The sequence below is a fragment of the Mesosutterella porci genome, assembly GCF_022134585.1.
GTDB lineage: Bacteria > Pseudomonadota > Gammaproteobacteria > Burkholderiales > Burkholderiaceae_F > Mesosutterella > Mesosutterella porci.
On sequence record NZ_JAKNCT010000006.1, the window covers coordinates 113,208 to 167,749 of the forward strand.

55 protein-coding genes and 2 pseudogenes (2 of these 57 cut by a window edge) are annotated in these 54,542 nt (G+C 62.3%); 39 read left to right on the forward strand and 18 right to left on the reverse strand.

The genetic code is table 11. From position 1 onward, the window contains the following. Positions 1-240: the final stretch of an ABC transporter permease gene (locus MAF45_RS06005; protein WP_237978653.1), read on the forward strand. Its footprint begins 885 nt before the window's first position; only the last 240 of its 1,125 coding nucleotides appear in the window; the start codon falls outside the window, past its left edge; the stop codon is at positions 238-240. Positions 241-266: 26 nt separating this feature from the next. Here MAF45_RS06005 and ypfJ read toward each other — a convergent pair whose 3' ends face one another. Beyond that, a complete protein-coding gene (gene ypfJ / locus MAF45_RS06010; protein WP_237978654.1) occupies positions 267-1,187 on the reverse strand; it encodes a KPN_02809 family neutral zinc metallopeptidase in 921 nt (306 codons plus the stop codon). 171 nt (positions 1,188-1,358) lie between these two features. On the opposite strand from ypfJ, the gene MAF45_RS06015 reads away from it, so the two are divergent. The 8 genes from MAF45_RS06015 to MAF45_RS06050 all read left to right on the forward strand — a co-directional run bounded on the left by MAF45_RS06015 (position 1,359) and on the right by MAF45_RS06050 (position 9,689). Next, positions 1,359-2,330 carry a LysR family transcriptional regulator gene (locus MAF45_RS06015; RefSeq protein ID WP_237978655.1) on the forward strand — a complete coding sequence of 324 codons (972 nt, stop codon included), beginning with the start codon at positions 1,359-1,361 and terminating at the stop codon, positions 2,328-2,330. Positions 2,331-2,546: 216 nt separating this feature from the next. Continuing rightward, positions 2,547-3,779 (forward strand): hypothetical protein, encoded by a 1,233-nt coding sequence (locus MAF45_RS06020; RefSeq protein WP_237978656.1) that lies wholly within the window; start codon positions 2,547-2,549, stop codon positions 3,777-3,779. Beyond that, complete coding sequence (locus MAF45_RS06025; protein WP_237978657.1) at positions 3,776-4,660, forward strand: sugar nucleotidyltransferase; 885 nt, start codon at positions 3,776-3,778, stop codon at positions 4,658-4,660. Before MAF45_RS06020 ends, MAF45_RS06025 begins: the two co-directional genes overlap by 4 nt. A gap of 18 nt (positions 4,661-4,678) precedes the next feature. Then, positions 4,679-5,251, forward strand: a complete 573-nt coding sequence (gene rfbC / locus MAF45_RS06030) for a dTDP-4-dehydrorhamnose 3,5-epimerase (RefSeq protein ID WP_237978658.1) — start codon at positions 4,679-4,681, stop codon at positions 5,249-5,251. After that, positions 5,248-6,096: a dTDP-4-dehydrorhamnose reductase gene (gene rfbD / locus MAF45_RS06035; RefSeq protein WP_237978659.1), complete on the forward strand. Its 849-nt coding sequence runs from the start codon at positions 5,248-5,250 to the stop codon at positions 6,094-6,096. The genes rfbC and rfbD overlap by 4 nt, the downstream gene beginning before the upstream one ends. Beyond that, positions 6,093-7,118, forward strand: a complete 1,026-nt coding sequence (gene rfbB, locus MAF45_RS06040; protein WP_237978660.1) for a dTDP-glucose 4,6-dehydratase — start codon at positions 6,093-6,095, stop codon at positions 7,116-7,118. The genes rfbD and rfbB overlap by 4 nt, the downstream gene beginning before the upstream one ends. 86 nt (positions 7,119-7,204) lie before the next feature. Beyond that, complete coding sequence (locus MAF45_RS06045) at positions 7,205-8,392, forward strand: iron-containing alcohol dehydrogenase (protein WP_237978661.1); 1,188 nt, start codon at positions 7,205-7,207, stop codon at positions 8,390-8,392. Between the two features lie 13 nt (positions 8,393-8,405). After that, entirely contained in the window at positions 8,406-9,689 is a 1,284-nt protein-coding gene (locus MAF45_RS06050) for a purple acid phosphatase family protein (RefSeq protein ID WP_237978662.1), read from the forward strand. 124 nt (positions 9,690-9,813) lie between these two features. Here MAF45_RS06050 and MAF45_RS06055 read toward each other — a convergent pair whose 3' ends face one another. The 3 genes from MAF45_RS06055 to MAF45_RS06065 all read right to left on the reverse strand — a co-directional run bounded on the left by MAF45_RS06055 (position 9,814) and on the right by MAF45_RS06065 (position 14,141). Further along, a complete protein-coding gene (locus MAF45_RS06055; RefSeq protein WP_237978663.1) occupies positions 9,814-10,740 on the reverse strand; it encodes a universal stress protein in 927 nt (308 codons plus the stop codon). Positions 10,741-10,918: 178 nt separating this feature from the next. Continuing rightward, positions 10,919-12,517 carry a hypothetical protein gene (locus MAF45_RS06060; protein WP_237978664.1) on the reverse strand — a complete coding sequence of 533 codons (1,599 nt, stop codon included), beginning with the start codon at positions 12,515-12,517 and terminating at the stop codon, positions 10,919-10,921. Positions 12,518-12,866: 349 nt separating this feature from the next. Continuing rightward, a complete protein-coding gene (locus MAF45_RS06065; protein WP_237978665.1) occupies positions 12,867-14,141 on the reverse strand; it encodes a hydantoinase/carbamoylase family amidase in 1,275 nt (424 codons plus the stop codon). Between the two features lie 411 nt (positions 14,142-14,552). Between MAF45_RS06065 and MAF45_RS06070 the strand changes: the two genes are divergently transcribed. The 4 genes from MAF45_RS06070 to MAF45_RS06080 all read left to right on the forward strand — a co-directional run bounded on the left by MAF45_RS06070 (position 14,553) and on the right by MAF45_RS06080 (position 16,428). Beyond that, positions 14,553-15,179 carry a hypothetical protein gene (locus MAF45_RS06070; protein WP_237978666.1) on the forward strand — a complete coding sequence of 209 codons (627 nt, stop codon included), beginning with the start codon at positions 14,553-14,555 and terminating at the stop codon, positions 15,177-15,179. 113 nt (positions 15,180-15,292) lie between these two features. Next, positions 15,293-15,661, forward strand: coding sequence for a PhnD/SsuA/transferrin family substrate-binding protein (locus MAF45_RS11290; RefSeq protein WP_326520679.1), 369 nt, complete (start codon positions 15,293-15,295; stop codon positions 15,659-15,661). 11 nt (positions 15,662-15,672) lie between these two features. Continuing rightward, the gene (locus tag MAF45_RS11295) at positions 15,673-15,981 is read left to right on the forward strand and encodes a PhnD/SsuA/transferrin family substrate-binding protein (protein WP_326520680.1); all 309 of its coding nucleotides are present in this window, start codon (positions 15,673-15,675) and stop codon (positions 15,979-15,981) included. Between the two features lie 21 nt (positions 15,982-16,002). Beyond that, entirely contained in the window at positions 16,003-16,428 is a 426-nt protein-coding gene (locus MAF45_RS06080) for a hypothetical protein (RefSeq protein ID WP_237978667.1), read from the forward strand. Positions 16,429-16,621: 193 nt separating this feature from the next. Here MAF45_RS06080 and MAF45_RS06085 read toward each other — a convergent pair whose 3' ends face one another. The 3 genes from MAF45_RS06085 to MAF45_RS06095 form a co-directional block, all read right to left on the reverse strand. After that, on the reverse strand, positions 16,622-17,227 hold the full coding sequence (locus tag MAF45_RS06085; protein ID WP_237978668.1) for a histidine phosphatase family protein: 606 nt from the start codon (positions 17,225-17,227) through the stop codon (positions 16,622-16,624). An 18-nt stretch (positions 17,228-17,245) separates the two neighbouring features. Further along, the gene (locus tag MAF45_RS06090) at positions 17,246-17,869 is read right to left on the reverse strand and encodes a histidine phosphatase family protein (protein ID WP_237978669.1); all 624 of its coding nucleotides are present in this window, start codon (positions 17,867-17,869) and stop codon (positions 17,246-17,248) included. A 108-nt stretch (positions 17,870-17,977) separates the two neighbouring features. Beyond that, complete coding sequence (locus MAF45_RS06095; protein ID WP_237978670.1) at positions 17,978-18,601, reverse strand: LysE family translocator; 624 nt, start codon at positions 18,599-18,601, stop codon at positions 17,978-17,980. Positions 18,602-18,730: 129 nt separating this feature from the next. Here MAF45_RS06095 and MAF45_RS06100 point away from each other — a divergent pair, with 129 nt between their 5' ends. The 15 genes from MAF45_RS06100 to MAF45_RS06170 are packed head-to-tail and all read left to right on the forward strand — an operon-like array spanning position 18,731 to position 32,433. Beyond that, positions 18,731-19,807: a methyltransferase gene (locus MAF45_RS06100; protein WP_237978671.1), complete on the forward strand. Its 1,077-nt coding sequence runs from the start codon at positions 18,731-18,733 to the stop codon at positions 19,805-19,807. Further along, positions 19,804-20,502, forward strand: coding sequence for a beta-ketoacyl synthase chain length factor (locus MAF45_RS06105; RefSeq protein ID WP_237978672.1), 699 nt, complete (start codon positions 19,804-19,806; stop codon positions 20,500-20,502). The genes MAF45_RS06100 and MAF45_RS06105 overlap by 4 nt, the downstream gene beginning before the upstream one ends. After that, a complete protein-coding gene (locus MAF45_RS06110) occupies positions 20,499-21,296 on the forward strand; it encodes a lysophospholipid acyltransferase family protein (RefSeq protein ID WP_237978673.1) in 798 nt (265 codons plus the stop codon). Before MAF45_RS06105 ends, MAF45_RS06110 begins: the two co-directional genes overlap by 4 nt. 23 nt (positions 21,297-21,319) lie before the next feature. After that, a complete protein-coding gene (locus tag MAF45_RS06115) occupies positions 21,320-21,592 on the forward strand; it encodes a phosphopantetheine-binding protein (protein WP_237978674.1) in 273 nt (90 codons plus the stop codon). Between the two features lie 10 nt (positions 21,593-21,602). Further along, complete coding sequence (locus MAF45_RS06120) at positions 21,603-21,878, forward strand: acyl carrier protein (RefSeq protein WP_237978675.1); 276 nt, start codon at positions 21,603-21,605, stop codon at positions 21,876-21,878. After that, entirely contained in the window at positions 21,868-22,452 is a 585-nt protein-coding gene (locus MAF45_RS06125) for a COG4648 family protein (protein ID WP_237978676.1), read from the forward strand. The genes MAF45_RS06120 and MAF45_RS06125 overlap by 11 nt, the downstream gene beginning before the upstream one ends. Then, positions 22,433-23,728: an AMP-binding protein gene (locus MAF45_RS06130; protein WP_237978677.1), complete on the forward strand. Its 1,296-nt coding sequence runs from the start codon at positions 22,433-22,435 to the stop codon at positions 23,726-23,728. The genes MAF45_RS06125 and MAF45_RS06130 overlap by 20 nt, the downstream gene beginning before the upstream one ends. Then, the gene (locus MAF45_RS06135; RefSeq protein ID WP_237978678.1) at positions 23,725-24,105 is read left to right on the forward strand and encodes an ApeI family dehydratase; all 381 of its coding nucleotides are present in this window, start codon (positions 23,725-23,727) and stop codon (positions 24,103-24,105) included. The genes MAF45_RS06130 and MAF45_RS06135 overlap by 4 nt, the downstream gene beginning before the upstream one ends. Then, a complete protein-coding gene (locus MAF45_RS06140; protein WP_237978679.1) occupies positions 24,102-25,850 on the forward strand; it encodes a glycosyltransferase family 2 protein in 1,749 nt (582 codons plus the stop codon). The genes MAF45_RS06135 and MAF45_RS06140 overlap by 4 nt, the downstream gene beginning before the upstream one ends. Before the next feature lie 32 nt (positions 25,851-25,882). Beyond that, complete coding sequence (locus MAF45_RS06145; RefSeq protein ID WP_237978680.1) at positions 25,883-26,467, forward strand: outer membrane lipoprotein carrier protein LolA; 585 nt, start codon at positions 25,883-25,885, stop codon at positions 26,465-26,467. Beyond that, positions 26,436-28,793 carry an MMPL family transporter gene (locus tag MAF45_RS06150; protein ID WP_237978681.1) on the forward strand — a complete coding sequence of 786 codons (2,358 nt, stop codon included), beginning with the start codon at positions 26,436-26,438 and terminating at the stop codon, positions 28,791-28,793. Before MAF45_RS06145 ends, MAF45_RS06150 begins: the two co-directional genes overlap by 32 nt. 5 nt (positions 28,794-28,798) lie before the next feature. Continuing rightward, positions 28,799-29,968, forward strand: coding sequence for a beta-ketoacyl synthase N-terminal-like domain-containing protein (locus tag MAF45_RS06155; RefSeq protein ID WP_237978710.1), 1,170 nt, complete (start codon positions 28,799-28,801; stop codon positions 29,966-29,968). Beyond that, positions 29,961-30,467, forward strand: coding sequence for a hotdog family protein (locus MAF45_RS06160; RefSeq protein ID WP_237978682.1), 507 nt, complete (start codon positions 29,961-29,963; stop codon positions 30,465-30,467). The genes MAF45_RS06155 and MAF45_RS06160 overlap by 8 nt, the downstream gene beginning before the upstream one ends. Beyond that, on the forward strand, positions 30,464-31,204 hold the full coding sequence (locus MAF45_RS06165; RefSeq protein WP_237978683.1) for a 3-ketoacyl-ACP reductase FabG2: 741 nt from the start codon (positions 30,464-30,466) through the stop codon (positions 31,202-31,204). The genes MAF45_RS06160 and MAF45_RS06165 overlap by 4 nt, the downstream gene beginning before the upstream one ends. Next, positions 31,201-32,433, forward strand: coding sequence for a beta-ketoacyl-ACP synthase (locus MAF45_RS06170; protein ID WP_237978684.1), 1,233 nt, complete (start codon positions 31,201-31,203; stop codon positions 32,431-32,433). Before MAF45_RS06165 ends, MAF45_RS06170 begins: the two co-directional genes overlap by 4 nt. 13 nt (positions 32,434-32,446) lie before the next feature. Here MAF45_RS06170 and MAF45_RS06175 read toward each other — a convergent pair whose 3' ends face one another. From MAF45_RS06175 to MAF45_RS06185, 3 genes are all read right to left on the reverse strand, one after another. Then, positions 32,447-32,713 (reverse strand): heavy-metal-associated domain-containing protein, encoded by a 267-nt coding sequence (locus tag MAF45_RS06175; RefSeq protein WP_237978685.1) that lies wholly within the window; start codon positions 32,711-32,713, stop codon positions 32,447-32,449. Positions 32,714-32,803: 90 nt separating this feature from the next. Then, entirely contained in the window at positions 32,804-33,643 is an 840-nt protein-coding gene (locus MAF45_RS06180; protein ID WP_237978686.1) for an L-dopachrome tautomerase-related protein, read from the reverse strand. 294 nt (positions 33,644-33,937) lie between these two features. Then, positions 33,938-34,588: a YczE/YyaS/YitT family protein gene (locus MAF45_RS06185; protein WP_237978687.1), complete on the reverse strand. Its 651-nt coding sequence runs from the start codon at positions 34,586-34,588 to the stop codon at positions 33,938-33,940. Between the two features lie 253 nt (positions 34,589-34,841). Here MAF45_RS06185 and MAF45_RS06190 point away from each other — a divergent pair, with 253 nt between their 5' ends. Further along, positions 34,842-35,303, forward strand: a complete 462-nt coding sequence (locus tag MAF45_RS06190) for a helix-turn-helix domain-containing protein (protein ID WP_237978688.1) — start codon at positions 34,842-34,844, stop codon at positions 35,301-35,303. On the opposite strand, the gene MAF45_RS06195 is transcribed toward MAF45_RS06190, so the two are convergent. Next, positions 35,300-35,761 carry a hypothetical protein gene (locus MAF45_RS06195; RefSeq protein WP_237978689.1) on the reverse strand — a complete coding sequence of 154 codons (462 nt, stop codon included), beginning with the start codon at positions 35,759-35,761 and terminating at the stop codon, positions 35,300-35,302. The two genes, MAF45_RS06190 and MAF45_RS06195, sit on opposite strands and share 4 nt — an antisense overlap. A gap of 181 nt (positions 35,762-35,942) precedes the next feature. On the opposite strand from MAF45_RS06195, the gene MAF45_RS06200 reads away from it, so the two are divergent. Beyond that, positions 35,943-37,145, forward strand: coding sequence for a M20 metallopeptidase family protein (locus tag MAF45_RS06200; protein WP_237978690.1), 1,203 nt, complete (start codon positions 35,943-35,945; stop codon positions 37,143-37,145). A 610-nt stretch (positions 37,146-37,755) separates the two neighbouring features. Here the strand turns inward: MAF45_RS06200 and MAF45_RS11300 are convergent. Continuing rightward, positions 37,756-37,962: pseudogene (locus MAF45_RS11300) on the reverse strand (aldo/keto reductase); the annotation flags it as partial. Positions 37,963-38,027: 65 nt separating this feature from the next. Between MAF45_RS11300 and MAF45_RS06205 the strand changes: the two are divergent. Further along, positions 38,028-38,252 (forward strand): hypothetical protein, encoded by a 225-nt coding sequence (locus MAF45_RS06205; RefSeq protein ID WP_237978691.1) that lies wholly within the window; start codon positions 38,028-38,030, stop codon positions 38,250-38,252. A 257-nt stretch (positions 38,253-38,509) separates the two neighbouring features. Here MAF45_RS06205 and MAF45_RS06210 read toward each other — a convergent pair whose 3' ends face one another. Together MAF45_RS06210 and MAF45_RS06215 are read right to left on the reverse strand one after the other, a co-directional pair. Continuing rightward, positions 38,510-43,123: an autotransporter outer membrane beta-barrel domain-containing protein gene (locus tag MAF45_RS06210; RefSeq protein ID WP_237978692.1), complete on the reverse strand. Its 4,614-nt coding sequence runs from the start codon at positions 43,121-43,123 to the stop codon at positions 38,510-38,512. A 541-nt stretch (positions 43,124-43,664) separates the two neighbouring features. Next, positions 43,665-43,907 carry a hypothetical protein gene (locus MAF45_RS06215; RefSeq protein ID WP_237978693.1) on the reverse strand — a complete coding sequence of 81 codons (243 nt, stop codon included), beginning with the start codon at positions 43,905-43,907 and terminating at the stop codon, positions 43,665-43,667. 1,101 nt (positions 43,908-45,008) lie between these two features. Here MAF45_RS06215 and MAF45_RS06220 point away from each other — a divergent pair. Both MAF45_RS06220 and MAF45_RS06225 read left to right on the forward strand, forming a co-directional pair. Then, positions 45,009-45,788, forward strand: coding sequence for a peptidyl-prolyl cis-trans isomerase (locus MAF45_RS06220; protein ID WP_237978694.1), 780 nt, complete (start codon positions 45,009-45,011; stop codon positions 45,786-45,788). A gap of 173 nt (positions 45,789-45,961) precedes the next feature. Then, on the forward strand, positions 45,962-46,741 hold the full coding sequence (locus tag MAF45_RS06225; protein WP_237978695.1) for a peptidylprolyl isomerase: 780 nt from the start codon (positions 45,962-45,964) through the stop codon (positions 46,739-46,741). Positions 46,742-46,808: 67 nt separating this feature from the next. On the opposite strand, the gene MAF45_RS06230 is transcribed toward MAF45_RS06225, so the two are convergent. Further along, positions 46,809-47,291 carry a GNAT family N-acetyltransferase gene (locus MAF45_RS06230; RefSeq protein ID WP_237978696.1) on the reverse strand — a complete coding sequence of 161 codons (483 nt, stop codon included), beginning with the start codon at positions 47,289-47,291 and terminating at the stop codon, positions 46,809-46,811. Positions 47,292-47,371: 80 nt separating this feature from the next. Here MAF45_RS06230 and MAF45_RS06235 point away from each other — a divergent pair, with 80 nt between their 5' ends. Next, the gene (locus MAF45_RS06235; RefSeq protein ID WP_237978697.1) at positions 47,372-48,118 is read left to right on the forward strand and encodes a class I SAM-dependent methyltransferase; all 747 of its coding nucleotides are present in this window, start codon (positions 47,372-47,374) and stop codon (positions 48,116-48,118) included. Between the two features lie 57 nt (positions 48,119-48,175). On the opposite strand, the gene MAF45_RS06240 is transcribed toward MAF45_RS06235, so the two are convergent. Then, a complete protein-coding gene (locus tag MAF45_RS06240; protein WP_237978698.1) occupies positions 48,176-49,417 on the reverse strand; it encodes a DNA-processing protein DprA in 1,242 nt (413 codons plus the stop codon). 122 nt (positions 49,418-49,539) lie between these two features. On the opposite strand from MAF45_RS06240, the gene iadA reads away from it, so the two are divergent. Both iadA and MAF45_RS06250 read left to right on the forward strand, forming a co-directional pair. Next, complete coding sequence (iadA, locus tag MAF45_RS06245; RefSeq protein WP_237978699.1) at positions 49,540-50,682, forward strand: beta-aspartyl-peptidase; 1,143 nt, start codon at positions 49,540-49,542, stop codon at positions 50,680-50,682. Positions 50,683-50,685: 3 nt separating this feature from the next. Further along, a complete protein-coding gene (locus MAF45_RS06250) occupies positions 50,686-50,958 on the forward strand; it encodes a type II toxin-antitoxin system RelB/DinJ family antitoxin (protein WP_237978700.1) in 273 nt (90 codons plus the stop codon). A gap of 97 nt (positions 50,959-51,055) precedes the next feature. Here MAF45_RS06250 and MAF45_RS06255 read toward each other — a convergent pair whose 3' ends face one another. Continuing rightward, complete coding sequence (locus MAF45_RS06255) at positions 51,056-51,271, reverse strand: TOBE domain-containing protein (protein ID WP_237978701.1); 216 nt, start codon at positions 51,269-51,271, stop codon at positions 51,056-51,058. A 36-nt stretch (positions 51,272-51,307) separates the two neighbouring features. Beyond that, positions 51,308-53,011 (reverse strand): IS1634 family transposase, encoded by a 1,704-nt coding sequence (locus MAF45_RS06260; protein WP_237978702.1) that lies wholly within the window; start codon positions 53,009-53,011, stop codon positions 51,308-51,310. A 206-nt stretch (positions 53,012-53,217) separates the two neighbouring features. Here MAF45_RS06260 and recT point away from each other — a divergent pair. The 3 genes and pseudogenes from recT to MAF45_RS06275 form a co-directional block, all read left to right on the forward strand. Then, a pseudogene (recT, locus tag MAF45_RS06265) lies at positions 53,218-53,949 on the forward strand (recombination protein RecT). Positions 53,950-54,056: 107 nt separating this feature from the next. Beyond that, complete coding sequence (locus MAF45_RS06270) at positions 54,057-54,380, forward strand: DUF3310 domain-containing protein (RefSeq protein ID WP_237978703.1); 324 nt, start codon at positions 54,057-54,059, stop codon at positions 54,378-54,380. A 28-nt stretch (positions 54,381-54,408) separates the two neighbouring features. Further along, a protein-coding gene (locus tag MAF45_RS06275) for a helix-turn-helix transcriptional regulator (RefSeq protein ID WP_237978704.1) crosses the window boundary here: on the forward strand, positions 54,409-54,542 show its 5' portion. Its footprint extends 109 nt past the window's final position; the window shows 134 of its 243 coding nt (coding positions 1-134); it begins with the start codon at positions 54,409-54,411; its stop codon lies beyond the right edge, outside the window.

Consider the following 54,542-nt stretch of genomic DNA (forward strand, 5'->3'; position numbering starts at 1 on the left):
CTCTGCCTTGTGCCCACGGTCATGCTCTCCGGCTTTTTCACCCCGGTGAGCAATATGGCGCCGGCGCTGCAGTACCTCACCTATGTGAATCCCCTGCGCTTTGGCATCGACATTGTGAAGCGGGTTTATCTCGAGGGGGCGGGCCTCGCGCAGGTCTGGCCTGATTTCATTCCGCTCGCGCTGATCGCCGCGTTCTGTCTGCCGGCGGCCGGCTGGTTGTTCAGAAACAAGCTGTCATGACAGCCCGGAGCCGGGTCCCAGGCCTTTCAGCGCGAGGAGGCCCGGCCGAAACGGCCGGACAGGGCCTCGCCCGGGTTATCGAGGTTGTCCGAGCCGAAGGTGTTGCAGGCCTGAGGCCGCCCGGTGTCGTAGCCTCGCTTGAACCACCGGTAGCGTTGCTCTGAAGTCCCGTGCGTAAAGCTGTCAGGAACGACGCGGCCGGTGCTTTCTCGCTGCAGGCGGTCGTCGCCGATGGCCGACGCGGTGCGCAGCGCTTTCTCAAGGTCTCCCTTTTCCAGCACGCCGTCGCGTTTCATGAAGTTTCCCCAGACGCCGGCGAAGCAGTCGGCCTGCAGCTCCAGCCGGACCGAAAGGCGGTTGGCGCCGGCCTGGTCTGTGCGGCTCTGCGCCTCGCGCACCTTGTCGCTGATGCCCAGCAGGTTCTGAACGTGATGTCCGACCTCATGAGCGAGGACGTAGCCCAGGGCGAAGTCGCCTCCGCCGCCCAGGCGGGTTTTCATGTCCTCATAAAAGGAGAGGTCGATGTAGACGCGGCGGTCGGGAGGGCAGTAAAAAGGGCCCATGGCGGACTGGCCGTAGCCGCAGGCTGTCCGGGTGCTGCCCCTGTAGAGCACGAGGGTCGGGGGCGTATAGGTGGAGCCGGCCTTTTTGAAGATCTCCGACCAGGTCTCTTCGGTGGTCTTCAAGGCCACGCCCGTGAACTGCGCCAGCTCCTGCTCTTCGGCCGAAGGCTTGTAGGCGCTCGTTGAAGCCTGCGTCTGGACGGCCTCGCCGCCGGTCAGAAGCGGCGTGAGATCGATGCCGTAGTAGCCCGCCACGAGCACGATGATGAGAATCAGCACTCCACCCTTGCCGCGGATCGGGATCATGCCGCCCGGGCCGCCTCCCGGGGACTCGCCGCGTCGGTCTTCAATGTTCGAGCTCGATTGTCGGTTTCTCCACAGCATGGGGGCCTCTGTTGGACGTGCGGCGGGCGGGCGCTCCGCCGCGCAAAGAAAAAAGCTGCGCCGCCTCATTTTAGCGGCCGCGCCGGGCAGAGGCCTGCTATCTTTGAATTGCTGTAGTGCATTGCGTAAAATACAGGCAATCAACTTTGCTGATCCCTACGGAACCTTGCAATGAACTTCCTTTCGATGAAGTACTTCACGACGGTGGCCCGGATGCGCAGCTTCACGCGTGCCGCGGCTGAGCTGCACATCACCCAGCAGACGCTGTCGGCGCACATCGCAGGAGTGGAAAAGGAACTGGGCTGCGCGCTGCTGATCAGGCACGTGCCGCTTGAGCTGACCTATGCGGGCGAGGTGTTCCTGCGGTACGCCTCCGACTTTGAGAAAAACTACAAGCGGATGATGGTCGAGCTGGGCGACATCAGCGACAATCACAGGGGCGTGCTCAAGATCGGCGTGGCCTTTACCCGCGGGCGGGCCATCATGCCGCTGCTGATCGAGGAATTTCAGAAGGACTGGCCCCGCTATGAGATACAGTTGGTCGAGGACACGAACGACAGGCTCCGCAAGTTTCTGGCCGACGGGGACATTGATCTGGCGATAGCTTCGTTTCCGAACAATGCGCCCGATATTGAGCTCAAGCCCTTTTACCGCGAGAACATTGTGCTTGCCGTCTCCCGCACTCTGCTTAAGCGGCTTTTCCCGGACAGCCTCGAGGCTTCGGTGGAAAAAATCCGCGGCGGCGACCTTTCTCCGCTTGCTCAGTGCCCATTCGTTATGGGCAAGCCCGAAGACATCTCCGGAAGGGTCGCGCAGGAGTTCATCCGGCGCTTTGACCTGCATCCGTTCGTGAGCGCGCGCTCGGACAACATCGGCACGCTTCTGTCGCTGTGCCTGAGGGGCGTCGGGGCCTGCTTCTGCCAGGAAAACTTCGTGCGCATGACGCTCCCCGACGAGGCCCTGAAGCAGCTGGAGATTTTCCGCCTCCCCAAGGGCTCAAGCTACGAGATCCTTTTCGGCACGCCGCGCCAGGCCTATCAGAGAAAGGCGGTTTCAGCCTTCATGCAGACAGCTCTTCGGGTGATCCCCGCCTCCGAGGAGAAGGCCGAGGAGGAGCTCAAGCGGGTCGTGAAATTCAAATAAAGGGGGCGTGCGATGTGGAAGGCGCTGCTTTACCAGACCGTTTGCGTGGTAACCTGCTTCCTGCTGGGATATGTGGCCGTGCGAGCGCTTGACGCTTTGGGCGCCGCAGCGTGGATCGAAAGGCTGCTCCGATAGGTGCGCCCGCGGGCTTTTTCCGTTTTTCCAAATGAAGTCCGCCTCGGGCTCCCCGGCGGCCGCAGCAGGAGTCACCAAGCCTTGAACAGTGAGAAAAAATCCGCGGGGCCCCGCATTGTCGCTCTTGGCCGCGGTAGCACGCGCCTGCCGCTCGCGAAGCGCTATTTCGATTCGATCGAGGTGCTGGACGGCTTTGACAGCGTCCCGCTGTCCGATATTCTTCTGAGGCGCATCCGGCTGATCGCGGTGCCGTCGCGCCGGGAGACCCGCGGGCGGTCCGCCCGGGCGAAGCGCAGTCTTGCAAAGGCGATGGGGCTCTCGCTCAGCTCCGAGATCGCCCGCAGGAACCTGGCGGACTGTTTTTTTGGCGACCACGGCCCGAAAGTGCTCTTTGCTCCTTCTGAAACCGCTGCACGCTTTTACCGGACGCATCTGAGTCCGCTCGGCTTCCAGGTGCTCGAGCTCAAGGATGAAACGAGCCCGATTCGCCTCGGGGCCTTTTTCCGGCGTGCGGCAAAGCTGCTCGCCTCCTGCGGCCCCGATCGCTCCGAAGGGCTCACGGTCTTTACGGATATGCATGAGGCACCGCTTCTGCGCCTCTACCGGAAGCTGCACCCGGCGCGCAGGATCGTGCTGCGCTTCCACGACCGGATCGAAGGAGGGCTGGGCGGCCGGGCTCCCAGCGCGCAGAGGGTGATCCTCAGCGCGAGGGCGCTGCGCTCCAAGGGGGTGGTCGACGAGCTGGAGTCCTACAGCCGCTCCGATGCCGCCGCCCTGGGCGGCCTTTATCGTCCCAACGGCGTGAACCCGGATGTGATGAGCGGATACGACCGGCCGAGCAGGGACTGCCTGTGGTTTTTCATGGGCAGCCCGGGCCAAGGCGTGGAAAGGACAAAAGTCCTCGGGGCTCTGCGCGCGGCGCTGCTGTCCGCCTGCCCCGGGCTTGACCGCTGGCTGGTCGAGAAAACAGCCGGGGAGTCCTCGCAGTGGCTGCCTTACGCGGATTACCTGCGTCTCTGCGCGGGAGCCGAAGTGATGGTCGACCTGGTCCGGATCGGACAGGATGAAGGATATTCCTTCCGGATGGCGGAGGCGCTTTTCCTGAACCGAAAGATCATCACCAATCGCAGCACGGCCGCCGGCGAGCCCTTCGACAGGCCCGGTCGGCTCTTTCTGATCGGCCGCGACAGCCCCGAAACGCTCTGGTCATTTCTTCAGACAGAGCCGCAGCCCCTTGAGCCTGAGGCACTCAGGCCCATCGACGCCCGGCTCTGGTGGACGCCGGAAGACCCGGCGGAGGCAGTCAGGCAATGAAAGGCATTCTTCTTGCCGGCGGCAGCGGCAGCCGGCTCTATCCCATGACCCGGACCACCTCTAAGCAGCTGCTCCCGGTCTATGACAAGCCGCTGATCTACTATCCGCTCTCCACATTAATGGATCTTGGAATCACCGAAATGGTCGTCATTTCCACGCCGCGGGACCTTCCGGGCATCAGGTCGCTGCTGGGCGACGGCGCGGAATTTGGGCTGCGGCTTTCCTACCGGGTGCAGAACAGGCCCGAAGGCATCGCGCAGAGCCTCCTGATCGCTTCGGACTTCATCGACGAGGACATCTGCCTCATCCTGGGGGACAATCTTTTCTTGCTGAACGGGGAGCTCGCCCGGCTGCGCTCCCTCGCCTCCGGACAGGCTCTGGAAACGGCCGTGGTGGTGCTCTGCCCCGTAAAGGACCCGGAGCGCTTCGGCGTGGCGGACTGCGATGCCGGCGGGCGGGTGCTCAGGCTGGTTGAAAAGCCGAAGCTGCCTACTTCAAATCTGGCGGTGACAGGGCTTTACTTCTACCCGTCCGACGTGGCGGGCCTCGCAGCCACGCTTCGGCCTTCGGCGCGGGGGGAGCTGGAAATCACGGACCTGAACAACCTTTATCTGGCGCAGGGGCGATTGCGCGCGCTCCGGCTCGAAAGGGAGTCGAGATGGCTTGACGCCGGCACTCCCGATGCCCTGCTTGAGGCTTCGGAGCTGGCGGCCAGGGCCTGGCGCAATGAAAGGAAGCCTGCGGGCTATCCGGAGGAAATGGCAAGGCGCCGCGGGCTGATCAGTCAGGAGGACTACGAGGCGCTGCTGCGCTCGATGAAGCCGGGCACGCCGTACCTTGAGCATCTCAGGGCTCTTTCGGCCAGCCTCTGGCGCAGTTAGGCGGGGAGGGTGACGGAAATGGAAAAGCTTGAAACCGCTCTGCCCGGGGTGTTTGTTCTGGAGCCCCGGATTTCCGGCGACGGACGCGGGTATTTCTGCGAGACCTGGAATGAAAGGACCATGGCTGAGGCAGGGCTCGACGTGCGGTTCGTTCAGGACAACGAGTCCCTGTCGCACTACGGCGTCATCCGAGGCCTCCACTATCAGAAGGGCGGGGCCTCGCAGGCCAAGCTGGTGAGGGTGATTGAGGGAGAAGTGCTCGATGTGGCGCTTGACCTCCGCGCGGGGTCGCCCACCTTCGGCCGTTTCGCAGCGGTGAAGCTCTCGGGCGAAAACCACCGCCAGGTGTTCATTCCGAAGGGATTCGCCCACGGCTTTGCGGTCCTTTCGAAACGGGCGGTCTTCGCCTACAAGTGCGATGCCTTTTACGAGCCTGCAGCCGAAGGCTCGGTGAGCGCCCTCGACCCGGAGCTCGGGATTGACTGGGGGGTGCCCGCCTCGCAGGCCTCTTTTTCGGAAAAGGACCGGAACGCGCAGAGTTTCGCGCGCTATCGCTCGAATCCGGATTTCTTTTTCGGGAGGCGGCCGTGATCGCGGTGACGGGGGCGGACGGCCAGCTCGGACAGGCCCTTGTCCGGAGGGCCTCGGGGCTCGGGATTGGGGTGCTCGCGCTCGGGCGCGCTCAGCTTGATGTGACGGATTCCGCCCGCATTTCGCAGCTGCTGGGCGCAGGCCGCTTCGAGGCCGTCGTTAACTGCGCAGCCTACAACGCGGTGGACAGGGCCGAGGACTGCCCGGGAGAGGCCTTTGCGGTGAACGCCTATGCGCCCTGGCTGCTTGCGCAGCAGGGCATTCCCTTGGTGCACGTCTCAACCGACTACGTCTTCGACGGCGTATCAGAAAGGCTCTGCGAGGTCACTGACGCACCGAGCCCGCTTTCGGCCTACGGGCTGAGCAAACGCGCGGGCGAGGCCGCGCTCCTTGAAAGCGGGGCGCGGGGCCTGATCGTCCGCACAGCCTGGCTCTATTCCAAGCGGGAAGGAACGCGGAATTTTTTTCAAACGATCCGCAGGCTTGCCCGCGAGCGGCCGGAAATTTCCGTCGTGGACGACCAGGTGGGCTCGCCCACGCTCGCCGAGGATCTGGCCGAGGCCATTCTCCTTCTCATTCGCGCCGGGGCGCACTGCCGCCCGATGAGTCTTTTCCATTTCGCAGGGAAGGGCAGCTGCTCGCGCTTCGAATTCGCCCGGGCGATCGTGCGGGCCGAGGGGCTCGACTGCCGCGTTCGCCCGGTGCACACCGGAGCCTTTCCGTCGCGGGCGCGAAGGCCCGCGCATGCCGTTTTGTCCTGCTCGCGCTTTGAGCACGCCTGCGGAGTTGCCCCCAGGGGGTGGCTTGAGGCGCTCGAGAGCCGCGAGGCCTGGGAGGTGCTGTGACCGCTTTTGAAAGAACGATACTTGTGACCGGAGGTGCGGGCTTCATCGGCTCGAACTTCATATTCGGGCTCGAGCGGCGCAGGCCTGAGATCCGCGTGATTGATCTCGACCTGCTCACCTACGCCGCGCACCCGCAGATCTGGGAAGCGCAGAAGGCGATGCCCGGCGTCGTGCCGGTCCGCGGGGACATCTGCGATACGGCCCTGGTCGCCCCGCTGCTCGAGCGCTTTGACGTGACCGGCATCATCCATTTCGCGGCAGAGAGCCACGTCGACAACTCGATCTCAAACCCCCAGGGCTTCGTCCGCACGAACGTCCTGGGCACGGCCTCGCTGCTCACGGCGGCCGTCCGGGTCTGGAAGAAAAAAGGGGTTCTCGGCTCCGCTCGCTTTCACCATGTTTCTACGGACGAGGTCTATGGAGCGCTCGGGCCCGAGGGCTTCTTCGTCGAGTCGACGCCCTATGCCCCGAGCAGCCCCTATTCAGCCAGCAAGGCTTCGTCGGATCTGCTCGTGCGGGCATTCGGGCGAACCTACGGCCTCAACTACACCATTTCCAACTGCTCGAATAATTTCGGCCCCTGGCAGCACGCCGAAAAGCTCATTCCCACGGTGATTCGCAAAGCCCTTGCGGGCGAGCCTGTGCCGATCTACGGCACCGGGGCCAACGTCCGCGACTGGCTGTGGGTCGGAGACCATTGCCGCGCGATTGAAAGCATTTTCTTCGACGCAGCTCCCGGCGAGACCTTCAACGTGGGCGGACACGGAGAGCGCGGCAACCTTGAGATGGCGCGCAGCATCTGCGCGCTGCTTGACCGCCTCAGTCCCCGCCCGGACGGCAGGCCCTACGCTGCACAGATCGCTTTTGTGTCAGACCGTCCCGGACACGATTTCCGCTACGCCATTGATCCGTCAAAAATCGAGCGCGAGCTCGGCTGGCGGCCAGGCCTCACCTTTGAGCAGGCGCTGGAGCGGACCGTGCGCTGGTACCTGGGGGAAGGCCGCGCACTGCTCTCGCCTTAGGACGCCGCGCCCTCTGCGGATCAGCCTCGCGCCGTCCGTCCGGCGGATTATGATGTCCGGAGCCTTTTCGGGGGAGGATGGATCCCATGCAATCTTTCAGCTTTCAGAACAAGGGCCGGCTGCTGTTCGGCGAGGACATGAAGGGCGCTTTCGCGCGGCTTGCGGCCGCGCTTTCAAACCGCGCCTTGGTCGTCTGCGGGGCGCACTTCTCCCGCAGCGGCGAGCTGGCCGGCTTCGAGCAGGCGCTTGAGGCCGCCGGAGTGCGCGTCTGGGTGGAGCCCGACCTCGGCAGCCCCAGCATCGAGCAGGCCCGCGCCATGATGGAGCTCTGCCGCCGGCAGTCCATCGGTCTTGTGATCGGCGTGGGCGGCGCCACTGCCATGGATTTTGCGAAAATCGTGGCCTACGGGGCGGCGCAGAAGCGCGACGTCTGGCCCGAGATTGAGCAGCGCGGCGAGCCCCGGGGCGGCAGCAGGCTCGCCCTTGCCACGGTTCCCACCTATCCCTCGTCAGGCTCTGACATGGACGGGGCGGCCGAGATGGTCGAAAAGGAAACCGGGCGCGCGGGCGGGCTCTACGGCGAGCTTCTTCAGACTGACCTCTGCTGGCTCAATCCCGGCTATGCGACCGGCATTCCCTCGCCGATCCTCGCCTATGGCGCGATGACCGCCGTGATTCAGGCCGGCGTCGCCTTCCTGAGCGGGGGGCGCTGCAGCTTTGCGGAAAACGCGAGCCTTGCCGCCTCCCGCACGATTCTTTCCAACCTGGCCGCGGCCCTCAGGGGCGACCGGGAGGCGATTGGCGAGCTGCAGCTTGCGGCCTGCATGAACGGCTTCGGGACGACCTCATTCGGAAAGAAAGAGGTTGATTTCAGCCTGTACTTCATTGAGGGCATCATTGAAAACTACTGGGAGATTCCGTACGTGCCCGCGATCACGATACTGTTTCCTCACTGGCTGCGAAGCGTCTGGAGCGACGGAGAAGCCTTCCGTGATTACTTCAGGCTCGCCTGGGGCGTGGATACCCGGGGGCTGTCGGGGGGTGAGGCCCTGCAAAAGGGGCTTGATGCCATTCATCAGGCCTATGATGGCTTTGGCATCGCCTGGACGCTCCAAGGCCTCAAGCCGATGAATCCCGGACGCGAGAAGCTTCTTCAGTTCGTGCGTGAGCCCGGCCCCTGCGAAAGCTCGTTCAGGGCTTTCACAGAAGACGACATCGCGGCTCTTATCCTTGAAGCCCAGGGCCGCGGCCCGATTAATCCGCGTTTCAATTGAAAGGAAAAGCGCCATGACAACTCTTCTGAAGCTCTCACGTCGCCGCCTGCTGGCCGGAAGTGCGGCCGCGGCGGCTCTTTCCGCCTCCGGATGCGCAGCGTCGCGCGGCCCGCAGGAGGTCGATCCCACGCCGCCCCCAGTCTGGCCGCGGCTTACCGTGGGAGGGGACTGCGCCCGCTCGGTCACGGTCCAGTGGAAACGGCAGGGACCGGGCGAGCTTGTCCTGAGGCGCTCGGACCATCAGGGCGCTGAACGGCGGTTTGACGCCCCGCAGTGCGACGCGGAAGCCGAGGGCGTGATCTTTCCCCTCCACACGGTGAGGATTGACGGACTGGAGCCCGGCCAGGACTACGAGTACCGCGTGGAGCCGAACGGCTCCTGGTTCCGGTTCAGGACTGCGCAGAGCGGCCGCTGCCGGGCTCTGGTATTCGCCGACAGCCAGTCCAACGACCGTTTCAGGACCTGGGCGCGGGTCTACCGCGGGGCGCTCAGACACTTTCCGAGGCCGGATTTCGCCGCGAACCTCGGCGACCTTGTAGACATGGGCAGCCGCTTGTCCTACTGGGCCGACTGGTTCGAGGCCGTGACGCCTGCCATCGCGAGCGTTCCCGAGGCCCCGGTGATGGGAAACCACGAGTGCTACCGAAAGAATCCCGGCGACCGGCAGTTTCGCCCGATCATGCCGAGGGCCTATCTCGAGGCCTTCCCGGTGCCGGAAAACGGCGAGGGCGACCTCGAGCGCTGGTACTACGCCTTTGACTGCGGCCCCGTGCACTTCATCGTGCTCAACACGCAGTGGCTCGAGGCTGCGGCCTTCAGGCCCCGCCTCTACGAGCGGATGAAGCTGTGGTTTCTTGAAAAAGGCTCCAAAACGGAACTGCCCTGGCGGGTCGTGATGATGCACAAGGACATCCTGCACTATCAGAGGCCGGGCAAACCCTGGAAAACCCGCTTTTCACAGACCGGCAGGCGGCTGATGCCGCTGTTTGAGCAGACCGGCATCGATCTCGTCCTCACCGGACACCTACACACGTACCGCAGGCGCGGCTTCGTGAGAAACTTCAGGCACTCAAAGGACGGCCCCTATTATTTTGTCTGCGGCGTGTCGGGCAACATCAGGCACAATGTCGAGGCGTTGCATGAGCTTGACCTTTATGCCGCGCCAAGGCCCGAGACAGACAACTTCATGACCCTTGAGGCTGATGCGGGGACGCTTTCGGTGCGCTGCTTCCTGCCGGACGGCCGGGAGCTGGACCACGCACTGCTCGAGCGCTCCCCAGCCAGGGCGGCCGGTTGACCGGGCCGGGAGTCCCGCCGGGCTCGCAGAAGGTGAAAAGACGGAAAAGGTCTGAAAAGGGATGGAAAAGACGGCGCCCCCGGCAGTCCCCGCCTGAGGGAGCGGCAGGGGGCTGCCTCTGGAATCAGGGCTGCTTCTGGGGCTGCTCGGGCTTTCCGCTCTGGACCACGAGCAGCGGGATGGAGCTGTGCGCGGCGAGCGTCTGCGCGGTGGACCCCATCACGGCGGATTTGAGCCGCGTGTAGCCGTGAGTGCCGGTGACTAGCAGGTCGATGCCGTTGGCCTCCGCATAGGCGGTGATTTCCGAGGCGGGGTTGCCCACGAGGCAGACCCCGTGCGTTTCAAGCTTCGCCCGCTCGAAAAGCGGCTGCACCTTCGACATGGCGTCCTTGAAGTCGTTTTGCTCGAGTTCGGTGATTTCCTGGTCCGAGAGCGTCGGCATGGCGATGCCCGTGACGTTCGTGAGAGCCGCGCCGCGGTAATCATTCACGACGTTGATGAGGTCGAACCGCGCGTTGCGCCCGAACAGCTTCGGGTGCTTCAGAATGTACTGCGCGGCGGCAGCCCCGTAGGAGGATCCGTCAACGCAGACGCCCACGTGCAGGTCGTCGCCAAGCGGTCCCTGCTTTTCCTTGACAAGGAGTACCGGGCAGCAGGCCATCGAGATCACGCCAGTGGACACCGAGGTCATGAAAAGGCCGCGCAGCGCCCCGAGCCCCCGGGTGCCCATCACGATCAGGTCGGCCCCGTAGCGCTTTGCTTCCTCGGCGATTTTCTGGTCGGGCACGCCCACCTGTATCGACTCGCGTACGAACAGCCCCTCGCTGTTCAGAACCTGGCGGCAGCGGGTGAAGACCCGCTCGGCGTGCTCTTCGTAATAGCGGTCGATCGCCCCCTGGCCGAACAGGATCGAGGAGCGGTGCTTAAGGGGCGTCTGAACGTTGAGAAGCTCAATGCTTGCACTCGCGCCGAGCAGGGTTTTCCTCGAGGCGAGGAATTCGACGGCGTGGCGGCTGCCCGAGCTCAGGTCGACGGGAACCAGTATTTTCATTTTTCTGCAGCTCCTCACAGGAAAGTTAGTGCTGAACACCCCCTGAAGAACCGAGGTTCTTCAGGGACTGCGCTTTGATTATGCCGAGTATAGGCTGAGCCGGGGCTTGCGGTGGATGGAAATAAGACCTTTTCCGATTTTTTTTCGGAACCGGGCCGCCGGGCGCGCGCGGCGGGGACTACCGAAAGGCATCCATAGGCGAGGCGCAATTCTCCTCGATCCATTCCCAAAGCAGGGCGGGGAGGACTTCGCCCCGGCTTTTTTCGCCGCAGCGCAGTTTCACGTGGAGATTGTCCTCCGCAGGCGCGATGATGAGCCGCTGCCCCGAGGGCAGAGAAAGCTCAGCCCGGCGCCCGGCGGGAAAAAGGCTCACCGAGGAGACCTGCAGCCGGGCGCCGCCCGGACCGGGGCAGGGCATTCCGCACAGACTGAGCGTGCACCGCAGCATCTCCCGCGTTTCGGAGGAGAACCCGGTGGCAGCGGCGGCCCCGGGGAAAAGCGAGGAGGCCGAAACAGGCCGCGGGGGTTCCCCCTCCCGAAAGAGCTGAAAGCGGCTGGGACCGCTTTCCTCCCCGCCGCGTCCGATGGACAGATTCGGCCGTCCGCTGCAGATCACGGTGAAGGTACGGCCGTCGTAGACGATGTGCGCCGAGGCCTCGTCCCTGAACTCGAGGCAGAGTGCCGCGGCAGTGGCCGCAGTGATTCCGAAACGGCGGACGGCCTCGGAAAAACGCGCTTCGAAGCCAGACTGGCCGGCTCGCCAGGGCGCCTCCTCGAAGGCAGGAACCGTCCGGCCTATGAAGCCGAATTCAGGCTGCGGGGCCTTGACCCAGGCCTTTATCGGGTCGTCGACCCCGGGATCGCGAAGCAGGCGCAGGAATCGGCTGCCGGTGACGCGTCCGCCCTGGGGCTTGCAGGGCATGGACCAGTCGGCCCAGCCGGAAGCCTGCCCGCTGTCCTCTGGCAGCTGCGCAACCCGGCCCTGCCCGCAGTGAAGCCGCAGCGCCGCGACCAGCAGTCTGAACTCCATCGGATCGAGTGCATCGCGGGGCGGCATGAAGAGAAAGGAGGGGCCCGGGGCCTCGCGCCACGGCACTCCTGCGCTCTCAAAGAGGGCCCGATAGAGAGCGCGCCGCTCAGCCCCGGCGCAGCCCTCCAGGTCGAGCTTCCATACTCCGCCCTGGGGGGCGCGGGCGCAGGCGAGCCTTTCGCGCTGCCAGGCCCGAAGCGCTTCTTCAAGCCGCTCGCCCAGGGCGGCCGGTTCCGGCGCGATCGCCCGGGGCGCGCGCGCGACCTCGAACAGGTAGTCGTCGAGCTCCGCGTAGGCGCCGATTCCGAGCAGCGCCCGGGGAATCCCCCCGCGGTGCGTGCCTTCGGAGAGGACAGAAAGCGCGGCGAGGTGCTCGGAGAGCGTGACGGTCCAGACCTCGTCCGGAATCGGCCTGTGCGTCAGGGTCTCGAGAGCGCGGTGCGCCCGCTCGCGCCAGGGCTCCGAGGGGGTCGACGGGACGATGAGCGCGTCTGGCACCAGAAGGGCTGTGTCAACGGCCCTGCCGCCCGCTTCCCGCGCGAGCCCCCGGGCGTCAATTCTGCGGCCCGCCTTGATCAGCGGCGAGAGAAGGGCGGCGGTGAAGGCCGACGGGGGCGAACCAGTGTGCGAGACCAGAGCCGCGCTTCTCATTGCTATGTCAGAGAGCCGCTGCTCCGGATGCCGGCGGTCAAACGAGAGCAGGCGCTGCAGTGCGAATTCGGCGGATGCCGGTGCTGTGCTTTTCATGTAGGCGTCCCTGTGGGGCCGCAGGCGGGGGAGCAGCCCGCCGCGGCTAACGGCCATGAGGTATTTTTCTGTAATATTCAAACATCATATCGTGCATTTCGGGACGAGGCTCCCCTTTCTTCTGTGGCGCGCATCCGCGATAATTTCCTGATCAGGCTTCTGCTTAAGCTGATCGTGCTTCTGCTCACGCTCAAGCCTGACGGCAGCCACTTGTAGGAGGAGAGCCCGCCGCTGTGCGGCGGAAAATGGGCGGCCTCAGGGGATCCGCGCCGTAGAGGTGGGGTCCGGCGGGCAGGGCAGAGCCTGCGGCGGCGTGCGCGGGCAGGGCCCGCTGCTCCGGGCTCTTTTTTCAGAGGTCGTAATTTTCAATCAGCAGCAGGAGCAGCTTCACGCCCTGCATGAAGTCCTCGATTTTCATGTCTTCGTTCGGATTGTGCGACCCTTTCTGGTTCGCCACAAAGATCATGGCCGAGGGAACGCCCGCGTTTGCCATGACGGCGGCGTCATGGCCGGCTCCGGATGGCATCACGAGGAAGGGGATGCCGTGGGCGGCCGCCGTGTTGGCGATTTTCGCAACGAGGCGGGGATTGAGCCGCGCGCATTCGGTCCTCAGCATTTTGTCGAACTCGAACCGTACGCCGCGCTTTTTGGCGATTCGGTCGGTGTCCCGCACGAGCATCTCGTGGAAGCGCTCGAGCGTGCCCATGGACTGGCTTCTCATGTCGATGCAGAACGTGACGAGCCCCGGAACCTTCGTGATCGAGGCGGACGGGTCGGTCTTGACGACTCCGGAGGTGAAGACCAGGTCCTCCTGCCGGTCGAGCCGGTGTATCCAGTGCTTTTCCATGCTCATCAGCAGCTCGGCCGTGGCAAGGACTGCATCGTGGCGGAATTCGTAATCCACGGCGCCCGAGTGGGCGGTCTCTCCGACGCAGCGGATTGCCTTGTGCCGGAGGTTGCCCCTGATGCCGGTCACGACGCCGATGCGCTTCACGGGCTTTGAATCAAGCCGCGGCCCCTGCTCGATGTGCAGCTCGACGAAGGCGGCGATGCCCCCGAGGTCTGAAAGCGGCCGCCCGGTCACCATTTCTTCGGGGCGGAAGCCTGCTCGCGTGATCGCCTCGCCCAGCGTTTCGTTTCTCGTGCGGTGCCGCAGCTGCAGGTCCTCAGGCCTGAGCTTCCCGGTGAGCGCCATCGTCCCGACGTAGGGCTTCCCGAAATAGGAGCTTTCCTCCATGCGCGTGACAAGCACCGTCACGTCGCGCTGGGGGCGGAAGCCCGTTTTTTCCATCCACCACAGGCAGGTGAGCGGCGCCACGATCCCGGCGAGCCCGTCGTAGTTTCCGCCCTGGGGCACCGAGTCTGCGTGCGACCCGCTCATGAAGGCGGACAGTTCCCGGTGCCGGCCCGGCAGCGTGAGGTAGAGATTGCCGGCAGGGTCCGTTTTTTCTTCGAGCTTCAGGCTCCGGCCGAGCTTTTTGAAGTAGTCGTGGATTTCGTTTTCCTTCGCGCTGTAGCCCTCGCGGGTGTACCCACCCGCCGGGTCCTTCGTGAGGGAAGCGATGTCCTCGAATATTTGCCGTGCGAAGGAAAGCCCTTCGATCGCGATGTCCTGTTCTGCCATGCCGGTTCTTCCTTGGTCTGCCGCAGGGGCCGGGCGGTGCGCCCGGCGAAAAAGACGGTCCTGCCACACAATCATAATCGGTGGCTCCCCCGGCGGTCGAGCGTGTCCGGGCCTCTTTTTGAGAAGGCCCGCGGCGGTCTGCGGACTTTCCATTTCGAAAACATAAATAAAAACTTTAACTTATAGTTAATAATACATTGAAAATTAAATTGATATTTATAATCCATAGAGAACTTTTCCTGCTCTTTCAGAGCTCTCCTGCCCGCGCAGCCGGCCCTTTCTCCCGGGCGCCGCGCCGGGCCCGGATACAGCAGGAAACAATTTTTCTGCGTTTCCTGTTTTCCGCAGTCCTCGCCAGAGAGGAAAATGACGGCGGAAGCGTTTTTGCCGGATCTCCGGCTTTGTCTTGTCATGAATAAATTACGACCGGCCGCAGCCGCGGCGCTGGCCACGGTCCTCCTTGGCGCCTGCTCGTCGCTTAATCCCGACATCCGGGCAGTCAAAGACACCGTGATCGAGGAAAACCACTCCTTTTTCACCGTGGGCCGGGTGCTCGACTTCTACCCGGATTGTCTCGACACCAGCTGGGACGCCTATAAGGATCCCAGAGGGCATCGGTGGGTCTTTTATTCCTGCCGCTCGAAGTCGATCAGGGAGTTTCGCGAGCAGGCTCTCGCGGACCTGAAAAAAGAGGGCGCGAACAGCTCTCACCACGACCGGGTCGAGAAGGCGCTCTCGTTTTCAGAGGCCCAGCTGGTGCTCTCCTTCAGGCTTCTGGGCGAGAGCGACAAATGGAAGGTTTCCGCAGCGCATGTGAACCTGGGCTGGCCGGACGGGCGGACGGCGTCGTTGCCCGTGCCCGTCTACGTGGTCATCGCGGCCATGAAAAAGGGCGAGCCGCTCAAGCCCGAGGAGATCAACGAAGAGCCCGGGTTTGCCACGCGGCTTTTCGGGCGCGTAACGCGCCGCATTGAGCTTTATTTCCTCCTCCGGGCGTACGAGAATGCCAGCGTGAAGCCGCAGGGTAAGCCTCTCTAGCGCCCGCGGCCGCTTTGAGCGGAAAATAAAGGCTGTCAGAGATTTCCCTTTTTTGGGGGCGGCGCAATTGAAAACGAAGGGGCTCGCTGCGGCCTCGATTTTGAGCTGGGCCTGTGCGGCTGCGCTGGCCGCATCGCCGGCGCCCGGGCCGCCAGGCCGTGCGCTTCGGGCTTTTCAACACCTTCAGCCCGCAGTTCTACGCCGAGACCGTGGAGCCGACGCTGAGCTACCTCGCACAGAAGCTTCCCGGGTACAGCTTCGAGATCAAGTACCTTGAGGCGGCTGACGCCGAAAGGTCGCTTTCCGACGGCTCCGTCGATTTCTTCATCGCGCCCTCCGGCATTTACGGGATTCTGATCCATTCGGTCGGGATCCGTCACATTGCGACACGCCGCCGTTTACCGGGCCAGGATCCCTCGCGAAGCGTCGCTTCGGCCTTCATCGTCCGCAGCGCCCGGATCTGCGCACGATCGCCGACCTGAGGGGGCGCACCGTGGCTGCGAGCCAGCCGCTCGATTTTGAGGGCTGGCAGATCGCTATGGGCGAGCTCGCGCAGTCCGGCTACAACTGGCGCCGGTTTTTCAAGTCCGTGAATTTCACTCACTATCAGATGCCCGATGTGGTGGCCGAAGTCCTGGCCGGCGGCTCCGGCGCCGGCGTTATTCGCGCCTGCGGGCTCGAGCAGCTCGAGAGCGAGGGCTGGGTGGAAAAAGGGACGCTGCGGGTGGCGGACGACAAGGCCGGCCCAGGCGCTTCCTGCCGTCGCAGCACCGGCCTGTATCCGGACGCCGTGATCGGCTAGCTCGAGCGCGCGAACCCTGACGTGGTGCGGGACGTGGCCGTGGCGCTGCTCACGATGCCCGCGGCCAGCGGGGGCTGGGACTGGAGCGTCTCCTCGGACTTCCTCGCACTCGACCGCCTATTCGGGAAGACCCTCTTCACGCAGAAAATCGACACCCCGCCCTTTTACTTCGGCCGCGAGACTCTCGAGACCCACTACACGATTGGAGGGATACGGATCAATCCCCAGGCCGCTGTGCTGCGGCGAACGGCTCGGTGCTCCCGGGCCTTTGGGCCGCGGGCGAGACCACGGGGGCATCCACGGCACGAGCCGACAAGGCGGGGCGGCCTTCACCGACTGCCTGGTCTTCGGGAGAATCGCGGGGCGGGAGGCCGCCCGTGCGGCCCGGCGAATGCCCTGGAAACAGAGGGGAAAAAAACCGGGCGCGCCTGCGCCCGGAAGAAATGAGAAATCAAGGACTGACTTCATTTCTCATCGCAACTGCCAGAGAAGATCCTGCGGGAGAACAGGATCTTCGAAGACGAGGCCGCCGGCGTAGCAGCGGAGAAGCAAGAGGCGGCTTCGATATTCCAAGAAGGAATAACGATATTATGCGCCTTGTTTCGCAAAAAGGAAAGGGCGGGGCCGGCCGCAGGACCCGTCAGTAAAAAATCCGGCCCCAGTCCACGATCCGTACTCTGCCGCCGCACACCTCGAGGACGGACAGGGCGCAGTTTTTCATGGAGAGCTCCTGGAAGCGCGAGGCCGGCCGCCCCATGAGCAGGGTGAGAAGGATGCGGGTGACGGAGCCGTGCGCGGCGACGAAAACCCGCCCGGCGCTGCCTTCAAGGGGGAGGATGGAGCGTTCAAGAACGCCCCTGATGCGCTTCGCGGCCTGCTCGAGCGACTCGCCCCCCGGCGAGGGGCGGAATGAGGCGGGCTGGTGAAACCAGAGATAGAGCGGGTCGGCGGGGTCGCTGCGCGCTCGGCGCATGTCCCGTCCGTCGTAAGAGCCGAAGTTCACCTCGTGCAGATCATCGAGCACCTGCAGTTCGGGACCGCGCCCCTGTAGCACGATGTGGGCGGTTTCGCGGGCGCGTGAGAGCGGCGAGCTGAAGGCCCGGTCAAACGCCACGCCCGAGATCGCGGCCGCGGTCTCGCGAGCCTGCCTGCGGCCCTCGTCGTCGAGCGGAATGTCCGCGCAGCCCTGGATCTTTCCGAGGCGGTTCCAGGCTGTCTCCCCGTGTCTGAGCCAGTAAACGAGCATGGGCCCCTCCCTGCGCCTTCAGATCAGCCAGTGGCCTACTTTTTCGTCCATTTCGGCGATGGTGAGCTTTCCGCCCTCAAGCTTCAGGCGGGCGATCGAGCAGTTTCCGACCGGCAGCTTCCAGAAATCCTCGTACTGGAACCCTCCCGCGAGCGTGAGGATTTCCCTCACGATGATGCCGTGGGCCACAATGAGGACGGTGCGCACCGAGGGGTCGCTCTCAAGAGGCTCCAGCGTGGATTTTTTGAAGGAGTCGAAGCGCGCGGCCACAAAAGAGAGCTCTTCGCCCCCGAACGGGGGTTTGTAGAGATCCGGGCGCACGAACATCCCGTGCAGGGGATTCTCGGGATTGGTCCGTGCGTCGCCGTAGGGTTCGCCTTCAAGCGGCCCGAAGCCCATTTCGCGCAGCCTCGGATCGGGCTCGACTGCGGGACCGCGGCCGCCGAGGACGATCTCGGCGGTTTCTGCCGCGCGGTCGAGGTCCGAGCAGAAGGCCCGGTCGAAGCGCACGCCCGCGAGCCTCGCGGCCAGCCTGCGGGCCTGCTCGCGGCCCTGTTCGTTCAGCGAGATGTCGGCCCAGCCCTGCAGTTTCATCTCCCGGTTCCAGTCGGTTTCGCCGTGGCGTGTGAGATAAATGTCCATTGAAAAAGCCCTTTGCGGTTTGAGAACGCGCCCTGCGGGCACGGGCGCCGCCTGCGTCCCGTCCCTGGGCCGCTTATTTTAAATCCGGGGCCGCTGCGCGGCCTGAGTTCAGCCGTGGACCGCCATGAGCCCGAGACCGATCGCGATGAAAATACTGCCGAAGATGCGGTTGGCAACGAGGATGTTGCGGCTGCTGCGCAGCTTCTTCGACAGCAGTTCGGCCACCAGCGTCACCCCGGTCATCACGCACAGGTCGGTGAAGCCGCAGGTGAGCCCCATCTGCGCATACTGCAGCAGGATCGGGGCGTCGGTGTTGAGGAAAGGCGTGAGAAGAGACAGAAAGAAGACCAGCCCCTTCGGATTGGTGAGGTTGACGAGAAGCCCCCGGCGCCAGAGCTGGAAGGCAGTCACGGTTCCGTCGGCGCCGCCTTTGATCACGACGGTCTGAGGCTTCGCCCTCCAGAGCGAAATGCCCAGCCAGACCAGATAGGCGCATCCGGCGAAGCGAATGATCTGGAAAAGCAGGGGGGACGCGGCCAGCACCGCTCCGATGCCCACCCCGACGATCATGATGAGGAGGAACACCCCACAGGACAGTCCGAGGGTTTGCGCGATGCAGCGCCGCCAGCCGTAGCTTACCGCGGCAGAAAGAGAGGCGATCTGCGCGGGCCCGGGCGACAGGCTCATGCCCCAGCAGAGCGCGAAGAAAGACAGCCAGGTCTCAAAATGCATCGGAAAGCACGAGGAAGAAAAGACGAAGACTCTGAATTGAGCGACACTATAGCACCGGCGCGGATCCTGGCCCTGTCTCCGCGCCGCGGTTTTCGGACAGGGCCGGGCCTGAAGAAAAGGGGGCAGGGCATGAAGCCGCAGAGGAAGGAAAAAAGCGCTTTTGAGGCGAAGGTCGACGCGCAGCGCCTCGCCTGCGCACCGTTTGAGTTCCAGGCGGCGGTTGCCATGAGGGATCTCGGACTGCTTGAGGCGCTTGACTCGTGCGGCGACAAAGGAGCGGCTGAGGAAGACCTGAGGGCTGCCGCGGGGCTTTCGGAGTACGGCGCCCGGGTGCTTCTCGAGGCGGCGCGGTCCGCGGGCCTCATCGAGCAGGAGGACGGCCGCTGGAGGCTCACCAAGACCGGCTGGTTCCTTCAAAACGACGAGCTCACGCGCGCTAATTTTGATTTTGCGGCCGATGTCTGCTACACGGGACTTTCGCGCCTTGGCGATTCGCTGAGGAGCGGGCGCCCTGAGGGGCTTGCGGCGCTCGGCCTGCACTCGAAGACGGTCTACCCGGGGCTTGGCGCGCTGCCCGAGCCGGCCCGCTCGAGCTGGTTCCGCTATGACCATTTCTTCTCCGACGCAGCCTTTCAGGATGCGCTTCCTCACGTTTTGAAGCGCCATCCCGGCCTGCTCTACGACGTGGGCGGAAACACCGGCATCTGGTCCATTCTCTGCTGCCGCAGCGACCCGCAGCTGCGCTGCGTTGTGATTGACCTGCCGCAGCAGTGCCGGATGGTGCGCGAGAATGCGGCACGGGCGGGGCTTTCCGGGCGCATCGGCACTTTCGAGGCGGATCTTCTGGCCTCCCCCGGGCTGCCGGGAGAGGCGGACCTCTGGTGGATGAGCCAGTTTCTTGACTGCTTTTCCGCGGAGGAAGCATGCCGGATTCTGCGCAGCATCGCCCGCTCCATGAAAAAAGAGGCGAGGATTCTCGTGCTGGAGCCTTTGCTGGACCATCAGCCCTTCGAAGCCGGTCGGCGCTGCCTTGCCGACTATTCGCTTTATTTCACGGCGATCGCAAACGGGACGAGCCGCTTTTATTCCCAGGAGGAGCTCCAGGCGATTGCCTCCGGGGCCGGGCTTGAGCTTGAGTCCGTCGTCCAGGGACTGGGGCTCGGGCACACCCTGCTCACGTTCAGGAAATCGGGAGGCCGTTCATGAAGCCTCTGACTTTTGCACTTCGCAGCTGGAGCGCCGCAGCTCCCGGCGCCATGACGGGCCAGGACGGCCCGGGTCCCTTCGCCTCCCGCTTCAGGCCGGCCTGCCGCCTCCGACCCCTTGCGGCGCGAAGGCTCTCGGCCGGCGCGCGGCTTGCCGTCGAGTGCGCCCTTGCGGCCGCAGGGGGCTCTGCCCCGGGCTTTGCGGTTTTCGCCAGCCGCAGCGCGGAGCTGCCGCGCTGCGAGAAAATTCTCTCCTGTCTTGCGGGGGACGAGGATCCCTCGCCTACCGACTTCATGATGTCGGTACACAATGCGGCGGCGGGTTTTTTCTCCATCGAGGCTCACTGCCGGGTCCCTCATTCTTCGGTGGCGGCCGGGGAGGAGACTTTCTCCGCGGCGCTCTTTGAGGCTGCCGCGGCGCTTGGGACGGGGGCGGGCAGCGTTCTCGCGGTTTTTTATGAGAACGATCCGCCGCCGGTTATCGGCCGCTGTTTTTTAATCGCGCCTCCGCCCGGCCCCTGGGCCGTGGCTCTGATGCTCTCCCCGGGCGGGGAGCTGTGCGCGGAGCCCTCGGCCGCTGCCTGGGCGGCGGCTGCGCAGGAGCCCGCTCTGCAGCTTCTTTCCGGGTTTGCCTCGGGCGTGCAGGGCTTCGAAGTCCGCGAGCCGCGACGGCTCTGGCGCTGGAGCAGAACATGACTTCGGCGCGGCTTAAGCTTCCCCGCAGGCCCCGGGACTCCTTCGCGGCGCTTCAGCTGCGAAGGATCGCGACCGGTTTCGGGTGGGCGGTCTTCGGCCTGGGAGGACTGCTGCTTTCTCTCACCTGGTTTCGGTGGCTGTGCTGGTCGGAGCCCGACGCGCAGAGGCGGATGATGCGGGCGAGGCGCACGATCGGCGCCTCCTTCAGGCTCTACCTTCGGCTGCTGCGGAGGCTTCGCGTGCTCGATCTCGACACTTCGGAGTTGCGCGCACTGCCGCGCAGCAGGGGCGCGGTGATTGTCTCCAATCACCCGACGCTGCTCGACTACGTCTTCATAGCTTCCGAGATGCCCGAGACGGACTGCATCGTGAAGGAAGCGCTTGCACATAATTTCTTCCTCAAGGGCGTCGTGTGCGCCGCGGGTTATCTCTACAATTCCGAGGACCCGGAGCGGCTGCTGCAGGAATGCGAGGAAAGGCTTCGCGCGGGCGGCACGGTCCTTGTTTTTCCGGAGGGGACCCGCACCAGGCCCGGCGCTGTCATGAAGTTCCGGCGCGGAGCCGCGCAGATCGCGCTTCGAAGCGGAGGGCTGATCCAGGCGATTAATATACAATGCTCGGAAAGCTGGCTCGCCAAGGGGGAGCCCTGGTACCGAATTCCCTCCTCAAGGCCGGTCATCAGGCTCGTGCCCGCGGGCACAATCGATCCCCGGCGCTGCTGGGACGGCAGCCCCGACTCGATCCCGGCTGCGGCCCGTGCGCTCACCCTGGAGATTGCGAGGCGGCTGTCCTGATCTATATCCCAAGGCAACGGCACATGACGGATAACGTTGAAAATCAGCTGAAATCGCTCATCGTTGAATCGCTTAATCTTGAAGGCGTCCAGCCCGAGGACATCGAAGACGAGGCCCCGCTTTTTTCCGAAGAGGGACTGGGGCTGGATTCAATCGATGCGCTGGAGCTCGGCATGGCGATCAAGAAAAAATTCGGGGTCGCCATCGGGGGCGAAACCGAGGAGAACCGGAGCCGCTTCCGTTCGGTCTCGACGCTGGCCGACTACATCCGCTCCCAGCAGAGCTTGAAGAGGTGAAAGACATATCATGGAAAAGTTGAGCCGGGACGAACTCTACCGCGAGCTGCTCGAGGTCCTCGAGAAATTTTTCGAAGTGGATCCCTCGACGGTCAAGCCTGAAACGAAGCTCTTCGAAGACCTTGACCTCGATTCCATCGACGCTGTGGACATGGTCGTGCAGATGCAGAAGAAAACCGGGCGCCGCTTCCAGCCTGATGACTTCCGTCAGGTGAAGACGGTCTCAGACGTGCTCGACGTGCTGGAGCGGCTGCAGAAGGACGCGCCGGCTGAGGATGCCCGCTGAATCCCGCGCCCGGGTCCTGCGGGCTGCCTCGGCGGCTTTGTCTGCGCTGTGGCCCCTTGCGGTGCTGGCCGGGCTCGCCCTCGGGGCTCTTTTCTGGGTGTTTGCCCTGGGGCTCGTGCTTTTTGGCGTCCGGGCCGCGCTGGAGCTTCGCTCCGGCCGCAGAGGCGTCTCTGCGGCCGCTGTCTCCGGTGCGGGCGCCGCGGTCTGCGCGGCCGGGCTTTTTTTTGCGAGGGACGCTGCGGCGCTCTGGTACCCGGTTGTCGTGAACGCGGTTCTTTTCTTGGTCTTCAGCTCTTCGCTTATCCGCGGCATGCCGGTGGCGGAGCGGTTCGCGCGGATCGCCTCCGGAAAACCGCTTCCCGCCGCGGCGGTCCGCTACTGCCGCAGGGTGACGCTCGTCTGGTGCTTTTTTTTCATCCTGAACGGAGCGGTGGCGCTCCTTACGGTTCTCTCGGGCAGCCTGCGCTGGTGGGGGCTCTGGAATGGCTGCCTCAGCTACCTCTTCATGGGCACGCTCATGGCTTCAGAGTACCTGGTGCGAAGGAGGCTGCAGCATGCCGCTGCCGTTCAATGACTGGCTGAGGGCGGGGGATCCTTCGCGTCCGCTGTTTCTCAAAAAGGGCGGGGCGGTCACGGTCCGGATGCTCGCCGCGGAGGCGGCCCGCAGGCTCGCGCTTGTGGAGAGGACGGGCTGGGAGCGCATTGCCGTTCAAAGCCAGGGGGCAGCGGATTTTCTCGCCTCCTTCGCCGCGATTCTCTGCGCGGGCCGCACGCCGGTCCTGCCCGGCAGCAGACGGCCGGACGACGCGGCGCTTGGCGGCTCGGCCGACGCTGTTCTGGGCCGCGGCCCCCGCGGGAGCCTTCCCCGGATCGATCCGGCCGACTCCCTTGCCGCAGGTCTGTCCGTGCTTCCGCCAGTGCCTCCCGAGGCCGGTTTCGTCCTTTACACTTCAGGTTCGAGCGGCACCCCCAAGGAGGTCCGAAAAAGCGTTGGGCAGATGGACCGCGAGGCGGAAATCACCTCCGCGCTTTTCGCTTCGAGGCTGGAGGGGCTGGTCTTCGCCGGCACCGTGGATCCGCTCCACATGTACGGGCTTTCTTTTCTGATATGGCTGCCGATGGCGCTCGGACTGCCCGTGCTGGCGCGCAGGCTTGAGGTGCCTGAAGACCTTGCGGGCCTCACCTTTCCCTCCGCCCTCGTCACGACTCCTACTTTCCTTCACTATCTGGAGCCCGCGCCCGAAGGCCCTGACATCCGCTTTCTGCTCACCGCCGGCGGCCCGCTTTCCGCCGGGGATGCGGGCAGGGCCCGCAGCAGCCTCGGCCTCTGGGCCGATGAAATCTACGGCAGTACGGAGCTCGGCGCCATTGCCTCAAGGCGCTCCTGCGATTCGCCGGGGCTGGCGCGCCTTCTGCCGGGCATCGCCTTTGCCGACGCGGCGCGGGCGATCATTTCGACCCCGCTTGTCCCCGAAGGCCGGGCGCAGCTCGACGATCTGATTGAACCCCTCGGGGGTTCTTCCTTCAGGCTTCTCGGGCGGCGCGATCAGATCGTCAAGGTGGCCGAGCACAGGGTGAGCCTCGGAGAGGTTGAAAGGGCAGTGCAGCTCGACGGGCGGGAAGTCCGGGCTCTGCTGGTCGTTCGAAACGGCAGGGCCGCCATCGGACTTGTGGTCTCGGGCTATCCCGCAGGGCCCCTGCCTGGCGCGACAGCGGCTGCGCTGCGGCGCAGGCTTCTAGCCCGGCTGCCGCTTCCTGCCGTCCCCAGGTTCTTCCGGGGCTGTCCGAGGCTGCCCCGCAACGCGCAGGGCAAGGTGGAAAGGGAGCGTTTACTGGAGCTTTTCAAATGACAGAAGCAGAGCGTTGGCCCGAGGTGATCGAGCCGCCCCGCAGCGGCCCTTCCGGCGAGCTGGCCGTCGTGCTGAGGCTGCAGCCCGGGCTTTTATGGTTCCAGGGGCATTTCCCGGTTCAGCCGATCGCGCCCGGCTTTGCCCAGATTGAATGGGTGCTTTACTACGCCGGCGCCCAGGCCCGGGGGCTGAGGCTGTCCGAAGTGGGAATGATCAAGTTCACCCGCCCCCTTTATCCCGGCGAGCGGGTGTGCCTGAGGCTGCGCCGCGAGCCTGCCGGCCGGGGCGAGCTCGTGAAATTTTCCTTTGCTGCTCTGACGGCCCGGGGCGAAGTGCCCTGCAGCCGCGGCAGGCTTGCGCTGTGCGGGGCTTCATGATGAAGGAGGCTTCGGAGTTCAGGCCTGCCGTGCTGATCCCCTGCTACAACCATGGCGCGACGCTGGGGCGGGTGCTGGAGAAGGTCTCGCGGCTGGAGCTGCCCTGCCTTGTCGTCGATGACGGCAGCGACGGGGAGAACCGCCGCCTGATTGACGAGGCGGTCGCAGCCAGGCCTTTTTGCTCGCTTGAGCGACGCGCCGCCAACGGCGGCAAGGGGGCGGCCGTCATGCAGGGGGTGGAGGCGCTCGCTGTGCGGGGCTACACCCACGTGCTGCAGGTTGACGCCGACCTTCAGCACAATCTGGCCGACGCGCCGCTGCTTCTCGAGCGCGCCAGGCGCCGTCCCGAGGCACTCGTCTCGGGACTGCCCGTCTACGACGAGAGTGCTCCGCTCGGACGGCGCATCGGCCGGGCGATCACGCAGTTCTGGGTGAGGCTCGAGACGCTGTCCACAGACATTCGCGACAGCATGTGCGGCTTTCGCGTTTACCCGGTCTCCGCCTTCATGCGGGTGATCCGTGCGGGCCGCCCGGGCGGCCGCATGGACTTCGATATTGAAATCCTCGTGCGGCTGCACTGGGCCGGCGTCCCGATGGAGTTCGTGCCGACGCGGGTCGTCTACCCTGAAGGCGGCGTCTCGCACTTCGATTACCTCAGGGACAACCTTCGCATTTCCGCCATGCACACGAAGCTCATGCTGGAGGCCCCGGCTCACTGGCTGTCCAGGCTGAGGGGCAGCCGCAGGGCCTCAGGCGGCTGGGAGGTCCAGCCGGAGCGGCACGGGGCGCCGGGGATCCGGATACTGCTTTGGATTTACCGGCGCTTCGGCCGGGGCGTTTTTCGCGCAGTGCTGCGCCCGGTCGTTTTCTTTTACTGGGCCACCGGGACGGAGGGCCGGCGGGAAAGCGGCCGCTATCTGCGGCTTGTCCGCGGCTTTGCGGCTGCCCGCGGCGTCATGAGCTCCCCGTGCGAGCCGCTCACGAGTTACAGGCATTTCCTGCATTTCGGCGAGGCGCTTCTAGACCGGATCCTCGCCTGGAACGGCGAATTCAGCCTGAGCCGCGACATCGTGCTCGATCAAGGCGCGGACCGTGCGCTTGCCGTCCGCGGGGGCGCGAGGGGAAAGCTTCTCCTCACTTCCCACTACGGGGTTCCGGAAGTCTGCCGGGCGCTTGCGTGGCGCGACGCGGGCACGCCGGTCACCGTCGTGCTCTTCGAGGGAAACGCGCAGGCGTTTCGAAAAGAGCTTGAAAAGGAGGCCGGGCTCTCGAGGCTCACGGTCATTTCGGCCGCGGACTTCGGCCTGGGAACGGCCGCCGAGCTCGAAAGCCGGATCCGCCGCGGCGAGTGGGTGGCCATGGCGGCCGACCGACTCCCGGCCGGGGCCGCCCGCGCAAGGAAGGAGCGCTTCATCCGCGTGCCGTTTCTCGGCCGTCCCGCCTGCTTCCCGGCCGGGCCCTACATTCTCGCCTCGCTCCTCGACTGCGAGGTGGACACGCTCTTTGCCTGCCGGGAGGGAAATCGGTTCCGGGTTTCCTGTGCTAAATTGGCCGACAGGGTTTCGCTGCCCAGGCTGGAGCGCGAACAGGCCCTGAAGCGGTTCGCCGAAGCTTTTGCCTCAAGGCTTGAAGAGCAGGTGCTCAGGCAGCCGCTCGAGTGGTTCAACTTTTACGATTTCTGGGCGGAACCGCGCCGGAAGTCCCCGGAGCCGATGAGAGATCTTGGACGACCACTTCAAAAATGATCACAAGAAGGCTGTTTTTATTATCTTTTCTGATGTGCAACCCGCTCCTCTGCCGCGCAGAGGAGCTCACGCTGGAAAGTCTTTCAAGGCGGCTTTCGGGCGTGCGCACCCTTACGGCTGACTTCACCCAGAACCGGCGCCTGCGGGCGGCGGCCCGGCCCCTTGTTTCGAGGGGCCGGGTGGCCGTGGTGCAGGGTGCGGGCGTGCTCTGGGATCAGGCCTCGCCCTTCGTGACGCGCACGACGGTCACCAGGCAGAAAATCACGATCGAGCTCGAGGGCGGCCGCACCGAAGTGGTCACCTCGAAGTCCAACCCCCGGGCCTTTGCCTTTGCAAGCCTCATGCAGTCCGTCCTTTCCGGGGATGCTTCGGCCTTCAAAAGCCAGTTTGACGTGAAGAACCTCAAAGAGCGTCCGGGCGGCCGCTGGGAGCTCTCGCTCGCGGCGCGGGCCGAGCCCCTGTCGAGAATGTTCTCCCTGGTCAGGATCTCGGGCCGCGAGGCCGTCGAGTCGCTGGAGCTCAGGTCGGCTGCGAAGGAAGTGACGCGCATTGACTTCAGGTCCCTGGTTCTCAACGAGGCACCCGATGAAACGGTCCGACGTCGTCTCGGTCTTTAAGGCGGCCGCGGCAAAGCTGCGGACGAACTCGGGCGCGGCCTGGGGCTGGGCGGGCGTTGTTTTCGTTCTCTTTGCCTTTCTTCTGATCGCGCTTCCCCGGGTTCCGGTCTCCTCAGACGTGATGGAGCTGATCCCGGAGCCCGCCGCGGGGCAGGTCTCGCGCGCGGAAATCCGATCTCTGGCCTCTAAAATGGGCCGGCAGGTCATTTTCGCCGTATCCGGCCCGGAAGCCGCGGCCGAAGATTTTTCAAACCGGCTCTCGAAGCTGCCCGGCTTTTCATCTTTCAGCGGGCGGCTTGATCCGGTGCGCACCCGCGACTCTGCGCGCTTCCTTTTTGAGCATAGGGCCGCGTTCCTGTCGCAGCAGACCCGTTCGAGGCTCGAGGAGGGGGGCGGCGCGCAGGCCGCATGGGTGCTTTCGCAGCTCTATGCGCCGCTGGCGGGCGTGTCCTCCTCGGAGCTCACCCGCGATCCGCTTCTTCTCATGCGCACTTCGAACCTGATCGACCGGGGCGAAGGGGGGGTGCGCAACAGCGGCGGGTGGCTCACCGGAAACGATTCCGAAGGGCGGAGCTGGAGAATCCTGCACGCCGAAGTGGATCCTGCGTTTACCGGGGCCTCGGAGCTGAGCAGCCTCGTCGGCTCGATCAAGGAGGCCGAGCGGCAGACCCGGGCGCTTTTCCCCGGGGCTCGCTTTGCCGCTTCGGGGGCCGTCTTTTATTCGGATTACGCGGGCAGCAGCGCGCGGCACGATGTCTCCAAGCTCGGGCTGATTTCGCTCGCGCTGCTTCTGGTGCTTCTCATCGCGGCCTTCCGCTCAGTCCTGCCGCTCGCGCTGTGCCTGGCTTCCATCGCGGTCGGCGCTGCGGCCGGCGCTGCAGCGACCATCCTGGTCTTCGGGAAGATCCATCTTCTCACGCTCGTGATGAGCCTCTCGCTCATCGGCATTTCCGCGGACTACACGACGCACTACTTCACCGCCCGCATGAAGGCCGGGGCCGGCGTTTCGATCTATGAGACGGCCCGCGGACTGAGGCCCCTCCTGCTGCAGGCTCTGGCGACCACTTGCGCGGCCTATGCGGCGTTTCTGTTCTCGCCTTTCCCCGGCCTGCGCCAGCTCGGCATTTTCAGCGTGGCCGGGCTCTGCGCCTCCTTTGTCACCGTCATGGTCTGGTACCCGGGGCTCACGAGGCGCTTCAGGAGCCGGAGCCTCCCCTTCACAGGGGCGCTCCAGCGCTACATCGGGCTCTGGCGTGGCGGCCGCCTGTTCCCCTGGGCGGTTCTCGCGCTGCTCGCGCTTTTCTCGGTCTCGGGGATCATTCTGGCCGGAACCGATGACGACATCGGCGCCCTGCAGAGTTCGCCCCCCGGCCTTCGGGCCCAGGAGCAGGTGATCGCCTCGATCACGGGCCGGGACACGAGCCAGCGCTGGTTCATCGTACAGGGCAGTACGCCCGACGAGGCGCTCGACCGCAAGGATCTCCTGCAGGCCGGGCTCGTTCAGCTGCGCGCCAAGGGGCTGATCGAGGGGGCCACGGTGGTGCCGCTGCACTCGCTTCGCGCGCAGCGCGAGGATGCGGCGCTCATTGAACGGGCGATGCCAGAGGTGAAGCGCCGCCTCGCGCAAGCCGGGATTTCGGTCCGGACAGGCGAGCGGCTGCATCCGCTGGAGCTGCGGACCTGGCTGCGCGACTACCTGAGCCGCAGCTGGTCGGGCCTCATCGAGGGAGGCGTGGGCCGCACCGCCATTCTGGTGCCTGTGCAGGCGGGAAGAAACGCGAAAGCCGATGAGGCGCTCGCTGCACTTGCCGGTTCGGTGCCGGGATGCGCCTGGGTGGACCGAAGGAGCGATTTTTCGCAGCTTTTCGGCGAGGTCCGCAAGAGCGTGACCGTGACGCTTGCGGCCGCAGGCACCGCGATCATCCTCGCCTACGGCTTTGCCTGCGGCCCGCTGCGGGCCCTGGGGCTGCTGATTCCCTGCGCGCTGTCGATCGCTTCGGGAATCGCGGCCCTCGGCTGGGCAGGCCTACCGGTGAACATCTTCTCGCTCTTCGCGCTCATCCTGATCCTGGGCATCGGAATCGACTACTCGCTTTTCTTCGGCTCGAGGCAGCGCGATTCGGAAGCGACGCTTTTCGCCGTTGTGACCGCGATGCTCACGACGGTAGCCTCACTGGGGATTCTTGTCTTCAGCAGGACCGCGGCCGTCGCGAACTTCGGGCTCGCGCTTACGACCGGGGTATTTGCGGCATTTCTCGCCTCGCCTGTGACGCTGGCCCTTGAGGCGGTGCTCCAAAGGCGCAGGCGGCAGGGGAGGCGGCCTTGATCTATGTGAACGCCGTGTCCGCCCTGAGCAGCCTCGGCTGCGGACCGGACGAAACTCTGGCAAACCTCGCTCTCGGGCGCGCTCCCGGCATGCGCCTGACGGAGGGGTTCCTCACCCGGGGGCGCGCCGTCTGGCTCGGGCACTTCACGAAGCCGCTGCCGCCGATGCCCGAGGGATTTCCCCGCGAGGAAAGCCGCAACAACAGGGCTCTCCGGGCCGCCTGGGAGGGCTGCCCGGACTTCGCCCGGTTGCTTCGCTCCACGCCGCGCGACGGCGTTGCGGTGGTGCTGGGCACGAGTACGTCGGGGTCGGATGAAGCCGACCGCTACGTGAGTTCGGTCGTCAGGGCGAGGCCCGGAGAGCAGCGCCGCCCGTTTGCCGCGGAATGCCAGGAGCTTGGCGACCCCTCGAGGTTTCTCTCGGCGTGGCTCGGCACCGAGGGACCGGCCTATACGGTTTCAACGGCCTGCACGAGCAGCATCCGCGCCGTGATCAGCGGCGCGAAGCTGATCGAGTCCGGGCTTGTGCAGGCGGCGATCGTGGGCGGAGCCGACACCCTGGCGAGGCTGCCGGTCAACGGCTTTTCTTCGCTCGGGGCGCTCTCGCCCAGGCTCTGTGCCCCGTTTTCTGCCGGACGGGACGGCATCACGATCGGCGAGGGCGCGGCGCTGCTGTGGCTCTCTCGCGAGCCGTCCCCCGTGGCGCTTCTGGGGTTCGGAGAGAGTTCCGACGCCCACCACATGACGGCGCCGGACCCGGCCGGCTCGGGCGCCTGCGAAGCGATGCACAGCGCGCTGGAGAGCGCGGGTCTGAGCGGGCGGGACCTCTCCTACGTGAACCTTCACGGCACCGGAACGCCGCTCAATGACGCCATGGAGGCCGCGGCGACATTCAAAGCGGTGGGAGATGCGCCGCTGTGCAGCTCGACCAAGCCCCTGACGGGACACACGCTGGGTGCCGCGGGAGCGCTCGAAGCGGTGCTTGCGGTGCTTTTGTCATCCCGGGGCGGCCTCATTCCCGGACAGTTCGCGCCGGGGCGGGTGCGCGATCCGGAGCTGGCCGGAATCAGGCTTCCTCTTCGTCCCCAGAGGGTGGAGCCCGGCCCCGTGCTCACTTCCAATTTCGCCTTCGGAGGCAGCAACGCCTCCCTTCTTTTCGGAGCGGCTGATGGCTGAAACAGAAAAAGGCCTTCCCTTCGGTGCGCTGTCCCTGTACCTTCCGCAGCGGCCGCCGATGCTCGTTCTCGACCGTGTTGAAAGCATCACGGAAGACTCGGCCCGCTGCAGTGCGGAGGCCGGCGCCTCCGGGCCGCTTGAAATTTTTGCGGACGAGGCGGGGCGGCTGCCCCTCACTCTTTTCATCGAGCTCATGGCCCAGACGGCCGGCGTCTGGGCGGGCTATTGGCGGCGGCAGGAGAACGAGCGCCTGCCCGAGCAGCAGCGCGACGCGCCCCTGGGGCTGTTGCTGAGCGTGCGCGGACTCGAAGTGCGCGCGGCTGAAATCCCTCGCCGCGGCCGCCTCGAGGTTAAAATGAGCAAACTTTTCTACGAGGGGCCGCTGGGCTCCTTCGAGGGTTCGGTCCTCTGCGGCGGCAGGCTCCTCGCCTGCGGGCGCGTGAGTGTCTGCCAGCCCCGGAACTTCGAGCTTACTGAGCTACTGGATAAGGCAGCATGATTCATTCTTCCCGCACTTTTCTTGTGACCGGCGCAAGCGGCGGCATCGGGCGCGCCTGTGCACTCGAACTTGCCGCCCGGGGCTTTCCCGTCGTGCTTCACTGCCGCAGCGGAAGGGACCGCGCTGAGGAGGCGGCCGATCAGATCCGCTGCTCCGGCGGCTCGGCCCGGGTCCTCTCGTTTGACGTCGCCGATGGACCCGCATCCCGCCGTGCCCTCGAAGCCGACATCGCCTCGCACGGCGCCTACTGGGGTATTGCGGCCTGCGCGGGCATCGCCCGCGACGCGGCCTTTCCGGCTTTGAGCCCCGAGGACTGGAAAAGCGTCATCGACACCGACCTCAATTCCTTCTACAACGTGATCCAGCCCTGCGTCATGCCGATGCTCGGGCTTCGCGACGGCGGCCGGATCATTGCCATCACCTCGGTCTCAGGCCTGATGGGCAACCGCGGCCAGGTGAACTACAGCGCCGCGAAGGCTGGTCTCATCGGCGCGGTGAAGGCGCTTGCCGTGGAGCTCGGAAAGCGCCGGGTCACGGTCAATGCCGTTGCCCCGGGGCTCATCGACACCGGGATGGTCCGCATGGAGCCTGCAGCGCTCGAGGCGGCGAAGTCGATGATTCCGCTTCGCCGGATGGGCCGGCCCGAGGAAGTGGCCTCATTGGTCGCATTTCTGGCGGGCGAGGGCGCGGCCTACATCACCCGGCAGGTGATTTCGGTGAACGGAGGCCTGCTGTGACGCCGCGCCGTGTTGTGGTGACGGGGGGTTCGGCGATCACCGCCTTCGGCAGCGCCTGGGCGGAGATCAAGCCGCGGCTTCAGGCCGGGCGCAACGCCGTCCGTGTGATGGAGGACTGGGGGCAGTTCAAGGGACTCAACTGCCGGCTGGGGGCCCCGGTTGAGAATTTCACTCTGCCCGAGTACTACACGAGGAAGAAAACCCGCTCGATGGGGCGGGTGGCGCAGCTGGCGACCCGCTCGGCCGAACTCGCTCTGGCCGAGGCCGGACTTTCCGGCGATCCCGTGCTCGGCAGCGGCCGCACGGGCGTCGCCTACGGCTCCTGCGTAGGCTGCACCAAAAGCATCATGGAGTTCGGCACGATGCTCTCCGAGCACAGCACCGCCTCCATCACGGGCACGAGCTACGTGCGGCTTATGCCGCACACCACGGCGGTGAACATCAGCCTCTTTTTCGGCCTGCGCGGAAGGGTCATCCCCACCTCGAGCGCGTGCACCTCGGGCAGCCAGGCGATCGGCTACGCCTGGGAGGCGGTCCGCTACGGGCTGCAGGACGTCATGGTGGCCGGCGGCTCCGAGGAGCTCACGCCGGCCCACGCGGCGGCCTTTGACACGCTGTTTGCGGCCAGCGTTAAAAATGACACGCCGGAGCTTACTCCGGCGCCTTTTGACAAACACCGCGACGGGCTTGTGATTGGGGAGGGCGCGGGGACTCTGATCCTCGAGTCGCTCGATCATGCGAAGGCGCACGGCGCCCGGATCTGGGGCGAGATCACGGGCTTTGCGACCAACTGCGACGCAAGCCACGTGACCAACCCCAACTCGGAGACGATGCGGATCTGCATGCAGCAGGCGCTCGAGTCCGCGGGCATCGCCCCTTCAGCGGTGGGCTACATCAACGGCCACGGCACCGGCACAGTGCAGGGCGACCGCTCCGAGAGCCTCGCCACAGCCGCCTTGTTCGGTAGCCGAGTCCCGTTTTCAACCCTGAAGGGGTATTTCGGCCACACGCTGGGCGCCTGCGGCGGGATCGAGGCCTGGCTCACGCTGCGCATGATGAACGACCGGTGGTTCGCCCCCACAGTCAACCTGCGCGAGCCGGATCCGGAGTGCGGCGAGCTCGATTACATCATCGGGCAGGGGCGTGAGATCGACCCCGAATACGCCGTCTCGAACAACTTCGCCTTCGGAGGGGTGAACACTTCCCTCGTCTTCAGGCGCTGGGCCTGAAGAGGCTGTCCGTTCACCCGAAAAGCTTCGCGAAGAACCCTTTTTTCGGTTTTTCCTCTTCTTGGGCGAAGGTGGTCATCTCGTAACCGGTTCCGTCCAGAGCCTTTCTGAAGTCGCTTTCCGGAATCGGCTTTTCGGTGAGGACTTCGCAGCACTCTTTTTTCCGGTTCGCCCGAACTTTGCTGCAGTCCTCGCCCAGATTTTCCCTGATCGCCCCGGCCACGTGCGCCTCGCACATCGGGCAGACCATGCCCTTCACTCCAAGGATCGTTTTGTACATGAGGATTATTCTCCAGGAACATCACAAAGATGTGAGGATGATAATCGTTTTTATTAACAGCGGGGAGAAAGGCGGCTCCCGGCGGGCGCCTCAGGGGGCGGGGGTGAGGCGAAAGAGCCTGTAGGGCCTGCGGCGGGCGACAGGGATGTCTTTCTGCGATTCGGTGAACCAGATGCGGCCCCGGGCGTCGAGCGCGAAGTCGTCCGCCCAGTGGAAGCGCGTGGGGTACTCCAGCGTGCGGGCCCGGCGCGAGGCGAGGCTGTAGGCGAGCAGCTTCGAGTTCTGGAGGTCTCCCATGTAGATCATGCCCCTGCGCACGACCATGCCGGCGGAAGGATGGATGTTGTCCGCGATCGTGCGGATCTTGCGGCGCCGCTGCTCGGAGGTGAGCCGCCCGTCGGCGAGGCACTCGGTCGGGATGCCGAAGATTCGCGTTTCGATCAGGGGCGTGAAATAGAGCGATCGGCCGTCTTCCGACAGGGTGACGCCGTCGATGTGGGGCGAGGCCGGCACCACGTTGCCGGCGGGCATGGCCACAAAGCGGGCGTTGGCCCGGGTCTCAGGCGTCCTGCGGTCGAGCGCGAGCCAGCCGCGGTCCGTCTTCAGGTCGATCACGATCAGCCCGCCGGCGCCCGCGTCGGAAATGTAGGCGCAGTGCCGCGCGGTATCAATCCTGAAGTCCGAAAGGTCGCTTTCGTCAACCAGTAGCGAGGGCGGGATCGGATGAACGCTTTTCACCTGATTGCGCCGCAGGTCGATGCAGACGAGTCTCGCTCCGGCCCTGCGCGCTCTCATGCCCTCGAGTTTGCCCGAGTCGAGCGCCCAGAGCCGGTCCTCGGAGTCGACGACAATGCCCGTGACGCTTTTGAAGCTGCTGTTTGCCTCGCGGTCGAGGAAGCGCACCGGCACCCCGCCCTTCAATTCGGCCACGTGGTAGGACGGGAATTCGGAAATCGTCGGAAATCGTCGGAAAGCTTACGAAAACACGATTCGCCTTAGAAACAGCAACCCCGGTCCACTGATAGTCGGAGGTCGTGATGAGCTCGAGCCGGGGCAGGGGCGAGTGCCTGGCCGCACGAACCTCCCGCAGAATGGGGGCGAGTGCTGAAGCAAAAAGGAACTGGCGGCGATTCATGAGGCGGAGCGTGAGCTGTAAATAGTTTTACCTAATAGGATTAACTTAGTTTGAGGTCATTATAAATAGTTGACGGCCGCGGCAGGCGTTCAGCCGTTGCTCTCCCTGAGCCGGCGCAGAGGGGGAAATTTCTGCCAGAGCTTCGCAAAAAGTCCGGTGGTGATCGCCGACAAGACGGTGCCCTCCCGGATTCCCTCCGGGTGTCCCAGAAAGATGAGGCCGATCGCGGCGGCGATGAGCACAAGCGTCCAGTCGTAGACGAACTTCACCCGGGGAAACGGCTTGTGGAAGGCCATTGAGGCCGCGATGACGACGCCGTCGCCCGGCAGGCTCGTCGTGTAGGAGGCCACTTCGAGAACGATTCCGAGAGCGAGCAGGGCGCTCCCGGCTGTATTCTGCACAAGTCGTGCTCCGTAGGCCTCAGGCGTCACAAATGAAAGAACCCACATCGCCGCGTCGATGAAAAAGCCGAAGACCAGGACGAGCGGCACCTGCAGGAGATTCAGCCGCAGCTTGAAGCGGCTGCCAAGCAGCGCCCACTGGACGAAGAAAAAGATGACGTTCATTGCGATCGTGAGCTCGCCGAAGCTGTAGGGCGTGACGAAGGTGAGCGAATACGGCACGGAGGAAAGCGGCGTGGTTCCAATGCCGGCCTGGGTCGCCATGGCTATTCCGGAGGCTACGCAGGCCATGCCGCAGAAAAGCGCCACCCATCTCGAAAGGGCTTTATTCCCCATCATATTTTTTAAATTCACCGGAAAGAGATTTTTTAATCAGCAAAGCGTCCATTTTACAAACATTTAGGTATTACTTACGGTTTTTCGGCCCTTTGACTGCTGTCAATAGGCCTATAAGTTACTTACTTTTAAGTAGAGACTTTCTCTATAATCATGGTGATTCTTACGAATCTTTACATATCATTGCACCCGTTAACTCCTCTTCGGAGCTTGCTTGAGAATGGTAGAAACAGCGTCTGCACAAGGGGAGTCGCCTTTGCAAATCAACAGGACCGCTCAAATACTGGGGCTGCGGATCCGCAGCAACAGGCAGTCGATGCACCTTACTTTTGCAAGGATGTCCCTGAAAGCCGGAATTTCAAAGGCAGCTCTGGAAAAAGTGGAGCGCGGGGACACGGACGCACCGCTCAGCTTTTACCTGAAGGCTGTCTGGAGAATCGACGGGTTTGCCACCTGCAGCGGATTTCTGAGCCCCGAAGGCCTCAAGGAGCGCGGCCGCTCTCCGGTGGACCAGTTGATGAGGCTGTGCGGGCAAAGGGTTGCGCAGAAGCGCACGAGCCTGGGCCTGACCCTTCAGGAGCTTTCTGCAAAATGCGGCGTGCCGCAGGAAGAGCTCATGAAAATCGAGTGGGGAAGCAGCTGGGGCACTTTTGCCGATTACAGCCGCCTGTTTGAAGCCCTGGGCGAGCCCGGGCTGCTGCCAGGACTGCTCCGCTAGGCTTCATCCTTCCCCTGGTTACCGCCATTTAAGCGCCTTAACGCGGCCAGCGCCAGAGGCGAGGCAAAGCAAACCTCGCGCCTGTCATGGCGCCTCCGGTTCGCAATCCTCAGCGTGAGGGTTCCCGGCCCTTCGGGAATCTTCCGGTCGAGCTGTCCCGCTGCATCGGCCGCGAGTTCCGCGACGTTTCGAAACCGGCCCCAGAGCCTGCGCGGCAGCAGCGCCGATTCATCGACCTGCTCGTCCGCGGCCAGTCCGTACTGTGCGCTGATGAAGCGCGAGAACTCTGGGCGGATCCGCTCGATCGAATCGAGCTCAGTTGCAAAAAGGCGGTGTTCGCATCCCTCACGTTCCGGTTTTCCGCAAAACGGGCAGTAGACCCGCAGGAGCTGGTAGGCGTCTTCGCCGAGCGTCACCGTCCCCGGGCGCGTTTCCGCTGGATTTTCTCTGTTGTCCATGAATTGAATTCCTGACAGGAGCCCCGGGCATTGTAGCCCCCGGGCCTTCGGTTCGTGAGCGGAGGCCCGGCCCGCGTGAGAAAGAAAGAGCGCTGTTTCCCGCGCGCACCTCCGTCTGGCGTCTTCGGCGCCGGGCCGCATGATTAGAATCCCAGTATTCTGCAAAAGGAGGAGACTAAGCATGTCCATACTGGTTAAACCCGCGGAGCTTCAGGAAGACGCCCGCGTCTGTGCGGAAATCCGCCATCAGATCCACCGTGAGCCGGAAGTGGGTCTGAATCTGCCGCATACGGCGGAGAAAATTGTCGAAGCGCTGAAGGCTTTCGGCGTGGACGAGATTGCAACCCATGTCGGCGGCCCGGATGTGACGGGCATCGTGGCGCTCGTGCGTGGAAACTGCCCGGGTCGAACGATCGGTCTCAGGGCTGACTATGACGGGCTGGGGCTCGACGAGATGACCGGCAAGCCCTGGGCGAGCGGCCTGAGAAAGCGTATGCACGCCTGCGGGCACGACGGCCATGTGGCCACGCTGCTGGCCGCGGTGCGCTGGCTGTGCCGCCACAGGGATTTCAAGGGAACGCTTGCCGCCATTTTCCAGCCTGGCGAGGAAGGCTTTGCCGGCGGGCGCCGGATGCTCGAGGACGGTCTTGTCGACCGCTTTGGCATTGAGGAGTTCTACGCCCTGCATTCCGAGCCGCGAGTCGAGCTGGGCAAGGTCGCGCTCATCGAGGGCTACGCCACCGCCAACGCCGACGTCTTTGAAATCACGTTCGAGGGCAGGGGCGGGCACGGTTCCCGGCCTCATCTCGCCCGCGACCCGATCGTGGCGGCCTCCGAAGCCGTGCTCGCCTTCCAGAGCATTGTTTCGCGCAATGTGAACCCGGACGACACGGCCGTGGTGTCGGTCTGCAGCATCCTCTCGGGCACGCCCGAGGCCACGAGCGTTATTCCGCAGACCGCGGTGCTTCGCGGAACCTGCCGCTGCTACAAGCCGGATGTGCAGGACATCATCGAGACGCGCATGAAGACCATCGCCGCGGGCATTGCCGCCGCCTACGAGATGAAGGCCGAGGTGAAATACACCAGGCTTTATCCGGCCATGTACAACAACCCCGAGCGGGTGAGGGAGGCGAAGGCGCTGCTGCAGGGCTCGCTGGGCGAGGAAAATGTGCAGCCCTGGCAGCGCAACGCTGGCGGAGAGGACTTTGCGTTCATGCTCGCGGCGAAGCCCGGCTGCCTTTTCAGGCTCGGCATGAAGGACGAAGACTCTGCGCACGGCGCCGCGCTGCACAGCCAGTGCTTTGACTTCAACGACAAGGCGATTTCCACCGGAGCGAGCGCGCTGCTTACGATCGCCCTGAACCGGATGGCCGCGCAGGGCTGAGACGCCCTTGCTCCGCCTCTCCGGGCCGAGCGGTCCCTTCCGGGGAATGGACTCGCTGGATTTTTAGGCAAAAGAGCCGGCCTGCCGGGCAATTTCTGGCTGTTCCTTTTTCATATGAATTTCCCGTCAAGGTAGTTCACCTCGGCCTGGAACCGCTACGGCAGGGGCACCCGGGTTGTCCTCCTGCCGGAATCGGCATCCGCGCCAGCCCCGCGTCCTGACGGCCGAACAAACAACAGGCTGATTGCCGGACTGATCCAGGATTGGCTTCACGCCAAGGGGCTGGACAGCTGAAGTCTGCCTCCGGCGCGAACCGCCGAGTCAACAGCTGGGCTCCGGGCGCAAAGAGCGCCCGGATGCCGTTCAGGCGATGTCGTAGCGCTTCGCTTCCTGCAGCTACTGTTCTTTTGTAATGCGCCCACGATCTCGTGGGGGCAGTAGGGCTTCTCCAGGTGTCGCTTTCCCAGCTGGGTTGGATATAAGGTGCCCGCCCTCGAGCTGGCGGGCAGGGAATGCGGCTCACGACTTCCTGCTGCCCTATCGGGATCAGCTCCCTGTCGTCTTCGCGGTAGAGCAGGCTGAAGTGGTTCTGAACAGTTGAGAAACTGGTCTAGCCATGCTGCTTGGTGCAGATCTGCATGTTGTGGAACCGGCAGCCGCACATGGCCGAATCGATGATCGCCCGAATCTTTCCGGACTTTACGAGCGTGTCGAGCGCTACCATCGCCTTTTCGATCGGGCGGAGGCAGTCGAAGCGGTGGATCTGGTAGAGATCCAGGCACTCGGTGCTGAGGCGCTTGAGCGTTAGGTTGATTTCGCGGTGTGCGTCTCTTTCGACAGGAAGCCGGGATTGAAGTAGACCTTGGAGGAGATCACCATGTCGTGGCTGCTGACCCCGAGGATTTCAGGCTCCGGCCCGGAAAGGACTCGCTGGTGTCGCTTGAAAAAATGCGGGCGGTATCCAAGAAATTCACGTCGAGACCGAGCGCGCATTTGGCCATTTTTTTCGGTCTGAGGCTGGTCCAACTCCGGAGATGGAACTCGGAGCTCGGACAGCCGCAGCTCATGCACTCTGCGCAGAAGCAGCTCACCCGGATGCCGGTCTGACCCAGATTGATGTATTTCATCGGCTTTTATCCTCAAGAGCGGTCCGGTTCCCGTTTGTCTGCGGGGGCTTGGCCGCAGAGTTGAGGAAAGCTTTGCCGTTCAGGAATGAGTTGATGGGCTTTTGAGCGACCTTCCTCTGCCCGAAAGGACGATTGTTGCCCTTTTTTCTCTTTTTCTGCTGCGAACGGGGAAAAGGCTGCACGGGACCGGAGGGCGTTTCAGAGTGCGAGGCGCCTGACTCCGGTCCCGGGACTGCGCTAGAACTTCCAGCGCACGCCTGCGTTTACCTGCCAGGCGCTACCGTAGCCGCCGCCAAATACTCCTTCGGCATCCGCCCAGAGGAAGGTGCGCCGGCCGAGGTTCACGTTCGCGCCCAAGCCTGCATCGTACCAGGTGGTACTGCCGTCAGAGGAGCGCCGGATAGTTTCCCGACCGTCCAGGCTGGTCGCGCGCATGGCACGGTCGCCCGCGAATTCATGCAGCACATCGCCCTTCAAGTAGAGTGCGCCTGTGCCTAGGCTGCGGCCCGCGCGGAATCCTGCGCGCCCCGCGGCGCTTACCACGCTGCCTTCATCGCCGCGCACGCCGCTGCTGGTTGTGAAGGAGGCTCCGTCAATGACGGAGATCTGGAACTGGGCCTGCGGCTCAATGAAGAAGCCGCCTTTCAGTTCAGCCTTCCGCCCTACCTCAAGGCTTGCGCTGCCGTAGGAATTGTGGAAGCGCGTGTTCAGGGCCTGGCCGCCGGAACTGGCACCCTGCAGCCGGTTGGAGATCACGCCGGCCCGCAGCACCGCGTCGGCATACCATCCGGAAGTGTTCCGCCACGTATCGTAGAAAGATACTCCGTAGCGATAGGCGTCGCCGTCGCCGCGCCTGAAGGTGAGACTGTCGTCCGTGTAGTCGAACGCAAAGCCCAGCGTAACACGGCCGCTTTCAGTGACGCGGTTCACATCGGCCCCGAGCTGAAGCAGCGCGTATTTGTTTTGGACATGCGAGACCGCAGCCTGTCCGTAGCGGGTCCGAACCCACAGTCCGGCCTGAGAGCCCGGAGCGTGAACTGCTTCTCCTTCGCGCTTGTTGAGCCGGTCCATTTCGGTGCCGAGCAGGTATCCGGGCATGCCGTATTCGGAGAGGATTTCGGCGCTGCCGTTGTCCCTGCGGCCGGTCATCCTGAAGAACCAGTCGTTGCCTTGGGCGGAGCTTTCCCGGTCGATGGCGTAGCTGTAGTCGTACAGAGCGCCTTCAAAGGACAGGTTGGTCAGGTTTCGGGCCGAGGTGAAGCTCAGGCCGCTGTCGGCCGCCGTGGCGAAATAAAGCTTGTCACCCTCGGAGAGATCCCTGAAGCTCGATGCGTCGAAGTCGATTTTCTGGCTGCCTTCGGCGCTTCCGCTGAAGTACAGGTAGTCGCTCCGGGCCGAGGGCGAGCGGTTGTTCTTGTTGGAGGCGTCGAGGTCCAGATCGAAAAGGGCGCCGGAACCCCTCAGGGTCTGGTCGACTGTAAGGCTGGAGGCTGCACCCCTGAGGCTGATGGCGGCGGTGCCATCCACGGTGAGCGAGGTCACGTTGCTGTCTGCCGTTACGTTCCAGTAGCTGCCGGTGATGAAGGACAGGTTCGTGGCGGTGTTGCTGTTCGTGGTGAACGCTCTGCCGGAAAAACCAGCGTCCTCGGCAAAGGAGGCCTGCACGGTGCCATTTCTGTGCGCCTCGATCGAGCCCTCGAGCTGAGCGCCCGCTCCGGTAAACTCCAGGTTTACCGCCCCGGAATCCTGTGCGAGCACTTCGCCCGAGAACCGGCCGCCGTGGAACTGGGCCGTCACTTCGGAACCTTCGCCCTGAGAGAGGACGGAGCCGGAAAGAAGAGAGCCAGCGGTGTTGAAGCGGGCCCGGATGACGCCGCCCGATTCGGCTTCAAGGTTGCCACTCACATTGGCGCCGGAGCTTTCCCCGCCGATTTCCACGCCCCCGCCCTTCCGGGCGGCGGCTGTTCCTGAAATCGAAACCAGACCGGCTTTCTCACCGCCGAGGCTGAGAAGGCCGCCGTTTTCAGCCAGCCCTGCGGGTTCTTCGCCCGAGCCCGCGAGGAACACGCTGGCCGCAGTGATCGTAATGTCAGAGCCAAGGGCATGGGCCTGTCCCGTCAGTGAGACGGAGGCTGTCTGTTTCGAACCGACGTGAATGTCGCCATTTTCCGCGAGTACTGTGCCTGTGGCCGCGATCTGATCAGACCCGTCGGTCCCGACGTCAATGACCGAACCGTTCGAGTGCGCCGCATAGGCCTCGCCGTGGTCCGAGAGGACAATGCGACGGCCCTGCACCGAAATGGCGCCGCCGTTCGCGTCAAGCTCACCCGAGACCGAGGCGAGGTCGCGCTGCGCTGATCCCAGATGGATGGGGGCGCCCAGAGCGAGCACGTTGCCGACGATGCTGAGACTGCTGCCTGCGCCATCGGTGCCCGCATCAATGGCGCCGCCGCGTGCGAGAAGGGCCTGATGCGCTCCGTTGGCGTTCAGCTCTAGGGTGCTGCCCTGAACTTGGAGATAGCCGCCGTAGGTCTGGAGGCTTCCCGAAACGGTCGCGCTCTGAGTCTTTTGATCTCCGATCGTGAGACTCGAGCCGTTGGTCTGGCCCGCGGTTTCGCCCGAAACGGTCTCGATGTGAATCGCCCGGCCCAGAGCGTTCAGCGTGCTGCCGTCGGCCAGAAGGCCTCCCGTCACCTTAAGTGATTCGGTCGCGTCAGATCCCAAGCTCACCGCGGCGCCGCCCGCGTGAGCAGCCCACTGTTGTTTTTCCGTAGAAAGCGAAATGTTTCCGCCTCGTATGTCCAGGACTGCGCCCCGGGCGATGACCGCTTGGTCGATTGTCACGCTGCCCGTTTCATCGGTTCCGATGTAGGCGGCTCCTGAGAGGCTTTCTACCGCATAGTCGGTGTCGGAACTGATGCTGAGGGATCCGCCGGAGCGAAGCGTCACGGGACGGCTCGCGGAGACGATCTTGCCTTCGATCTGAATCAATCGGGTGTCCTCGGCTGTTCCAACTGTGATGTCACCGGCGAAAGGCTTGTTTCCGCCGCCCGCTATCAGCGCGATCTCGTTTTTTTGGCCGGCGAGGATGTGGATCGACTCGCCGTAGACATCGACCGTGCCAGCCGAGCCGATGACCGAGCCGTTAAGCGTGACGGAAGATGTCCGGCTGTCTCCGGCCGTTATTTTTCCATCCGGCGATAAAAGGCTGATCCTCGAGTACTCACGCATCGTCCGCTCGGTTCCGCCGTCCACCGTGATCTTGTCTCCGTACAGTTCGATGGAACCACCGTTGGCAGCTGCTACGCCTTTAACTTGCAGCGACTGAGTTTCAGTTTTGGAAGGCAGGTTGCCCAGCCTTAAAGTGTCGGTCCCCGTGGTCGCCAGGGTGGCTTCGTCGTAGGGACTCTGGAGGCTTGTCCTGTTGACTTTGATGTCCAGACCGTTGACTTCGAGCGAAGACTGACCGTCAGAAGTGAGGAGCCGTCCGGTGAGTTCCACCGTCCCGGTCGTGTCGTGTCCGATCGCCACATGGCCGCCCTGTGCGGTGCGCACGGCCTCAGGGGGATACGAGGTGCCTGTCGAGCCGTGCCCGGAAGTGACGGAGCTGCCGTCGATGACAACGGTGCCAGAATCAGCAAAAACGCGTCCTGTGATATTCACAAGGGAATCCTGCCCTCCGATTTCAAGAGTGCTGCCTGAACCGTGAACCTCAACAGAGAGTGCGTTCGACCCGGCAGTGGGGTCGATATCGATTGATGCCCCCTTAATCTTGACGGACGAAGTGGCGTCCGTGGCGGCGTGGACGGCGATGCCTCCATTAATGTTGATTTGCGCGGAGCCACCACCGAGCGTGAGGTCGGTGTCCAGGGCATAAACCGTCGCTTTGTCTCCGGTCAGTCCGGTCAGTGTCACGGAATCGGCGGCATTGATGGCAATCGTGGCACCGATGCCGGAGATCGACTTCGCGCTGAGGCTGCCGCCCTCGAAGGTGAACTTCGTTTTTTTATCCGGTTTGGCCTGAGACCAGTCCGGACCCAGCGGGGCGCTGACTTGGACGGAGCCTTGATAGATATTGAGAGACCGGGCTTCGACCGTAACCGAAGAGCTCTGTCCGTAGGTGTTTTCGACCAGATCGATGCTGCCGCTCGTGAGCTCTACCTTTCCGTTGCGGGCGAAGAGCTTCACTGTGGCGTCGTTGCTGGCGAGAATGCCGAGGTTCGTGACAATGCTGCCATTTTCCGAAACGGCTTCGAAGGAGGAGTGCTCAATGGCGGAGAAGCCTTTCCTGGTAGTTTGCGCTCCCAGAGTCTGGACGATGTCATCCTGAGTCTTGAGCGTAAGGCTGGCGGGCTTCTCCTTTGAGTTTCCGTTCTGGGCGCTGAACTCGATATAGGAGACGAGGCTGCCGCCGGAGGCGAGAGTGATGCTTGAGCCGGCGCCTCCGGCGATAAGCGGCTGGCCTTTTGAGTCTGCGCTGCTGCCCAGCGTCATCGAGGTGCCGGCCCGCGCGTCGAGAGAGGAGCCCCAGCTGCCCGTGATTTGGTTGATCGATATGACAGAGCCCGTGATGTCAGCGCGGCTGTTAGAAAGCCCCAGTTTAGCAATAGAGACGGACTGAGTGGTGCCCGTTCCTATGTGAAACAGACCATTGTTCCAGGCGTTGGCCTCCCCGATCGCGATATCATCTCCCTGGACTGTGACCTCGTGGATCTGAGAAGCCCAGTCATATGAGTCTCCCGTGGAATATATATTCTGGAGGCCAAGGGCCGGCTGGATCGCGGACAAAGATAGTGCGGCGCAGATTACAGCCTGGGTCAGGGGTTGAAACTTGAATAGAGGTGTCTGCATAACGGATTTGTGGATTGACTGATTTAGAAAGCACAACAACACAACCGGCTGCAGCTCGGAGAGCTACGGGAAAAACAGTGCAGTCGCGTTTAGGCGGTTATTTAAAATAACACGATTTAACAAAAGATAACACTTTTTAGAGTTATCTTTGCATTTTTACTTATTTGTGCCGATTTCGTCGCCTCTCTTAGCCTCTCTTAAGAAGCGAGTCCCGGAGTCCAGGAAGCCGGGTTTGTCTCTGCCAAATCCCGAGCGCGAGAATTGCAGCTTTCAATTGTTTCGCAGCGTGCGGGAGAAAAAATCAAATCTAATGCCGCCCTGAAATCCGAAGTCTGGAATTGGGCTAAGAAAGGTGGATTACGGGACCGGCTATTCGAGGGGATTCGTGTTTGGCCTAGCGCTCTGGAGGTCGAGCCGGAGGCGATCGTGCATGAGCAGCATGAATAGGCGGCTGAAGCCCCTGACTGAAACGCGCTGGGCGGCAGAATAGATTGACGGGAATGGGGAGGCCATTTGCCGGAGCTGATCTGCCGCGCTCTTGTCAAGAGCCTGCCTGACTTCCAGTCCGGGCTTCCATCAGGATCTTCATCGCGTTGAAAGCCCAGTTCTCATCGATAACAGCCTGGCCATTGTCGCCAAACCCGGGGTAGTGCGCCTTGAGATCTTCAAGGATCCTTCGATAAGTTCCGTCATCGAATGGCGCTTTTCCTATGGTCTCGCTCTCGCCGAGAACTTCAAGGTAATCGTCTCCGCTTTGGGGATGAACAAAACAGATCCGCTTCATGCCCTAGATTCGTTCGTGCAGGTTGAGAAATGCGACGCACTTAACAATTTCGACCACGCGGTCGTCCAGCCCCGCCTGAGGATCATCATTTTTTCTAGGAGAGAACAAGGCCTAACGCCTAAAACAACCGGGGTCAATGCCTTGTCGTTTGAGGGGTTAAGGTCTCGTACGTTTGACATTGGATTTGGTGTTCTTGTTCTGAACGACGACGGTACATGTCAGAAGTCATAGAACTCGAAGTTAGACAGGGCAAGTCTGGTTGCAAGAATTTATACAACTATGATTATGCCTGATGGAAAGTCTCGTAATTCTCAAAAGAAGCCCGAAAATAAGTGTTCTTTGAGAAATTATTCTCGGAATGTACCTACCTATTGGTCAACATAAGATTAGTTATGTTGAATTTCGCGGCAGGTGAGCGCCTCTTCCCGCCCCGGTGCTTTTAAAGCCTGTGAGTGATGAACTATTCGCTGCCGGAGTTTTTGAAACCCTTTATTTCGATGCTGATGATATATTCAAATTCCAATTGAGGATTTAGATTTGCTTAAATGGAATTGTTTCTTCGTGATCTCAGGAAGCTGATGAATGCAGATGCGATTTTTTTTGTCAAAATTACTCGTGCAAAGCACGAGTAATCTGTCGGCATTGTTTTTTTTATTTGATGAGATTCGGATTGATCCCGAGGCTGTACTAAGTTCGATATAGTCCGGCCATGTTTTCTTGTTTTATTCACCTTGTTCGTTCAGGAAAAAAGATTTCGATGAAAATGCAAAATTAAAATTGCGAATTAAAAATAAATAAAATGAACCCTCCGCTTTTCTTTGCGTTTTCGAAGTCGTGGATTCGCGATTAAGTTTTGGGCGTACGGAAAAGAATTTCAAGTGGAAGTAGTAGTTTAAATAAATCGTACAACATATTATTTATATTTAATTTTAATAAAATAAGCATAAAGTCTTTTTTAACTCACAGAAGTCGGAGGACCAGTATGACAATTGGTGACAGTTTTAACGGCACCCGGCTCTTCCCTTTTCAAGTTTCAACGGCTTACAATCCACTGAATCTTTTGGTTCTGACCGCCTGCGTGCGGCTCTTTAAGGACGAACAATGAAAGTGAAGACTTTTGCCGTTGCGGTTGCTGCTGTTTTAGCCGCAGCTTCTGCTCAGGCTGCTGTCAAGGATTTTACGGTCAATGGCGTTGCGGTGAAGGCCGCTCAGCAGGAAGCCATCCTCCAGCGGCTCGTACAGCAGGGGGCAAAACGTGATGCGAAGCTCGAGGATACTGTAAAGCGTGATCTTGTTACGCAGATCGCTCTGCAGCAGGCTGCGATTAAATCCGGAGTGGACAAGGAGCAGCAGGTTCAGGCTGCCATCAACAACGCCCGCACCAATATCATTACGGACGCTTTTATCTCGAAGTATCTCCAGGCGAATCCGCCGTCAGAGGCTGATGCTCGAAAAATCTACGACCACGACAAGGCCGCCTACGGTCCGACGGAGTACCACCTTCGCCATTTCACGACGCGCACCCAGGCCGAAGCTCAGAAAGCTCTTGACCGCGTCAAAACCGGCGAGGCTTTTGACAAGGTGGCTTCCGAAGTCACCCTGGATCAGGGCTCCAAGGCCCGCGGCGGCGACATCGGCTGGCATTCTCCAGTGACCGTGTTTCCTTCCGTCGGTAGCCAGATCGCTTCGGTCAAGGCCGGCCAGACTGTGAGCGCCCCGATCGCGATCCCCGGCGGCTTTGATGTGTTCCAGGTTGTTGCGACCCGCCCTGCCCATTTCCCGGAATTTGACAAGGTGAAGAATCAGTACATGCGCTCGGCCGCCCGCTTGAAGGCCAATGAGTACATTAAGAGCATCGCTGACAAGGCTGTCGTGAAGTAACGCCTGGCTTTAAATAAAGTCAGCGAAAAGCCGATGACCGGTGCAGTCCCCGGAAAGTGCCAGAACTTCCGGGGACAGTTTTGTTTTTGGACACAACACCGGCGCTTATTTCAGTCTTCAAAGAGTTAGAATCCTCACTCCTTCGAGCTACTTTGATTTGTAAAGGGTCTCTGATGAATTTCAACCTGCTTGTGCCAGCGATCATCGCTGTTGCGACTGCCTGCGGAACCGCCAGCGCCGCGGTCAAGGATTTCACTGTGAACGGCGTCCGCGTTACGGCAGCCGAACAGGAACAGCTGATTAAAAATGCGGTTGCTCATGGACAGAAGCGCAGTTCTCAGCTTGAGGATGCGGTCAGGCGCAATCTCATCGCCCGGCGTGTTCTCAGCTCCGAAGCTAAAAAGACCGGGGTCGATAAACAGCCTCAGGTCACAGCAGCGCTTGAAAGCGCCAGGGAACAGATTCTGTCTGACGCTTACATCGCTTCCTACCTGAAGAAAAATCCTGTCACAAACGAAGAAATTAAGGCGGCCTACGACCGGCAGAAGTCCCAGTACGGCTCAACGGAGTACCGGCTCAACCACATCGCTGTCAAGACCCAGAACGATGCGAACAAGGCGGCCGAGCGCATCAGCAAGGGCGAGGCTTTCGCCAAGGTGGCCCGTTCGGTTTCCCTTGATCCCACCGTCTCGAGAAACGGCGGCGACATGGGATGGATCAATTCAGGCAGCCTTCCGGCCCAGATGCTCGAAAAGCTGGGCCAGATAAAGGGGAGCCAGACCCTTGTCGTAACGGGCCCGGCGGGCTTCGAGGTGATTCAGAACAAAGGCACCCGAAAGGCAAAGCCCTTCCCCAGCCTTGAAAAGGCCAGGCCCGAAATCCGCACTGCGCTGGAAGGCCAGAAGGCCAGCCGCCATATTGCGGACCTGGTGAAGAAAGCCGAAATCAAATGACATAGATTCCGCGCTTTGGCCGACGCCCCGCGTCTTTCGCAGATGCGGGGTTTTCTTTTGTTTGTTTTTAGAAAGTCACTCGCATCTGATGCCATTTGAAGCCGCCGTGGGTCGACTCCGACACTCCTTCGTCCTTGAAGCCGAACTTGGCGTAATACGGCACACGGAAATCACGGCACGTGAGAACAACGCCCTTCCGTCCCTCTTTCTTCGCTTCCTCAATGCAGCGGCGGATCAGCGTGCCGGCGTAGCCGCGCCTACGGTATTCAGGCCGGGTCGCAACTCCGAAAATCATCTGCCAGGCGCCATTGGGATTGTGCAGGCTAGCGTCGTGGTACATTCGGTCCTCAAGGTCCGGGGTGTCTGTTACCATGCCGTCGACGAAACTCACCAGGACGCTGTTTTCAAACAGCAGCCAGAAGTGGTCTGCGTAGTGCCTGAGCCTTTCTTCGAATTCCTGCCTGCTTGCAGCCTCCGAAGGCAGAAAGCAGGCCGATTCCGTATCGGCGATAATGGCAGCGTCCTTAACCGATGCCTTGCGAATTAACATCAGAATTGCTCTCCTCGATGTTCAAAAACGACTGGGGAGAATATCACAGGTGCGCTGGGATCAGCGCGGAGCTGCAGAGAATGGATCAGTCATTGATGGCCCGCTACTGGACGGAAGACTCCAGCAACTACGAGAAAGTGGTTCGTGCTGAGCTGGAAGGCTGGCAGAGCCTTGTCTGGAAGAGGCTTTTGTGTGAACTTCTGCCGAAATCCGCCCGTACGGCTCTGGACTTTGGTTGCGGCCCGGGGTTCTTTTCCTTCCTTCTGTGCGAACTGGGGCTCGAGGTCACAGCGATTGACTGTTCTGCCGGGATGCTCGAAAAGGCCAGGCAGCTTTCCAGCAGACTGAAGCGCCCTGCGACGTTTATCCAGACGGATATAGAAACGGCTTCCTTTCCGAACTCGGCTTTTGATGTCATCGTAAGCCGCAATGTGACCTGGACCCTGCCCAGGCCCGAATCGGTATACAGAAAATGCCTGGAATTTCTGAAACCCGGCGGAAGGCTTCTTGTCTTCGACGCCAACTGGAATCTTCCGCTTTTCGATCCGGGCCTCGCTGCGCGGTGCAAGGCGAGGGAAGAAGCCTGCATCAGGCAGTACGGAAGCACCTTTGACGGGGGGGCGATGACCCTCTCACTTGACCTTAGCTCTCTTCCTCTTTCCTCCAAAGTCCGGCCGGCCTGGGATCTCGAAACGCTGCCGCGCCTCGGGTTCACCCGTGTTCGCGCGCTGCCCGGCCTGATCGATCGGCTGTGGTCGGATAAAGAAAAGCTGCTCTACGGTGAAACGCCGCTGTTCGGAGTCGTGGCGGAAAAGCCCGCCGAATGAACGCCCGCCGCGGCTGGGAAAAGAGGCCTGTTCTAACCGCCCGTTCGATCCGGCCGCTTACCGGGGCTGGGAGTATCCGACTTTCTCGATGATCACTCCTATGACCGGGTCTATACGGCCTTCGGCAATGAGTTCAGAGATAACGGTTTTTAAAACCGCACCTCCCGTCATGCCTTCCGTCGCGGCAAGCTCTGCGACCTCCCGCCGGAGCGCATCCAGTTTCAAAAGGAGAACAGGGTCGGTGATTTCCGCCGGAGGGTTCGCGCCGGGAGCCTGCGCGCCAGGTTCCGGAGGCACTTCCTCGTATTGGCCGGGCTTGTGTGCTGCCGGCGCAGCCGGGGCCGGCGGCGGGCCCTGGACGAAGTTGTGAAAGTCAACCACACCGCGGAATTCGGGAATAGGCTGCATATCCATGTCGATTAATTCAGCCAGCGCCGGATTTGGAGCCTGGGAATCCCAGTAAAAAAGGCGCATGCCTTCGTACTTGCCGAGGAGCTCTTCGGCGGCAAGCCAGGCGCTGTCCTCTTCACTGTCGGCGTTGACAAGCAGCGCGCAGTCCCCCAAAGCCATAGCCGTCCGCTCGATGTCCTGCTCTGATATATCTTCATCCGGTGTCTCCGGCGGATAGGGAGAGACGATGGCAAGCCGCCCCGAATCGAGCAGCTTTTTCCAAGACGGGTTCGAGTCGTAATTGTCGAGAGCTTTCGCCGGCACCTGGCAGGCGAGTCCCCTGTTCTTCAGGGCGCTTCTCATGGCAGCCGCTTCGGCTCCGACCTTTCCGGTTGAGATCACGGTGATGTCCGAGCAGGCAGCAAGCTCCCCATGCTTAAGTCCCTGCTTTTCCCCGGAAGGATCCTTAGAGGCTTTTCCCGCCACCGCAAAACCGCCGCCCCGGACGATGTCGATGCTGCCGCCTCCCCAGATCACGGGCGGCGCATCCTCTTTCAGGTGAACCTTCAGCAGCCTGGGGTAGGCTTTGTCAGAGCGCGTAAGCACCCAAATGCCTTTGCTGCTCCAGACCCGCAGCGCCGCTTCAACCCTGGACGCACGCATTGAAAGAGCCTTCAGTCGCTCCTCGGAAAACAAATCCGAGCTGTCCCTGAAGAGCTGCGCGGCCCGGCGGCCGAGGAAATCGGCAGGGCTTGCCTCCATGACCTGAAGTCTGCCAGCGAGCAGCCCGTACTCTTCCGCCGAAAGCGGCTCCGCCTCCGAGGGGGAATCTCGGTCATCGGGGAACGCCGCCGTTAAGGCAAGAATGGCCTGGGAGTTCGGGGTAAGACTTCCGTTCAAGGATGACATGGTTTCGGAACAATTGATAGCGGTGAAATTAGGAGTTAGTTTAAGGCATGGCCGAATGATCAGTTTTGCTTCATCCCGTTAGAATTCACAAGACCGCATTTGTTGTTCACTGGAGATTCTTTATGGCGCTCATTATCCGCAATGCTCATGTTTATGCCCCGGCTGATCTCGGAACGGCCGATGTGCTGATGGCCGGGGGCCGGATCCTTGCAGTTGGCCGGGATCTGTCCGTGTCGCTGCCGAACCTTGAAGAGATCGACGCTTCCGGAAAGATCCTCACTCCTGGCTTCTTCGATCAGCATATCCACGTGAACGGCGGAGGCGGTGAAGGCGGCTTTGTCTCCCGCTGCCCCGAGCTCAACCTCTCGGAGCTGATCGCCGTGGGTACGACCTCGATTGTCGGCGTGTGCGGCACGGACTTCATCTCGCGCTCCATCGAAAATCTGCTCGCCAAGGTCCGCGCGCTCGCCATCGAAGGAGTGAGCGCCTGGATGTACACGAGCAACTACCGCTTCCCCGGCACCTCCATGTCCCAGAGCGTCGCGAAGGACATGTTCCTCGTGCCGGAATGCCTGGGCGTCAAGATCGCGCTGGGCGACCACCGCTCCTCTTTCCCGCGGCCCGATGAAGTGCTGCACCTGCTCTCCGACATTCGCCTCACCGGCATGATCACCGGCAAGGGCGGCGTGCTTCACGTCCACATGGGCGACATTCCCGGCATCTTTGAAATGTTCATCAAATTCCAGGAGGGTGGCTTCCCGATCCAGCACATCCGCCCCACCCACTGCTCGAGAAAGCGCGACATCTATGAGAGCTCGCTCAAGTTCGCGAAAAAAGGCGGCTATGTCGACTACACGGCCGGTTTCTCCTGCAATGGCAGCACGGCCAATGACATCCTCGAAGCCATTGACTCGGGAGTCGATCCCACGCATATCACCATGTCGACTGACGGCCATGGCTCAATGCCGCGCTTCAACGACAAAGGTGAAATGGTGGGGCTCACCACGGGCGGCGTCGGCGGACTGCTCGACACGATCCGCGATCTGATCGCCAACCACAGCGTGCCGGTAGAAAAGGCCCTCATTTTCAATACGACCAATGTCGCGGACGCCCTGAGCCTCAAGGATCAAGGTAGGATTGAAGAAGGCGCCTGCGCCAACGCCTGCCTCTTCAATGACTCCTGGGAGCTGCAGGAAGTGGTGTCCAAGGGCCGCGTCATGATGCGCGGAGGCAAAGTCGTTGTAAAAGGCACTTTTGAGGAATGAGACATGGCCGAAAAACTTCCCTTCACCGTCAACATTGACAAAGACCTCAAGGAAAAAGCTGAAGCCTTACTGTCTCAATTCGGCCTGACGCTCGACGCCGCAGTGAACTCCTTTCTGGCCAAAATGGTTTCCAAGAACTCTCTGCCGCTGGACATCGGCGCCCTGACTTCGGTGAGGGAAGATGAGGCGAAATTGTCTGATTCGGATCCTGAAAACTCTACAACGCTCACCCGGTCCGCCACCTCCATCCTTTCCTCCCTCAGGAAGAAGGATTGAGTGATCTAGCGGCATGCATGTACGCGAAACCCCGCCGCCTTCTCCCGAAAGCGGCGGGGCTGGATGCTTTCTGACAGGCTTCAAAAAGGTTCAGCCGTTAGTCGACGGCGACCATCACGGAGGAAGCCTTGATGACGGCGTAAGCGGTCTTGCCTTCCTTCAGGCCAAGGTTCTTGGCGGAAGTCGTGGTGATGGAGGAAACGATTTTCTCACCGGCCTCGGTCTCGAGGGTGACTTCGGTGGAAACCGGGCCTTCCTTCATGGAAATAATCCTGCCCTTGATGCAGTTGCGAGCGGAAAGTTGGTTCTTCAAGGAATCCTGAAAGTCGTCTAAAGAAACCACGAAAACTCAGTGAGTGATTCCCAGCATTTCAAGCAGCAGCTCGTCCCGCCGAATGGATTCCGTGCTCCAGCGCTGAGCGCCTCTGGGTGTCTGGACGGTCGTCGTTTCAACACAATCAAACCACTCCAGAATTTGAACCAGGGAGTGCGCCTCAAGCCAGCGCTTGAGGCTGCGCTCCAGCTCGAGTTGCGACTGTGTCTTTGATGCGGCTTCTCTGCCGAGTTTTTCCTTCGCGGCATCAATGGCCTTCGTCAGGAAGCAGTGATAGCCGAGCGCTACGAACTGGCAGAAGAGCCTGCCTTTGAGGCTGTCCGGGAACCACACGCGAGGTCGCCTGCCGTCAAGCGAGTTCTTCTGCACATCAAACATCTCCTCGATTTTCTCCCTCTCCCGGTACATTCTCAGAGCTTCGTCGGCATTTTTGACCTCGTTCGAAACGAGCACGAAGAAGCCGAAGTACTTCCTGGCCTGCCTGAAGGCGTCTTCGTTAAACGAGACCTTGAGCGCGCCTCCCCGGCCGACACGGCTGCAGATGAGAAATTTTTCGGCTTTTCTCCTGCCTGCTTCGCTCAAAGGGTCTCCCGCCTCAACCGTGCGCTTAAGTTCGAGCAGATCATCAATTAAATTCTGTTCGTCCCTGCCGATGTTGTCCCGATTGTAGAAGACATGAACATACAGACGGCGCTCAAACTCTTCCGTTTCACCGGCGGCAAAGCCGCCGCGTGTGCGCTGCCGGACCACAGAAAGCCGGTGCATGCGGCGGCGGGTGACGCCGCTCACCTTTTGATCGAAGGAGCACACGGCTTCAAGTCTGCCCACCTCTTCCCGGGCGGCGTCGATTTCTTCTCGCACCCAGGAGACACTTGAGCGGATGAGCGTCAGGAACTTCATGTTGCTGCGGGCGAATTCGGCCATATTGCTCTGGCTGCAGAAGCCGTTGTCCGTCACTACGACGGGCCTGGCCAGCGGAAGGCAGTTGATCTGCCTGAGGGTGTTTTGGATCGAAATGACATCGGGAATGTTACCGGGCTGTTTTGCAAAAGCGATCGGCTGCCTGTCCGACGTCGAGTACAGAGTCAGCAGCTTGATGGTGTTGAGTCCGTCCCGGTCTTTGTTGAAGCCTTGTCTTGCTTTGGTCTGGTTGTGGCTGTAGGTCGAAATCGTGGTCGAGTCGAAGGCAATGCAGGGGTTGGTGCTGAGGCATGCCGCCCGCTGCGAGAAATACTTCTGCTGACCGTCCTCATGGACTCCCACGTCGTGGAAGAGTTTTCCGTAAACGTCTTCGCTCAACCCGGGAGCATAAGGAGTCGGGTGGTTGATCTGCCAGGACTCGATGCGGGGCATCGGAGCTCCGTCGGTGGCGACCAGGTAGCGCGCGACCGTGTCAATTTTTTGAGCGGCGGGCTCTCCGAAACTCATCCGCAGCTGATCGGAAATTCCGGTCTGCCGCGAGACCCACTCCAGAAGATCCGTCGTGCCGGTGCACTGCCTTGAAGTCTTAGACGAGGCCTTTTTAATCGATTTTTTCCTTGTCGACCTGATTTTCCCCGTTTCTGGATCAAGAATTCCCAGCAAAGTTGTTTTAATCGTCCTGGTCTTGCGGGTTTGTGGATCGTACTGCGTCTGGCGTTCGTAAACGTAGACGTCCCCATTGGGGCGGGTAATGCGGCGGGTGCCGATGTGGATTTTTCCCGTAAAAGGACGCGGCATGGCGATCTCCTATAATGTGTTCATATTGTATTATAGAAACACTAAATAAGTCAAGAAAAAACCGGCGAGATTTCAATTATTTCGACGGTTCCCCAGACTGATATCTGGCGATTTTATGCGGGCATTACACGACTTTCAGGATCGCAACAAAGTTCACAAAGACAAGCACATCCCAAGTTTTCAGAATTTTTTAAAAGGAAAGAAAAATGACATCAACACTGGAGCAAGTCAAGGAATCCCTCGGCGCCAAAGTGCCTGCCGCGAGCGTCACAAAGGTCATGCACTCAAAAAACCCTGTGGTCGACATGCTCGTCTCGCCGAAGTTCAAGGCACAGATGCAGCTGGCCCTACCGAAGACGCTCACGGCAGAGCGCCTCACCCGCATCTTTCTGACTGAGTTTCGCAAGACGCCCGCACTGCTCAACTGCGACCAAAAATCGCTGTTCGGCGCAATCCTCCAGTGCACCTCACTCGGCCTCGAGTCGGGCGGCGCCCTCGGGCACTGCTATCTGCTGCCCTACGGACGCACCTGCCAGTTGATCATCGGCTACCGCGGCATGATCGACCTGGCTCGTCGATCCGGGCAGATCATCTCGCTCTACGCATATGTTGTTCATGAGAAAGACGAGTTCAGCTACAAGCTGGGGCTCTACCCGGACATCGAACACGTGCCGTCCAGCGAAGCAGACCCCGGTCCTGTCACGCACGTCTATGCAGTTGCGAAGCTCAAGGATGGTGGCGTTCAGTTCGAGGTCATGAGCCGCGCCGAGATCGAGGCCGTTCGCGCTCGCTCAAAGGCCGGTCGTAGCGGCCCGCGGGTGACCGACTGAGACGCGATGGCGAAGAAAACAGTGATCAGGAGATTGTTCAAATACCTGCCGGTCAGCATCGAGGCCGCCAGGGCGACAGAGATTGACGAGCGCTCTGAGCGCGGCTAACCGGTGACCGAGCAGGGCTGGATCGATGCGGCATTTGAAGAGACTGGAAGCGCTCCGGCACCGGTCGTTGAGCAAGCCGCCTCAGAAACTGCTGCCAAAGCCTTGCCATGAGCAACGTGAATCATCCCGATCATTACGCCTGCTACCCGATCGAGCCGATCGTCATCTGCCGGTGGCTTGGCTTCGATCTCGGGAATGTAGTGAAGTACCTCGCGCGAGCGCACTACAAAGGCCGCGAGCTCGAGGATTGCCAAAAGGCCCTATGGTATCTCGAGGACGCGATGCAATCAGGGGCAGCTCCGCGAGAGATCCCCCGGCAAGCCGCGGAAGGGCTGAGGCTCCTCGCGAGCCTCTGCGAGACGACGGGCGCGGGAGATGCTCTGAGGCTGATCGCCGCAAACGATCTGCCGGGCTCCCGTGCGGCCGTGTAGCATGTCATTGAACAGCTGGAGTCACACGATGAAAGTCCTCTATAAAAGAAACGATGTGTATGTCGCCCAGGGCATCACCTTCGAGCGCATGTTCTCTCCGCAGCAGGTCTGTCTCATTTTGGGCGTCTGCCGCAACACGCTGTACAACTGGACAAAGGATCT

Excerpts from the sequence above, each read along its gene's own strand:
- ypfJ (WP_237978654.1), bottom strand. The coding sequence starts at position 1,187 with ATGCTGTGGAGAAACCGACAATCGAGCTCGAACATTGAAGACCGACGC.
- MAF45_RS06015 (WP_237978655.1), top strand. The coding sequence starts at position 1,359 with ATGAACTTCCTTTCGATGAAGTACTTCACGACGGTGGCCCGGATGCGC.
- MAF45_RS06025 (WP_237978657.1), top strand. The coding sequence starts at position 3,776 with ATGAAAGGCATTCTTCTTGCCGGCGGCAGCGGCAGCCGGCTCTATCCC.
- rfbC (WP_237978658.1), top strand. The coding sequence starts at position 4,679 with ATGGAAAAGCTTGAAACCGCTCTGCCCGGGGTGTTTGTTCTGGAGCCC.
- MAF45_RS06045 (WP_237978661.1), top strand. The coding sequence starts at position 7,205 with ATGCAATCTTTCAGCTTTCAGAACAAGGGCCGGCTGCTGTTCGGCGAG.
- MAF45_RS06050 (WP_237978662.1), top strand. The coding sequence starts at position 8,406 with ATGACAACTCTTCTGAAGCTCTCACGTCGCCGCCTGCTGGCCGGAAGT.
- MAF45_RS06055 (WP_237978663.1), bottom strand. The coding sequence starts at position 10,740 with ATGAAAATACTGGTTCCCGTCGACCTGAGCTCGGGCAGCCGCCACGCC.
- MAF45_RS06060 (WP_237978664.1), bottom strand. The coding sequence starts at position 12,517 with ATGAAAAGCACAGCACCGGCATCCGCCGAATTCGCACTGCAGCGCCTG.
- MAF45_RS06065 (WP_237978665.1), bottom strand. The coding sequence starts at position 14,141 with ATGGCAGAACAGGACATCGCGATCGAAGGGCTTTCCTTCGCACGGCAA.
- MAF45_RS06070 (WP_237978666.1), top strand. The coding sequence starts at position 14,553 with ATGAATAAATTACGACCGGCCGCAGCCGCGGCGCTGGCCACGGTCCTC.
- MAF45_RS06085 (WP_237978668.1), bottom strand. The coding sequence starts at position 17,227 with ATGCTCGTTTACTGGCTCAGACACGGGGAGACAGCCTGGAACCGCCTC.
- MAF45_RS06090 (WP_237978669.1), bottom strand. The coding sequence starts at position 17,869 with ATGGACATTTATCTCACACGCCACGGCGAAACCGACTGGAACCGGGAG.
- MAF45_RS06095 (WP_237978670.1), bottom strand. The coding sequence starts at position 18,601 with ATGCATTTTGAGACCTGGCTGTCTTTCTTCGCGCTCTGCTGGGGCATG.
- MAF45_RS06100 (WP_237978671.1), top strand. The coding sequence starts at position 18,731 with ATGAAGCCGCAGAGGAAGGAAAAAAGCGCTTTTGAGGCGAAGGTCGAC.
- MAF45_RS06105 (WP_237978672.1), top strand. The coding sequence starts at position 19,804 with ATGAAGCCTCTGACTTTTGCACTTCGCAGCTGGAGCGCCGCAGCTCCC.
- MAF45_RS06110 (WP_237978673.1), top strand. The coding sequence starts at position 20,499 with ATGACTTCGGCGCGGCTTAAGCTTCCCCGCAGGCCCCGGGACTCCTTC.
- MAF45_RS06115 (WP_237978674.1), top strand. The coding sequence starts at position 21,320 with ATGACGGATAACGTTGAAAATCAGCTGAAATCGCTCATCGTTGAATCG.
- MAF45_RS06120 (WP_237978675.1), top strand. The coding sequence starts at position 21,603 with ATGGAAAAGTTGAGCCGGGACGAACTCTACCGCGAGCTGCTCGAGGTC.
- MAF45_RS06125 (WP_237978676.1), top strand. The coding sequence starts at position 21,868 with ATGCCCGCTGAATCCCGCGCCCGGGTCCTGCGGGCTGCCTCGGCGGCT.
- MAF45_RS06130 (WP_237978677.1), top strand. The coding sequence starts at position 22,433 with ATGCCGCTGCCGTTCAATGACTGGCTGAGGGCGGGGGATCCTTCGCGT.
- MAF45_RS06135 (WP_237978678.1), top strand. The coding sequence starts at position 23,725 with ATGACAGAAGCAGAGCGTTGGCCCGAGGTGATCGAGCCGCCCCGCAGC.
- MAF45_RS06140 (WP_237978679.1), top strand. The coding sequence starts at position 24,102 with ATGATGAAGGAGGCTTCGGAGTTCAGGCCTGCCGTGCTGATCCCCTGC.
- MAF45_RS06145 (WP_237978680.1), top strand. The coding sequence starts at position 25,883 with ATGTGCAACCCGCTCCTCTGCCGCGCAGAGGAGCTCACGCTGGAAAGT.
- MAF45_RS06150 (WP_237978681.1), top strand. The coding sequence starts at position 26,436 with ATGAAACGGTCCGACGTCGTCTCGGTCTTTAAGGCGGCCGCGGCAAAG.
- MAF45_RS06160 (WP_237978682.1), top strand. The coding sequence starts at position 29,961 with ATGGCTGAAACAGAAAAAGGCCTTCCCTTCGGTGCGCTGTCCCTGTAC.
- MAF45_RS06165 (WP_237978683.1), top strand. The coding sequence starts at position 30,464 with ATGATTCATTCTTCCCGCACTTTTCTTGTGACCGGCGCAAGCGGCGGC.
- MAF45_RS06175 (WP_237978685.1), bottom strand. The coding sequence starts at position 32,713 with ATGTACAAAACGATCCTTGGAGTGAAGGGCATGGTCTGCCCGATGTGC.
- MAF45_RS06185 (WP_237978687.1), bottom strand. The coding sequence starts at position 34,588 with ATGATGGGGAATAAAGCCCTTTCGAGATGGGTGGCGCTTTTCTGCGGC.
- MAF45_RS06195 (WP_237978689.1), bottom strand. The coding sequence starts at position 35,761 with ATGGACAACAGAGAAAATCCAGCGGAAACGCGCCCGGGGACGGTGACG.
- MAF45_RS06200 (WP_237978690.1), top strand. The coding sequence starts at position 35,943 with ATGTCCATACTGGTTAAACCCGCGGAGCTTCAGGAAGACGCCCGCGTC.
- MAF45_RS06210 (WP_237978692.1), bottom strand. The coding sequence starts at position 43,123 with ATGCAGACACCTCTATTCAAGTTTCAACCCCTGACCCAGGCTGTAATC.
- MAF45_RS06215 (WP_237978693.1), bottom strand. The coding sequence starts at position 43,907 with ATGAAGCGGATCTGTTTTGTTCATCCCCAAAGCGGAGACGATTACCTT.
- MAF45_RS06220 (WP_237978694.1), top strand. The coding sequence starts at position 45,009 with ATGAAAGTGAAGACTTTTGCCGTTGCGGTTGCTGCTGTTTTAGCCGCA.
- MAF45_RS06225 (WP_237978695.1), top strand. The coding sequence starts at position 45,962 with ATGAATTTCAACCTGCTTGTGCCAGCGATCATCGCTGTTGCGACTGCC.
- MAF45_RS06230 (WP_237978696.1), bottom strand. The coding sequence starts at position 47,291 with ATGTTAATTCGCAAGGCATCGGTTAAGGACGCTGCCATTATCGCCGAT.
- MAF45_RS06235 (WP_237978697.1), top strand. The coding sequence starts at position 47,372 with ATGGATCAGTCATTGATGGCCCGCTACTGGACGGAAGACTCCAGCAAC.
- MAF45_RS06240 (WP_237978698.1), bottom strand. The coding sequence starts at position 49,417 with ATGTCATCCTTGAACGGAAGTCTTACCCCGAACTCCCAGGCCATTCTT.
- iadA (WP_237978699.1), top strand. The coding sequence starts at position 49,540 with ATGGCGCTCATTATCCGCAATGCTCATGTTTATGCCCCGGCTGATCTC.
- MAF45_RS06250 (WP_237978700.1), top strand. The coding sequence starts at position 50,686 with ATGGCCGAAAAACTTCCCTTCACCGTCAACATTGACAAAGACCTCAAG.
- MAF45_RS06260 (WP_237978702.1), bottom strand. The coding sequence starts at position 53,011 with ATGCCGCGTCCTTTTACGGGAAAAATCCACATCGGCACCCGCCGCATT.
- MAF45_RS06270 (WP_237978703.1), top strand. The coding sequence starts at position 54,057 with ATGAGCAACGTGAATCATCCCGATCATTACGCCTGCTACCCGATCGAG.